The organism is Rothia sp. CCM 9418 (assembly GCF_048512825.1).
Taxonomy (GTDB): Bacteria; Actinomycetota; Actinomycetes; order Actinomycetales; family Micrococcaceae; genus Rothia.
The window spans coordinates 403,700-461,138 of the sequence record NZ_JBLXXX010000001.1; the positions used below are offsets into that span (position 1 = coordinate 403,700).

Sequence of the window (57,439 nt, forward strand, 5' to 3'; positions counted from 1 at the left end):
GAGACGGAATTTATGAACCGGAAGAGCGATAACCCTTCCGGTTCTTTTTTATCTAAAACTGCTCTAAGTCCGTTCTAGATTCTCTATCGGTTCCTTATGAATGGCGTGACTGCGCAACGATTGCAGCATATATCCCAGTGCTTATCGCAATAATTAGCAGAGCTAGCATCGAATAGTTACTGACAGCGTCATTTATAAAGCCCATGCTTCTAGCAACTAGTAGAGATATACCGATAGCAAAAAATACCAAAGGCAGGATAATTTTATTTTTTGTTAGCACTTTAATTCAGCACCTTTATTGAGATGAACAGCCTGTAACAATTCCGTTGATTTCTGTGAAAGTGACCCCATTTCCATCTTGAGCACATTCTTTAAGCTTTTCCTGTTTCCATCTGAGCACCTCTACTCTGGTGGTTAGCGTAATATTAATCCAATCATGGCAAAAATAATCAGTCAACTTATCACATCACAAATTGATAAAACACAAACCCCGTGTGTACGGGGAAATCTTTTTAGAGTCGCACATAAGGGATGAGAAATAAAATATCCCCAAAATTCTTGATTCAAACTCCTTGACCTCACACAATACAATGTGCCATGTATATTACATGGCTACTACATCAGATAGCGTACTCACAGTACGCATACCAACCACCCTCAAAAAGCGTTTAAATGCATTGGCTCAGCGCACTGAACGCCCTGTCGCTTTTTACGTCAAAGAGGCATTGGAGCAGAGTATCTCAGAACTTGAACATGCTTATGAGTTGCAGACTTGTGCTCAAGCAGTACGTGAAGGTAGAGCCCGCACATATACCCTTGATGAAGTCCGCGCTGAATTAGGTCTATAACGTAGCTAATTCTTTATGGATGAAGATCTTTGATAAGCAGATGAAACACCTCTGAGAGGTGGCGAGTTATCCACAGCTTCTCACAAGCACGTTTAAGTAGGAGGCTTAATGAAAAAAGCTTCTTGAAAGAAGCTTTTTGTAGTGGGGTAAAAATAGGGGCAAAATAGCTATTGACCAGGTTAAATGGTCTTACATGGATTTTTAACTTCCACCCAAATGTCACACCCTAGATTAATGAGCTGTTTGCCTTCCCTATCGTGCAGTCAAAGAGAAAATCTGGCTTCGTGAAAACGGCTCTTGAACACTTGGAATCACCCTAAACGTTGCCCAGCAATGTGCAAGAGAAGACGCCCATCACCACATCCAAGGTCAAGTACTTCATCTCCGTCGTTTACGATGCTCTCAGCGGCGGCAAAGTCCCATGTCGCTCGGACAGTTGTTGCTTCATATTCATCAAACGAGGGCTCATCGAAAGAGTATTGGCTTACTCGAAGTTTTGCTATTCCAGACCTCACAATTTTGTCTATTGGTGGTTGCAATTCAATGGCATCTAATGCTAATTGATTATGCTCGAATCTGCTTGTTCCAGCAGTTATTTCAGCATCCTCTTTTCTTTTTTGAAAGTTGTTGTTTATTAGACCGATTTACAAACGCGCCAAATAATCCTACGAACGTAGCTATAAAACCGACTATAACTAAAGCAAGACCAGCTTGATCAACATGTATAAAAGCGGAACCAATAAAACCTATAAATACTGCCGTTTGCAGGAGTAAAACATAGGCAGGCATCTGAAGAACTCGCTTTGTCGAGTCTACTCTTTTGATGATGAACCCTGACATTAGAGTGTTTTGAACACCGTTAGCAACGCCAATGAATGCTGCTGCTACCACTATCTGCCAAGTAAGTTGTGTTGAACCTACTATTACGATGCTGAGACCAATTACGGCTGCTGCTATAGAAGCACCAGACGCCTCGCCGATTTTCTTTCCTACAAAGCTAGAAAAAATTACGGGGCCTGCTACCAGGCCAGTGCTCAACGTTGCAACGATAACTCCGTAAATCTCGGCGTTTATACCGAGTTCATTACGGATTCTTACCAGAAGAAGAACGTTTAATGCGCTAGTTACCAAAACTGTAATGAGGAGCGGAGTGATTGCACGAGATACTCCTTCAGCCCGGAGTAATCCCAATATATCTACGCTTTTACTATCTCCATAACTATTTTTCGTACCTACACCAACGTTCAATAGTTTAGGTAACGATATAGCAGTGCAGGCTACAGAAATAAGCATGAGAATAGCTACATACAAGAACCCCTGAGGCCCGGGTGATAAGGCAAAAAAGATACTTCCAATGAGTGGTCCAACAACATATCCAAGGTTACGTACCGATTGAATCACTCGGTTTGCTCTATCGATTCCTGCCTCATCAGTAAACAATGCGGGAAGCGCAACCATCACCGCAGACCAGAGTATAGAGCCTAGACACCCAAGTGCTGCGGAAACTATGAGACACCAGAACAGTGTATTCATAAATGATGCAACAGCAATAAGTGTTGCTTCAGCGATAAATACAATATTGATTACACGCCGAGCGCCGAAAAATGCAAGCAAACGAGGTGAAAAAAAGCCAGCTGATATACCTCCAAGAAGCCCAGCAGCAAGTAATGCAGATACTTGTGCAGGTGCAGTTTGACCTGTCTCTGAAAAACGTAAGGCAAACATAACTTGCGTTGCCTCATCTCCAAAGCTTCCTAGAAATAGTGCTACGCAAGCTATACCTGTGGCAATTTTAGTGTCAGACCTTTTAAAGAAATCATCTATGTAACTCATAAATGCAGCTCTTACCCTTTATCGTGGGGATTGTTTGTCCCAATCTAGTCGCTCTACAACCATCACCATGAGTACTGCTACCAGTATCCCAATGAGTCCCGGTATGACTGCCCCTACCGGATCATTGCCCCATTTTTCTGGCAATAGCGCTTTGACAACTACTGGTACGCTCCATAGGAGCCATAGCGCTCCTATAAGGGTGAGGGTAACTGTCTTTTTCTTTGAGCGACCAAAGAACTGTCGGGCTGGTTGTTCCTGCGTGTTGTTTTTGATTCCTAGCCATGTAAGCATCTGAGGCTCCTATCAGCTGATGGATATTGATAAACAAATCACCAAAACAGGTAATCGCTTATTTTATTTAAACCACCTTGTTAAAGTGAGACTTAAATTTTCTCAAGAAAATTTATAAAATAATAATATTTATTCCATAAATTACTCTAGTTTTTTCATTGATGGCACAAGCAGCAACCCTATGACCAAATCTTTATTTGACGACCCGACGCCCCGCGCCTCAACGCTATGGCAGGAACAAGAAAAATCCATATTTTTTTACACTACTCATTGTCGCTTTTGCAGACATAACATCGCAACGGTGACCCGACCAGAAACACCCGGCTTGTGATGTACCGTTCCGATATTTTGTTCACATTGATGATGTAACTAGGTTTGCACGCATTGAAGGATTCGCATGACAGGCAAGTAGCTACCGAAAAGTTCGGCTAAGTATCGCTACAGTGAAGCATGATTTTTGAAGAACAAATTATTCTGATGACCGTTAACAGTCATACCTTGTTCCCAACACGTATTTCCAGCAAATAACTAAGCCTACATAGTAGACCAGTTGCTATGCGAGTGCCGGTTCCGCCATCAAACCGCTAATTAGCCTGAGCCTTTATAAACCTCGTTCTAACCTGTTTCCTGCTCCACATTGCTCTAAACATCCAATACCCAAGCAGTCCAGCAAAAGGCCAGATACCAGAAAAGATATTTAATAACAACAATGCAATAGGAATTTGAATTACCCAGACTGCTAAAGAGTTAGATTTAAAATCATCTATAGTAAACCCATAAAAGCGTTGTAATGTAATATTTGAGTACGCAACACAAGCAAAAGGAATAATAAACGTTAGGAATATAGCCAGCTTATAAAACGCATAAACAACGTCTTCATCTGGAGATATAAAACGTCCAAAGAATACACAGAAAATAATAAATAAGACAAGAGTAAAAGCAGAAACTCTGACAAACACCCTGTCTATATACTTCTTGATAAAGATAAAATCTTCACCTTGGGCTTCTTCTTTATATTTACTCCCCAAGATAAATAAAATACCACTCGAGAAGCTTGAGATTATTATAAAAATAACGATGTGGAGTTGAACAGCAAACCTCATTCCTGCAAGTTCAACAATTCCTGCAGCAGAAATCAATGCGGTAAAGATTATATTACCCCCATAGTCTACGAAAGCAGACCCAAGTGAAGGTAAAGAAATTTTGCCCCACCCCTTATAGTTTATTTCAACATTTTCTGAGGTTTCATTAAATTTATTCTTCTCTTTATTGAAAACCAGATAAAGGTATACAAGAGGAATAAATGAAGCAAGAGTACTTCCTAAACCTGCTCCAACAACTCCTAGTTCGGGAGCAAAGAAGAGTCCATAGATAAGGAAAAAATCAATAATCACATTAAATGGTGCAGCTATGCAGAATACAATAATTGGAACTTTTGTTTTTCCCCAAGAAACTAATTGTATTACAATAAGTGTCGAGATAGTCTCTGCAACAATACTAGGAATTCTGGCCGCAAAGTATAAAAGCGCAGCAGACCAAATGGAATCAGAAATATTCTTAGAAAGTAGTATCGAGGATACTATACCTACCAAAGAAATAAATAACGAAAGAGGAACAAATATTTTTAAAAATAGTTTAATTCCTATAGTCTCGCGGATCGTATCAGAGTTTACACGTGGTGCGAGAATTCTATAAGCCATTAACGCGCCAAGAATACAATTTACTGGAAGTTCGTAGAACGATGCTCCTAAAGAAACACTTGCAAGAGCATTAGTTGAGTAATAAGAAATCAATGCTGAATCTGTTAAACCAACAACGATACTTCCCAGCGATGCGAGAAGAGAAGGCCAAACATATTTCAGCAAATTATTTTTTTCAGTGTTCACGCTGCTACCCATGATTGTTTTCTGACCTTTTGAATAGTACAACGCAGACAAGAATATAGCGAACCTCAGGAGTCTCTAGCCAACGATTAACAAGACTTCTTGAACATATTTTGGAGAGCACACATACTTCTGACAGCATACAAGCTGATTGCCTTACACCTCTTTTTCACGCTCACTCCCCCCCAATGACGAGAATCATCTATTACCCAATTAGATGATTCAACTATACGTGACGATGTTTTGAATCTTATAGATACATTTTCCGGAACTAGCTGACACCTCTCTACTACATCAAGAACCGACTAGACTGAAAATATGAGTATTTTTTCTTCTGACCCAACCGAAAAAACATCCCAAAAAATAACACGCTACGTTCTTGGTGCCGGTCTGAGCTTCATGGGTGCGCTGCACTTCAAAAAAGATGCGGTCGAAAAATTCGCGAGTATTGTTCCACCCATAGTTCCAGGCTCAGCCGAAAATATTGTGTACCTTTCTGGTGTAGCAGAACTCGCTGTCGGAGGAACACTCCTACTCGCACCACGAGCACGAAAAGCTGCTGGTCTAGCAGCCACAGCACTATTTGTGGCAGTTTTCCCAGCCAATATTTATCAATACCTTGAAGGGATTGATATTCCAGGTGTATTTGAGACAGATGCTCAACGGCTACGTCGTCTGCCATTGCAGTTACCGTTAATTATGGCTGCCCTCTATGTGGCACAGCAGCGTTCAACTTCGTCAGCATCTCCTGATACTCAGCTTCAGGATGAGAATCGTAAACGATAGCGCCTCCTGCACTCACAGATATGGTGCCGTCAGCGTCGATAATGAGTGTGCGAATCACAATGGATAGCTCAGCCGAACCGTCTGCACTAAAAAACCCCAGAGCACCCGAATATACTCCGCGAGCGCGTTTTTCCAATGAGTCAATGATGCTCATCGTAGATGCTTTAGGTGCTCCGGTCATCGAGCCGCCAGGAAAACACGCGGCCGCTGCATCAACAGCAGTGATTCCCTCACGTAACTGTGAACGAATAGTGGACACAAGTTGATGTACCGTAGAGTAGCTTTCTACTCCCATCAGCACCGGAACGTTCACCGTACCTGGCTGGCTCACCGTTGAGAGATCATTTCGCAGTAGGTCAACAATCATCAGGTTCTCAGCCCGTGTTTTTGGGTCGTCCCTGAGCCATTGTGCTCGTTGTTGGTCTTCTACGGGATCGTGGCTGCGAGGAATGGTGCCTTTGATAGGTTTCGTTTCCACGATTCCGGTGTTTTTCACCTGAAGGTAGCGTTCTGGGGAAGAACTGAGCACATACCATCCTGCACAGTTGAAGAAAGCGGCGTAAGGGGCAGGGTTCTTTTCTCTTTGAGCGAGATAAATCCCTAGGGCTTCTTCTGCGCTCAACGGTTTTTCTGTGTGTATGTGTGTGGCGGTGGTGAGGCATACTTCGTAACTGTTGCCGTCATGTATCTGCTCTAGGCATGTTTCTACATGCTGGCAATAGTCCTGTTTTGAGGGCGTTGGAAAGTTCAACTGAGGTGCCGGGATTGGCTGGTATATCGTGAGGTTACGAAGCTGCCGCTCCATGTGATGGATCCATGTGCTATCTCCAACTAGCCAGCTCTTTGCTGTGCGATGCTCATAGATGAGGTAGTTCGTTGCAGGAAACCATAAAGCATCTGGTGTAGTACGGGGAGCATTTTTTGCATGTGGGGTATTAGCACCGATGTCTAAATCGAGGTGTGCTTCGTACCCAAAATATCCGACGTATCCGCCCAGTAGTAGAGTCTCTTCAGGAGAGAGCATGGTGCCCGATATGGGGGTGGGTGCTGTCTCTAATTTTTGGTGGAGAACTTCCCAGATGTCACCATCAATGGTGCCGTTGGGTGTTCCGTTTCCGTTGTAGAGGTGTACCTGTGGGGTTGGTGTTCCAGTGTGAACATAGTGCAATATCTGGGAGTCTTCAGGAACTACACCGATATAAGAATAATGAGACATGCTGGAGCTGGCTAAAGCGCTATCAAGCCAATAAGAATACCTGCTATCAGCAGTAATAACCGGATAGGCTTGGGCAGGTTCAATAGGGTAGCTCAGAGCTAAAATCTCTAGTTCCACAGGCTTATTCACCCAATATATGCTACCGGATGTACGGGACTGATAATTTTCTTCTATCCGGTAGATTCTTTTGCCATACAGACAGGAGGTGCTCTCACTAAAATACTTAGTGAGAGCACCTCTGGTTCTCGATGTTCTCTAAGGCTTCATAAGAGGCGTGGAAAAGTACAGTATTTTAGAGAACTTGAGGAGTGTCTCCATTGTCAGAAACCATAGGTTTTTGAGCATCTGCCCACGCGCCCATTCCACCAAGAACGTTAATCGCATCAAAACCGTACTGGTTAAGATAGGCAGTTGCTTTCAAAGAACGTCCACCGGAACGACAGATAACATACACGTCAACGTCGGTAGGTACTTCTCCGTAACGTGCAGGTACTTCTCCCAGTGGGATATGTTGAGCGCCTCGAATATGGCCAGCTTCCCATTCGAAGTCTTCTCGAACGTCAAGAATTTTAGCACCTTCAGGAATCTGTTCAACAGTTACTTGCGATAGCTCGTCATTCATGATTTTATACTCCTAGAAATACGGACGTTAGATACAACTCTTCCATTAGATGAACGAACCAACAAGAGGATTTTTGAAGGAATGTTAAAAAGTTTCTCCTCATTTACGATGTGTTTCTTTCGATAAAGCATGTTTTACAAGGCAATATGCTAAGAATATGCAGATAAACCAGTTTTTGGACTAAGGTTTTACAAGAAAACATCTGTGTACAAGATGTATCAGTACCCAAAAAAAATTTAGCGAGTTGATATGAATTCTGCAGCAGCAGGAAACTCTCCGGTATCGGATCCTCATAACCCGACCGGCAAAAAATTCTTTGGCCATCCCCGTATGCTGGCAAACCTTTTCTCCGTAGAAATGTGGGAACGTTTCTCGTTCTATGGTATGCAAGGCATCATGGTCTACTACCTCTACTATTCGGTAGCAGACGGTGGCCTTGGACTTCCAGAAAGTTCAGCTACCGGTATCATCGGCGCTTATGGGTCGATGGTTTACCTCTTCGCTATCGTCGGAGGGTTCTTCGGTGACCGCGTATTTGGGCCAGAACGAACATTGTTCTATTCGGCGCTTGCCATTATGGCAGGGCATATAGCTCTTGCATTACTCCCTGGTGTTGCCGGAGTTATTATCGGTATGGTTCTTGTCGCAATCGGCTCTGGTGGCCTTAAAACTAACGCGTCAGTGCTCGTCGGATCACTCTACTCACGAACTGACCCGCGACGAGATGCTGGGTTCACCATCTTCTATATCGGTGTTAATATTGGTGCTCTCCTTGGTCCTCTATTGACTGGCTTTGCATGGAAGACTCTTGGATTCCACTTTGGTTTTGGTCTAGCTGCCATTGGTATGGCGTTTGGTCTCATTCAATATTCTTTGACACGTAAGAATCTTCCCGCTGAGGTTCACACCATTTCTGACCCTCTTCAAACACACGAAAAACGCCGTTACAGCATTGCAGCTATCGCGGTGCTCGGCATCATCGCGCTTCTTCTTTCCTTAGGTGTTGTAACTGCGAATAACCTCTCTAGCTGGGTCATGGGTCTTATCCTCCTTGGCGCTTCTGCGTTGGCGTACCAGCTACTAACCTCACAGCAGACCACTGAGACAGAGCATTCACGAGTTATTGCGTTCTTGCCGCTATGGGTTGGTAACGCCGTGTTTTGGGCACTTTACCAGCAGCAGTTCACCGTCATGGCAGTGTACTCTGATACTCGCCTTGACTGGAACATTCTTGGTTTTGAATTCCCTCCCAGCACTATTAACTCTATTAACCCTGTGTTCATCATCCTTTTCGGTACTGTTTTTAGCACCATGTGGACGAAACTTGGTGATCGTCAGCCTCCAACACCTATTAAATTTGCCCTTGGCATCATTGGTGTAGGTATTGCGTTCCTGATTTTCCTTACACAGGCAGGTAACCCTTCTGTCAACGTTGGTTGGATTGTTCTTATCCTCTTTGTATACTCCATCGCTGAGTTGACGATTTCTCCGGTGGGTTTCTCGCTAGCGACAAAGCTTGCCCCTGAAGCTCATCGAAGCAATATGATGGCGTTCTACTTTACGTCAGTGTCCATGGGAACGGTGCTTTCTGGTTGGTTGGCACAGTTCTATTCTGAGGAGACTGAGGTAGCCTATTTCTCCATCCTCGGTGTTGGCACCATTGTTATCGGCGTTATCCTCTGGTTCTTCAATGGTTGGATTCTTCAGCGTATGAAAGGTATCCGCTAATGAGCTGAGACCTATAAGCGTTCAAGAATTATTATTTTGCCGGTGGGTGCACCATGATCATGGTGCACCCACCGGTTGTTTACGTGGTGTTTTGTGGTTTAAGAGATGTCGTTATATGGCTCTTAATCGTTGAGTTCGGCATATGTTGGTGGAGTGTTTTCACCTTGTATGTGTGCTCTGTCTATTGCTTTTCTTGGGTTCAGGTGGGGTTTCCTGTCATATTTTGACGTACAATAATCAGCGGTTCTTTTACATACTCACAATCAGCAGGAGCCTCTTATGAGCTCAAATACCTCACCTCGTTCCCCGTTCCGTTGGGAACTTCACGGTAACGGTAAACATATTTCCCCCGGAAACGTCGTTGCTCCGCACGAACGACTCACATGGGGACGCACCATCGGAATTGGCGCTCAACACGTTGTTGCCATGTTCGGTGCAACCTTCCTTGTGCCTCTGATTACCGGTTTTCCGCCGGCAACGACGCTTCTCTTCTCTGGATTAGGAACAATTCTCTTCCTCATCATTACCGCAGGACGAGTACCTTCCTACCTTGGATCTTCTTTTGCTTTTATTGCACCTATCGGGGCTGCGATGAATCAGGCAGGACCAGCTGGTGCTCTTGGCGGCATTGTCATGGCAGGTATCTCACTTTTTATCGTGGGACTTATCGTTCAGGTGGCTGGCACCGCATGGCTCACAGCGTTAATGCCGCCGCTCGTTACGGGCGCTATTGTTGCTCTCATCGGTTTCAATCTTGCCCCTAGCGCAAAAGATAACTTCATGAAAGCACCTGTTACGGCTCTCGTCACTCTTAGTTCCATACTTCTCATTTCCGTTATCTTTAGAGGGATGACAGGACGTTTGTCCATCCTCTTGGGCGTTATGATTGGCTACCTGACTGCTGTCATTCGTGGAGAAGTAGACTTTAGCGTTATTCATAAGACGTGGGAGGAGCAAGGGCTGATTGGCCTTCCTCATTTCCAAGCGCCTGAGTTCCATTGGAACCTAGCAGGTTTGTTCATTCCAGTCATTCTTATTCTGGTCGCTGAGAATATTGGACATGTTAAGTCTGTTGCTCTGATGACTGGTGAAAATCTTGATTCTTATTCGGGGCGTGCCATCATGGCTGACGGTCTTGCAACAACAATTGCGGGCATGGGCGGTGGCTCTGGTACTACCACTTATGCAGAGAATATTGGTGTCATGGCAGCGACTAAGGTGTATTCGACTGCTGCTTACTGGTTTGCGGCTCTTTTTGCGATTGCGCTTTCCATATTCCCTGTCTTTGGTGCGGCTGTAGCGTCTGTTCCTGCTGGTGTTCTTGGTGGCGCAGCGACTGTGCTTTACGGCATGATTGGTATGCTTGGTGTGCGTATTTGGGTAGAAAACCGTGTAGATTTCTCAAATCAAGTGAATTTGAGTGCGGCGTCTGTAGCTCTCATTATTGGCATTGCTGACTACACGTGGGATATTGGTAATCTTCAGTTCGCTGGTATTGCTTTAGGTACTGCGGCAACTCTTGTGGTGTACCATGCGATGGCGTTTATTGCGCGTTCCCGTGAAAGTGCCCCTGAACCGCTAAAACCGATGTCTTCAGATTCTTCTACCGACGATTCAGAACGCTCTGCAATTCTCTAGGCTGTTCTGCTTGCCACGAGGTTAGTATCTTTTTGATAAAAGGAAGAAGCCAGGCTCCCCAGCCTGGCTTCTTCCTTTTATCATCAACTCGAAAGTCGATAACATTATCACACACACATTTCGCTTCTCAGCAAGGGCTCTATCGAACCGTCTAATCAATAGTTAACACTGTTCACCTTTGGGAAGAATAGGTATAAAGTGAGAGAAACCTGAACATCTCATAACGATTCGATATCGAAATAATATTTGTCCTAGTCAAGCTGATTATGCGAGGAAATATTTACTGCACAAAAGATAAAGAAAAGGGTTATTTTTCAGAATTATCACAGTACGCACTCAAAAACTCTTCGATAATTTGAGCTACACCATCTTCACTAAAAGCAGGACAGGTACGCCCTACCTGCTCAATCAGAGCAGCAGAGCCAGAAGCCATCGCATACCCCTCCCCTGCCCATAACAACATCTGCGCGTCATTCGGCATATCACCAAAAGCAACAACATCAGCAGCGGGAATACCACGTTCATACGCGAAACGTTCTAAGGTATGTCCTTTATGAACATCAGCACGAGCAATCTCAACAAGCGCCTGACCTTTCACACCCAGCGTCGCTCCTAAAGATTCCCCAATCACCGCTTGTACACGTTCTAACAACTCGTACGGATCCGCGTGTGGATGGTGAATCAGATACTTCACTGCAGCATCTTCTTCGATAAACGCATCTGATAAATCACCAGAAATAATCGGAGCACCTTCTAAGACAGACGTTATTTCAAACTCACCCTGAACATAAATCTTCTCAAGCGTCTCAAGAGTAAACGTTGCTTCAGGAAAGGACTCTGTTAAACACTGATGGGCGGTGGCGATATCACGCATAGGAGTCAAAGAGGTTGAAACAATTTCACCCCGACCCAGGTGATACACCACCGCACCATTAGAACAAATCGCATACGAATCATAGGCAAGTTGCTCATGCAAAGGGGTAAGCCAACGAATGGGACGGCCCGTCACAAAGACCACTTCAACGCCTGCCGATATAGCTGCCTCTAAAGCAGCTATAGTACGGGGGCGAAAGCGAAAGTCTTCTCCAAGTACGGTGCCGTCCAAATCGCTAGCAATTAACCGCATCATGAAGAGGGATGTTCCTCATAAGTCACTGTTAAGAAAGCACGAGCAATACCGTGGAAGAAAATGTTAAATTCCACGACGGCAGGGGCAGTATTCTCATCCACCTCAAGCTTTTCAACATCTAATGCGGTAACACAGAAAATGTAGCGGTGAGCACCATGTCCGGCAGGAGGAGCACAGCCAATAAAGGAGTCAGTGCCACCGTCATTACGATGTGCAAGCGCACCCTCTGGTAGCTTCTGTGCAGCACCGCGTTCTAAAGATGTCACCTGGGCAGGAATATTTGAAACACACCAGTGCCAAAAACCAGAAGGAGTTGGTGCGTCAGGGTCAAAACATGTCACCACAAAAGACTTTGCTTCTTCAGGGAAACCTTCCCACGATAGCTGTGGTGAAGTGTCAGTTCCTCCCTCAACACCAAAAAGAGCTGATGTGAGCCACTGCGGAGCTTTTTCTCCGTCACGAAGATCCTCAGATGTAAGCGTGAAAGAGGGTAGCTGTGGTAGCTGTGCATAGGGTTCGCGTTGAAGCATGGGGGGGTGCACTCCTATATGAGAGTAGTTTATATCTTTAGATTACCCTGATTCTGAACTGGCATAAACCTTTATCTCATGTTGCCAGAAAGTTGAAGAACAACAGCTTGTCTATTCATGACATAACCATAAAAAACAACAGTATTGCTCATAGTGAATCAGGGTAAGGGCGTTCTTGGACTAACACGTCAAGAACATAGGAATCATCATAGAAGCCAAAGATGAGATTTACCTTAGAAAATTTTTCTACTTTTAGGCTTTCACCTGCTAAAACACACTAAATAAAGGTGAAAAGTGTATTTTTCCAGCCGTCCTTTACCATGCGTTCTCAAAAAATTCAGAGGGTATTTGTCTTTCTGTAAACACCTTCACAGAACTTCTTTTCAATGCTTCATAGAGTATGACATACATTCTGCACACGGAAGAAAGAACATATGATGAACACTCAATCGTTTTCTAACACCACCAAGTCCACCATTCTAGCCACTACTATCGGCGGGTTAGCAGGAGGCGTTATTTTTGGCATGATGATGGCAATGATGGGGATGCTCCCCATGCTTGCTAGCATGATTGGCTCAGAATCAGCTTTTGTAGGCTTTGCAATGCACATGATGATTTCTGGTGTATTTGGTGCTCTTGCCGGCGCTATTATTCACTTCTCAGGTCAAGACCAATCACTTACTAACGTTTCCGGTGCACTCATTGCAGGTAGCCTTATCGGAGTAATGTTCTGGATTGTTGGACCTCTTCTAATGATGCCACTGATGATGGGAGCACCAGTATTCACTATTACATCCGCTACCTTGCTCTCTTTGATGGGACACATCGTTTATGGTGTTGTTATGGGACTCACTGCTATGGTGGTTCTCCAACGCGCATAATATTTTCGGGTTCAGCACACCGACTGTCAGTAGCTTGGAGCAAATATGGATAGCGATTTTGCTTGTATTCGCGAATCAGATCTTTTCTCTCATTGTTCGCCCGAACAAATGAGTCATTTAGAATCACTTGCTCCTGCGCAGTTTTTTAGCCGTGGTGAACTGATTTTCTCTCGACAAGACCAGCAGCAAACGCTCTTTATCCTTAAAAAGGGAAGAATCCGTGTATTTCGCATTATCGATAGCGGTAAAACGTTAACCATCGCCATTTTGACCCCCGGAATGGTTTTTGGCGAGATGGCGCTCATGGGACAGTCAATGCATGAAAACTATGCAGAAGCTCTCGAAGAATGTCAGGTATGCGCTTTAAAGGTCAGCCATATTGAAGAGCTCATGAACACTGATCCACAGTTTACGGTGCAAGTCTCAAAAATTTTGGCTGAACGCGTTCAAGAGCTAGAGGAACGGCTCTCAGATAATCTGTTGAGGCCACTTCCAGCACGTATTGCACGAGTGCTTCTCAAAACATCAGAAAAAACCCTCATCACAGGAAAACCTATCGTTCGTCTAACTCATGAACAGATTGCAAATCTTGTAGGTGTGAGCCGTGAGATTACAAGTAAAACCTTGGCAGATTTTGCTACTCAGGGAATAGTGCGGCAAGGACGTGGAAAAGTCATTCTTACGGATATGCCAGCATTATATACGCAAGCATCTATTCACCCTTCAACCGATGATTTAAGGAAATAAACATAGTGACCGATCATTCAATTTCTTCTGCACAACTTATTGGTGTTTATGCCGCAGATGGAGGAATTAAAGGGGAGCTTTCGTATGTGTGGGGAAAGCTCCGTCATACGCGCTCTTGTGCGCTTTGCGATATTACACATGGTCTTAACCCGCTCGGTAAAAAAGAATGGAAAACAGCCTGTGCAACATTGTCAGTTCCTTTTAGCGCCGTACATTTGAACGAACGAAATGACCTGTTAAAAAAGATTATTCCTGATACACAGGCTCCTGCTATTGCATATATTCAAGACGGAACCGGCTTTATTTTGATTAATTCTGGAGAGCTTGAACAATGCCATAAGTCTGCTGAAGCGCTAGTATCCCTTATCTCTCAGAAGCTCATGAACATTGAAAGGCAGAACTAAAAGATGCGCCGTTATACGGTACGCGCAGTAGCATCTGGTCAAGAGATTGCTCGCACCTCAGATGCGCTGTTGATAGAGGGAAACTTTTATTTTCCCTCTCACGACGTTATTTCTGAGGCACTAGAGCCAGCACGATTGCGCACACTTTGTGTGTGGAAAGGCATTGCTCGTTATCAGCATGTGATAGTCAACGGTGAACGCATCTCTCATGGTGCATGGGTTTATCCATTACCATTGCCGTGGGCATGGTTTGTTAAAGGACGCGTAGCATTTGATGTAACTCAAGGAATTGACATCGTTCAGGAGTCTACCCAGACAGACATCAACTCCAGAGAAAATAGAGGATGAGTTTGGTGGCTCTCGACAGGATACAGGCTTTCTAGCCTTTAGAGTTCCCCTTGAGTCGCATAAGCCACACAAACACACCCCCTAGTATGTAACGAGGAATCACAGACAACAATAGACATGTTCCTCGTTTGGAAAGATTCTAGCTACTTTATCATTTCACTTGAATTGCTGCAGCACCGGGCGTCGCCTCAACAAAAGCAGGAGCACCAAAACCGTGCTGTTCAAAAGCATTCACCACAGCCTCGGCGATATCCTCAATTTTCTGTTGAGGGACCAAAGCAAGCACTGAACCGCCAAAACCGCCGCCTACCATGCGAGCGCCTAAAGCACCGGCATGCTCAGCGGCTTCGACAGCGACATCTAGTTGAGGGACAGTCACTTCATAATCATCACGTAGTGAAGCATGAGAACAACTCAATAGCTCTCCTAGACGTTTCCAGCTCTCATCGGTCACAGAAGCAGAATATATATCAATACATTCTTGGACTCGCACCATCTCATGAACTACGTGACGTATGCGAGCTATGGCTTGTTCTGGGGTGGTGTCTTCAGGAAGTTCGACGTTACTTAAGCTTTCTTCCCACCGTTGGACAACGGCTTCTGCGTCTGCGTAGCTCATATGCGTTGGCATAGCGTTACGCACGTTGTCTACGTTGAATGCCTCTGCTGCAAGCTCACAAATAGCACGGCGGTGAGCATACTGTCCGTCAGCTAGTTGGTGTGGTGCTTTTGTATCAATTACCAGGAGTGCCAAACCGGCAGAAGCCACATCAACAGTGAGGGGTTTAGTACTAAAATCACGGCAGTCGATGGTCAGCACAGAACCTTCAAGAGCACGTAAGGAAATGGATTGGTCCATTCCGCCCGTTTGAGCGCCGGCAATATTGTTTTCTGCAGCGATACATACCTGTGCCAAGGTTGCGCGCCCTTCATCGGTTTGATGAAGCGGTGCAGTTTCTTGCCTTTGAGCGGTGAGCTCGTCCAGAGCTAGCGCGACAGAACATTCCAACGCTGCAGAAGAGGACAGTCCGCCTCCCACGGGAACGGCTGACGTGATGGCGAGGTCTGCGCCCACAACGTCAATATCAGCAACTTTTTTCATTCCCCACGGAACACCAGCAACATAAGTAAACCAGCCGCTCAACGCACCTGGGGCAATATCTTTAAGAGCGATCTGCTCAACACCATCAGCTTGATCTGATACAGCTCGTAGCATGCCGTCTTGACGAGGTGATGCTGCAACGAGAGTGCGATGTGGCAACGCTAGGGGCATAACAGTTCCGCCGGCATAATCAACATGTTCACCAAGCAGATTTACGCGCCCAGGTGCAGCCCATACGCCAGCTGGTTCGTAGCCGTATTCTGCGATGAATGCGTTAACAACCGTGTGAATTTGGTCTTCTTGGGTGGGATTAGTAATCCAGTGTGGAGTGCTCATGGGAGATCAACTTCTTTCAGACGAGCAGCAATTTCTTCGGGTGTCCGGTCGTTAATCCACGCTGCCATTGCAGATTCAGAACCGGCAAGATATTTAAGTTTCTCAGGGGCACGTTTAAGGGAAAATACGTGTAAGAACATGCGGGAGATATGCTCTGCGCCCTCAGATGGAGCTTGATGCCATGCAGAGATATAGGGCAGTTCAACACCGTCAAAGTAGCGGTTAAGTCGTCCTAGTAGGTCTAAGTAGAGTTCACTTAGCTCATCAAGCTCTTCGGAGGTAAAACCCATAAAGTTTTTGACTGCTTTATGAGGCATAATCATGAACTCCACAGGCCATTTAGCCGCAAACGGGACGTAGGCGGTAAAGTTTTCGGTTCGTCGAATGATGCGCCGCCCGTCTCGGACTTCGCTCAATAGCACATCGGCAAGAAGGTCTTTACGGTTTTTTTGAGCGTAAGCGTCAGCTTGTTTTTTCAGTGCGGTGGTGTAAGGCGTAAGGTACGAATAACCGTAGATTTGCCCGTGCGGGTGGTGCAACGTTACACCAATTTCTTCACCTTTATTCTCAAAGATAAAGACTTCACGTACGGAGTCTAAAGCGAGTAGTTCTTTAGTGCGGTCTTTCCATGCTTCAAAGACGGTGCGTGCTCGTTGTTGGCTCAATGTTGCAAAGGAGCCGACAGCGTTAGAGGTGAAGCAGACAACTTCGCAGCGCCCAGCAGGAGTTGTCTCATAGTTGAGAGTGTTATCGTTGAGAACTTCATAGGGCCCTTGTAGTGAGGGGAAGCGGTTTTCGAAAACAACGACATCGTATTCTGGTTCAGGAATTTCGCTAGGGACGCTTCCTTGTCCGGCAGGTGCTAGGGGGTCTTCATCTGCTGGGGGGAGGAAGGTGCGGTTTTGTCGATGTGCTGCAATAGCTACGGGGTATCCGGTGAGAGGGTCGGTGCGTATGGATGCGGCGTCGTGTGGTGGTAGGGTTCGTGCTTCTAGCGGACGCGGGTCGTGGACGGTGCGGGCTTTTTCTCCGCTAACGTATGCTGCGGAGTCGTCATAGAAGATAATCTCTCGCCCGTCAGCGAGTGTTGCTGAGGTTTTGACGACGGTGGGTGTCAATGGTGTGCGTGTGGTTGTCATGATGCTAGAACTACCTCGTTTACAGTATTTTTCAAAATAGTGAGAGCCTCGTGAGGGATATCTGCGCCGGTAATGACGGTGTCGATATTTTCCCAAGGGGCGAATTGGCTCAACCCTCGAATATCCCATTTACTGTGGTCAAAGACGGCGATAACCTGTGAGGCTGAGGCAATGAGGGCACGGTTTGTTGCAGATTCAATCAGAGTGGGGCTCATTAGTCCTTGCTTAAGGTCTGCGGCGTAAGTACCCAGGAAAAGTACGTCCATGTGCAAAGTTGCCAGTGCAAGATCCGTGATAGGCCCGACGAGAGCGTCTGATGGAGTGCGCTGCCCTCCGGTCAGTAGTACTTGCGCGTCAGATGGCGACTGATGAAAAGTGTCATGAACGCGAAGAGAATTAGTAATAACGGTCAGTTCTGGAACTTTAAGGCAGTTCCTGGCGATGGTTGTGCACGTTGTTCCAGCAGAGAACCCGATAGTTTGTCCTGGGTGTACATATTGTAGGGCGCGCTGAGCAATCCGTTGTTTCTCTGGCTCATGCAGGAGCATTTTTGTAGCGAAGGTTGGTTCGCTACTGGCTCTGAAGGAGGTTGCTCCACCGTGGACTTTGACGAGTAATCCTAGGTCAGCTAGTTCGTTGAGGTCTCGGCGGATAGTCATTGCAGAGACGTTAAGTAGGTCTACAAGTTCGCCGGTGAGCACAGTGCCACGGGCTTCAATCTCACGCAGAATCTGGCTGTGCCGTTCTGATGCAAGCATGGGGCCTCCTGTTGTTGTGCTGTTGGCTGTAGATACAAGGATGTATCACCCTCCATTCAATCACAAACAAACATTTTTGAACACAAGTTTTTTATCTAGATGGAAAACATTCAGATAATTTTAGAAATATTCTTGATTAATCCTTGCATTAAAATACTTATAGGGGTTTACTGGTCATTGAATTGGCAATGTTGCCACACACCACATATAAACAAAAATAAACATTTCAACGTGGTCGTTGTTGTGTTTTCAAAACCCAGGAGCTCCACTATGTCTCTTGTAGCATCTGCTGATGGAGTGAGACTCGATCTACATTTTGTAGATTATCTAATGCTCATCATCTACTTCGTTACCGTCCTCGCAATCGGCATTATCGCCCGCCGAAGCGTCAAAACCTCCATGGACTTCTTCCTCTCTGGACGGTCCATGCCGGCATGGATTACAGGCCTAGCTTTCGTCTCTGCAAACCTTGGAGCCACCGAAATTCTCGGTATGGCAGCAAACGGCGCAGAAATCGGCATGTCCACCATGCACTACTATTTCATCGGCGCTATCCCCGCGATGGTATTCCTAGGCCTCGTCATGATGCCGTTCTACTACGGCTCAAAGGTACGAAGCGTCCCCGAATTTATGCTCCGACGCTTCGGACGACCAGCACACCTCATCAATTCTTTAGCGTTCGCCATCTCCAACGTACTCATCGCAGGCATCAATCTCTACGCTATGGCTATCATCATTGAAGCAATGCTCGGATGGCCACAATGGGTTGCAATTATCGTCTCCGCGGTCTTCGTGCTTGTATATATCACCCTCGGTGGTCTATCTTCAGCAATCTACAACGAAGTCATGCAGTTCTTCGTCATCATTGCCGGGCTTGTGCCACTTACCGTTGTTGGCATGCACCGCGTAGGTGGTTGGAGCGGACTCAAAACAGCCCTCATGAACACCGAAGGCGTCAACAACCTTCACCTTTCCGCATGGCAAGGCACCGAAATTGGTCACGTCACCAACCCCATTGGTGCAAACTGGCTGGCAATTGTTCTTGGCCTAGGATTCGTCCTTTCCTTCGGTTACTGGACCACCAACTTCACCGAAGTTCAGCGCGCATTCTCTGCAAAGAACATGTCTGCAGCCCGCCGCACCCCACTCATCGGCGCTTTCCCCAAACTCTTCATTCCCTTTATCGTAGTTATTCCAGGCATGATTGCCGCAGCAACCATCGGTAACCAGTTTGCAGACGGCACTCTCACTTATAACGACGCCATTCCAAAGCTCATCCAAATGTATCTACCTTCTGGTGTTCTTGGTGTTGCCGTCACCGGTTTGATGGCATCCTTCATGGCTGGTATGGCAGCGAACGTTTCGTCCTTCAACACCGTATTTACTTATGACATCTGGCAGGAATACATCAAACCAAAGATGAGCGATTCCTACTACCTCTCTACAGGTCGGTGGGTTACCGTTGCTGGCGTTCTTATCGGAGTTTTCACCGCATTCCTCGCGGCTCAGTTCGGTAATATCATGACCTATATGCAGACCCTATTCTCATTCTTCAATGCACCACTATTTGCCGTATTTATTCTCGGCCTATTGTGGAAGAAGATGACTCCTCAAGCAGGTCTTTGGGGTTATGTCAGCGGTATCATCGCACCTGCACTGGTATGGATTTGGTACTTGAACGATCCAACCCTCTTCGAAACCGGCACTGCAGGAACCCTCTACATGGCTATTATTTCCTTCGTGACCGTGATGGTTGTTTCCGTTGCTGTATCGATGGTTACTACACCGAAGGCAGAAGAAGAGCTGACAGGATTGGTTTACGGTATTGGTACCATCGACCTCACCGGAGATTCTGTAGCGAGCGATACCGCATGGTACCGTTCCCCAGCGCTCCTTGGAACCATTGCTCTTGTCCTCTGCGTTCTGCTCTATCTTCCCATTATCTAAGGAGTCACTATGAGCAACAAAAACCAACCAACAGCTGTAGTGCTTAGTTCCGAAGAGAAAGAGCAACTTGTTCGCTCTACCCGTCGTACTGACCTACGTAACATTATCGGCGCACTCTTCGTTGTTTATGGTGTTCTTGTAACAGCTACAGGGATTCTTGACCCAGTAGCAGACAAGGCACTGACCGGCGGTATCCCCATCAACCTATGGACTGGGTTGAGCATGTTCGTCGGCGGTATCCTTTTCTTCTTATGGGCGAGGCTCTCCCCCGTCCCCGCGGAGGATATTCTCGCCAATGTTGAATCTATTGGAGAAAAAATTGCTGAAGGTGAAGCAAGCACTTTAGCTGAAGAACACTAAAAATAATGCTGTGGCTCAATAGTATGAACTATTGAGCCACAGTGCTATTTTCTTGCAAGATTCTCACACAACCGTCTATCTACGGAGAAGTTTATGTCTACATCATTTTCTGGGACAACCTACACGTTAAACGCTGGTGGGTATAGCGCCACCATTGCCGAGGTGGGAGCTAACCTAGAATCCCTTATATCACCCCAAGGCAAACAGCTTATTCTTCCAACTTCTCCCAACGAATTACGCGCTGGAGCACGTGGCTCACACCTTGCACCGTGGCCCAACCGTATCGACGGCGGACGATACACTTTTTCCGAGGTCGAGCATCAACTACCGATATCTGAAGTGGAACGACATAATGCTATTCACGGGCTCGTGATGTGGCAACGATGGTCTTTTGAAGAGCCCGTTATAAACGCTCATCAGGCTCAGCTATCAGGCACTCTTGAGCTTCCGCCATGCCCCGGATACCCTTTCTTTCTGAAATACACCGTGACGTATATTCTCAATAATGAAGGACTTCACGTAGAGTTTTCTGCGCAAAATGTGGGAGATGAACCCGCACCCTATGCGTACGCTGCTCACCCTTATCTGAGTGCCGGTGGGAATATTGACCAAGCATCAGCCCTAAACCAGTGGGTGCTAGAGATTCCTGCAGAAAAATATCTTGAAACAGATGAGCGCTTACTACCCGTAGCAGAACATTCTGTTGAAGGAACATCCTTAGATTTTCGTGATGGTGCGCTCTTAGGCAAGATGGAGCTAGACCATGCTTTTGGTTCGCTCTCTTACGCTGATAAGCGCGGCCATGTTCGTCTTTATGCTGATGTTCATCGTTCTTCTGGTGTGGAACTGACTTTTGATGAAAGTATTCGGTGGGTTCAGGTATACACCGACGGCTTAGAACGTCGGGCTTTAGCGGTTGAACCGATGACAGCACCTGCCAATGCATTCAATAGCGGAACTCATCTTGTGGTTCTTTCTCCTGGTGAAGAGCATATTTCACGGTGGGGAATTCGTGCTTTTGATCAGGCATAGAAAATACACACCCTCCTTCTATTCCCTAATCGGTATATAAAGAAAAACTCTGTAAAATACGGAATTACCTTATTTCTGCAGGTAAGCTGTGAAACGTTAGATGAACGCAACGAGGCGTACATCTAACGTTTTACAAGCACATATGCTCGGAGAATACGAAGACGTATCACCGCAAGGAAGAAGGAAGCCGTGGCGCTCTCTAGCACCCTAAAAAACACTGCATGGAACGACGCAGAATCAGCAGCAGAACAAATGATTCCGCTCATTGGAAAACTCAACCGAGAATACGGTGTAGTTGTCAGTATTCATGGACGTTCCCTCGTCAACCAATCCGTCATTCAGATTCTGAAATTACACCGATTTGCTCGGCAAATCGACCATGAAGAGCTCGACACCAATCGCTCTCTAGAAATTTTACAAACACTCGTCCAACTCCAATTAGCACCCTGCTCTATCGGATTAGCAGAACTATACCGACAATATGAGCGTTCTGGATCAACAGAGCTCGAAAAATGGTTACGCGAGGAACTATCCCCCGTTGTTGAAAAAGCAGGAACACAAACAGCAACCAACCAAGACGTTGTTCTCTACGGTTTTGGTCGCATCGGCCGTCTTCTAGCCCGCATACTACTTGAACGAACAAGTGGTTCCGGGCTTAATTTACGTGCCGTTGTCGTCCGTAAAAATGGAGAGAACGATCTCTACAAAAGGGCCTCACTCTTGCGACGAGACTCCGTACACGGAGCATTCGCAGGAACTATCCGCGTAGACGAGCAGAATTCCACCATCATTGCTAACGGGACGCCAATTCGTTTCATCTATTCCAACGACCCAGCAACCATAGACTACACAGAATACGGTATTCGTGACGCTATCATCGTTGATAACACTGGGCGTTGGCGCGATCACGAAGGGCTCAGCCAACATCTCAAGAGCAAAGGAGCCTCTCGAGTATTGCTCACAGCCCCTGGCAAAGGAGATATTAAAAATATTGTTTGCGGTGTTAACGACTCTGTTATTACTTCCGAAGACACCGTTCTTTCAGCAGCATCGTGTACAACTAATGCCATCACTCCAGTACTGAAAGTTATGGACGAAAACTTTACGGTACTCTCTGGTCACGTTGAAACGGTTCATTCCTTCACCAATGATCAAAACCTTATTGATAACTTCCATCGTGGTGACCGGCGTGGGCGTTCTGCAGCGTTGAACATGGTTATTACTGAGACAGGTGCGGCAAAAGCTGTTTCTAAAGCACTTCCTCAGCTTGAGGGAAAGCTGACAGGTAGTGCCATTCGTGTTCCAACACCAGATGTATCACTAGCTATTTTGAATCTGCGTTTAGAAAAACAACCAGATTCTAAAGAGTCACTTAATGCTCTCTTACGTGAGGTATCTTTAACCTCGTCATTACGCCGTCAAATTGATTACACCGATTCACACGAGGTGGTTTCTACCGATTTTGTGGGGTCACGCACGGCGAGCATTGTCGATGGGTTAGCCACACTGGTCACCGAGGATACAACGGTTCTGTATCTGTGGTATGACAATGAGTTTGGGTATTCTTGTCAGGTAATCCGAGTCGTAGAGAAGATGGCAGGTCTGCATATTCCAGCATTCCCGCCCGCACGATAGAGCATGTACCCTAGAGGGTATGAAGATTGCTACCTGGAACGTAAACTCTATTCGCGCACGAGCTGAACGCGTTGAAGAATGGCTAGACCGTTCTGACGTTGACGTGCTTGCTATTCAAGAGACAAAAGCTCAAGAGAAAAATTTCCCTTATGAAATTTTTGATTTTATGGGTTATGAAGTTGCTCATTTTGGGTTAAGTCAATGGAATGGTGTGGCCATTGCTTCACGCGTGGGATTAGAAGATGTTGAGCGGACCTTTGCAGGTCAGCCAAGTTTCGCTAAACCTGGTGACACTCCGGTTCAGGAGGCGCGTGCTATTGGTGCAACGTGCGCCGGCGTTCGCATTTGGAGCTTATATATTCCTAATGGGCGCGGACTTGAAGACCCTCATATGGCGTATAAGTTGGAATGGCTCAAAGAGCTACGTTCTAATGTTGATTCTTGGCTGAGCGCGGATGCTCAAGCACAGTTTGCGCTGGTAGGAGATTGGAACGTTGCTCCTTACGACCATGATGTGTGGGATATTGACTATTTCCGTGAGCATCAGATGACGCACGTTAGTGAGCCAGAGCGCGACGCGTTCTTTGCTTTTATGAACAAGAGCGGACTATCTGATGTCGTTCGTCCGTTCACGGAGGGCGAGTACACGTATTGGGATTATACGAAGCTACGCTTCCCGAAGAATGAGGGTATGCGTATTGATTTTCAGTTATATTCTCCAGCGTTGGCGCAGCGTGTAAAAAGTGCTCATATTGATCGCGAGGAGCGTAAAGGGAAGGGCGCTAGTGATCATACGCCTGTTGTTGTAGAGATTGCAGACTAGCTTCTAAACCTTGTGGAGGGAGAGCGCTTGACTGAGAGCCTGTTTTGGTTCTGGTTAGGCGCTCTTTTAATTTTAATGACACCCATAAGGAATGTTTCTTGGTGAAGTGTGTTAAATAGAAAATCCACCTGCACGTTAGAAGCCCGTACAAGTGGATTTTGTGGCTCCGACCGGCGTCGATCCGGTGACCTTACGATTTTCAGTCGCACGCTCTACCAACTGAGCTACAGAGCCAGGCATATGCTGTATATATGCCACAACCGCGATATTTCATCATAAAGAAATACGCGGTCGGAGCGACCCCGACGGGACTTGAACCCGCGACCTCCGGCGTGACAGGCCGGCGCGCTAACCAACTGCGCTACGGGGCCATAGCTGAAATTATCAACTAGGCTTTGTAGATGTAATCTACAAGTACCCCCAACGGGATTTGAACCCGTGTTACCGCCGTGAAAGGGCGGCGTCCTAGGCCGCTAGACGATGGGGGCCTGGACTGAACCAGCGGTTTTTACCCCGCCGTTCAAGACTCAATAAGCTTACGACAGTTTTGGGGCGCATGCAAACTCAAAATGGACAAAAAACCATTTTTTCTTATTAAAAACCGACCAATACGCGAGATAACAGCACAATAAAATCCATAAAAACCGCTAAAAATCAAGGAAGTTTCAGAAAATATACTTTCCTTATCAAGTAAAAAAATTTCTCAAAAAAGTTTTAAAAGACCGCAAAAAACCGCCACCAACGCCTAAAAACACCTCATCCACGATGCCATTACCTCAAAAACGCCAGCGCACAATATTCACCTTTGTTACCAACATTACTCCTGTTCACACAGAAACAGAACACTTTCACCCAAAACGCCCGACTCGGAATAAAAAGCACCCACATCATGCTATACAGATAAACCACACCACATACATCAAACAAGAACAAGGACACACATGAAGAACAAGAAAAATATTCTGCTTATCCTCTCCATTGCAGCACTCGTCGTATTAGGAATAGTCCTATCCCTCACCCAACCTTGGCGAGCCTTCACCAGCTCAACTATCGACGAAGCACTACCAGAATCAACACAACCAGTGACTAGTAACAGCCAACAGCCAACAGCTCAAAGCACACCAACACCACAAACAGCCACACAAGGAACATTCCACTCCCTCGACCACGACACAACAGGAACCGCAGCAATCATCACCCTCAACGATGGAACACACCTACTACGCCTCGAAGATCTTTCAACACTAGATGGCCCCGACCTCAAAGTCATCCTCACCGACCAAACAGGAGACTTCACCACCCTCAGCGCAGAGGACTACACCAACCTCGGAGACCTTAAAGCAACCAATGGAAACCAGAACTACCCCATTCCCTCCAACGTAGACATCAACACCATTAAGAGTGTTGTCATCTGGTGCGAACGTTTCAGCTCCCCATTCGGCGCTGCGACACTCAACTAACAGTTATACGCTCAATACAACAGTGGCAGGTCAAGAACTCTCTTGACCTGCCACTGTCATATACGTACCGTCAAGCCCAACTACCGTTGACGTAGAACACTCACTCTACCCCCAGCTAATATCCGCCGAAGGTGCAGTCTCTAAACGCTCATCTTCCATCTCAGGAACAATCATCACCGGACGCTTAGCATGGTGCAAAACCCCATGAGATGTAGAACCAAGAATCATCCCCACCAGACCACCGCGGCCACGGGTACCAACAACCACCATTCCAGCGTCCTCACCAGCTTCTAAAAGCACCTGCACAGGAGAACCATCAACTAACTTAAACTCAATCTCTAAACGCGGGAAATAACGACGCAGCCACTGCGCAGCCTTCCGTTGCAATTGCGCAATCTCACGATACATCGCTTCAAAATCAACAGCAGCAGGAACCCAATTCAGAGCACCCGTATAAGGCGCCAAAGCATTTACCAACGTCAGCTTTACCCCACGACGCTGAGCCTCTTCGGCGGCTTTCAACATAGCAACACGCGCCTGCGCAGAACCATCTGAACCAACCACAACAGGCTTCTTCGCGTCAGCATCTAAACTAGTAGATTCAAGATTCTCGCTATAAGAAGCAGGCACCGCAACCAACGGGCAATGAGAATGAGCCGGAAGAGACACAGAGACTGTTCCTAAAAGTCGCCCTAAAAAGCTACCATGAGAACGAGAACCCACAACAACTAACTCAGCACGCTTTGATAGTTCAACAAGAATAGCTGTAGCGTCGCCTGTCTCAACAGTGGCACGCAACTCTATACCGGTCGTATCAACACGAGAACACGCCTCATCAAGTATCTGAGCCACACCTTCACGCAACGCCTGTTCATCAACGACCGAATACCCAGCCTCAAAACCAGTACCAGTAAAAATAGGCAAAGAATATGCCGTTACCAAACGCACCGGAGTGTTCCGACGTCGAGCCTCGTTCACTGCCCAACGCAAAGCGCCATAGGATTGCTCCGAACCATCAATACCAACAACAATTTCTCCCGAAAATTGTGTGACGTCACGGTTCTTTTCGCGGGATTCAACCGCCTGATGTCCAAAAGTTTTCTGAGCCGATTCTTGGGCAGTCATTATCGTTCTCCTTTTCATCAAGAGCCTTGAACGAAGCTAAGCGTCTTACCATTAGCTTTTCAAGAACCCACTTTAATCATAGGTGCCGACCATCACATGTGCCAGGGTTTCGGGCATTCCAACCTGAAGAGAAAACATTCATTCAACACCATCACAACATCACGCTCCATAAAAGACGGTTTAAAACCAGGTTTCCCCGTTCCTACCCCGAAGCGAAGCAACATCAATGAGAGAATAGACAGGGATACTTTATCCACCTTGGGAGGAACAATGCGTCAACATCGCTGGAACACACAGAATCAAGAACACCGCATCATGGCGCCCCGAAATATTCAAGAAATACAAAAAACCATTAAAAATGCTGGCGAACACCAACAAACCATCACCGTGTTCGATACAGGATACGACTCCAAAAACATTACAGAATCTGAAACCCGCATACTCTCACTCAATCAGCTTAGCGGTCTCACCGCTATCAACCCGCAGCAACAACAAGCTACGTTTCTAGCCGGAACAACTCTTAGCCAAGCATCAAAAATCCTAGCAGAACACGGGTTTACCTTCACCAACATGGGAAGGACTGGGGAACAAACCCTCGCTGAAGCAATCTCCACAGGCATGCACGGAACGGGCAACGCCTATGGTATCTTCGCTACACAATTGCAAGAACTGACACTTATCACAGCTCAAGGAGACGTCCTCACATGCTCCCCGCATAAGAACAACGATATCTTCACCGCAGCACAACTCGGGCTAGGGGCCCTCGGTATCGTCTTCTCACTGACGTTCCGTATCGAACCGCTCTTTCGACTCCACGCAGCAGAACGAAAACGTACGTACAAAGACGTCATCCACCATTTCGCAGAGCGTTCATCAAACGCAGATCATTATGAAATAACATGGTTCATAGGCTCTTCACAAGTTAGAACTCGACGACTTACCCGCTTACCGTTACTCACCGATGGGTATATGAACCCTTCCGCCGTATTAAGCAAAGCCCGAAGACATCTCGGAGACAACACGCTCAATAACGGAGCATTTCACCTCATCAGTTATCTCGGGTATAAACAGCCCGCAACGAAACCAATCCTCAACAGCATCTCAAGCTGGGGCAAAGGCAACAGACGTTACGCAGATTTAGCGCCACAGGTCTACACACAAAAGCGCACAGTCCGCCACCACACCATGGAATACGCTTTCAACAGAAGCCAACTTGCAACCATCATGGAAGATATCCGCGCCTCCTACCATGACAGCAACAAACACCTCAGTTACCCGCTTCTAGTTCGTACAGCAGCCGCAGATAACATTGCACTATCACCGGCATACCAACAAGACACCGTCTTCATCTGCGCACGTGAATACTGGAAAACACCACCACAGCAAGCGTTCAATACACTAGAGACGATTTTCAAAGCGCATGGCGGGCGAGCGCATTGGGGACACTATCACACCAATAGTGCAGAAGAACTTCAGGGACTCTATCCACGTTTTGAGTGGTTTTGCGCTCTCCGAAAAGAGCTAGACCCTCAGGGGATATTTCTTAACGCTCAGCTACGCCGTTTGCTTACCTAGTGTTGAAAAAACTTAACAGTTTGGGCCTACCATGAGAATTCTCATGGTAGGCCCAAACTTTAGAAGTCTTAGAGTGAACGTGAAATACGAATCATCTCTTCACGGTCGGTCACTTTTACGCGAGCGCGTGGCTCACCGGAGGCGTCCTGCGCGGCAGCACCAAGTGCGCGTTCGTGTTCGTCTAGCTTATGCCAGCCTTCCCACGTGGTGTATTCGATACCTTTAGAGTCAAGGTATGCGCTAAAGGTCTCGGCACATGGCTCAGTAGCAGTGTAGAGGTTCTCACGGTCAGATAGTAGGTGGGTGATGGTCTCTAATGCGTCTGATTTAGTTGAACCGATCAGTCCGACGGGGCCTCGTTTAATCCACCCTGTTGCGTATAGCCCGGGAACAGGTGTCCCTTCGTTATCGACGACGCGGCCTTCAACGTTGGTGATGACACCGCGTACGGGGTCGAAGCCAACCTCAGGAAGTTCTGAGCCGAAGTAGCCGATAGCACGGTAAACCGCTTGCATGGGGTATTCAACGAATTCTCCGGTGCCTTTGATACCACCGTTGCCGTCGAGTTCGTTACGTTCCATCTTTAGCGCGGTCACTTTGCCGTCCTCACCAAGGATTTCTGCTGGAGATTGTAAGAAGTGTAGGTGTAGTCGGCGGGATGCGGTTTGTGGTTCTTCTTTTTGTTTCTCAAGCCAGCCGTTGAGGGTTTTCATCATGACTTTAACTTGAGAGTTGGTTTCCATCGCTTCTTGTGAGGCTTCGTCGAATTGGAAGTCTTCTTCGTAAAGGACGATGTCTACGTCACGGGAGTGTGCTAGTTCTCGCAGTTCTAGCGGGGTGAATTTAATCTGTGCTGGTCCACGGCGTCCGAAGACGTGTACGTCAGTAACTGGTGAAGATTTTAGTCCTTCGTAGACGTGGTCAGGAATTTCAGTGACGAGTAGATCATCTGCGTGTTTGGAAAGTACACGGGCGACGTCTAGCGCTACGTTGCCGTTGCCGAGTACTGCGATTTCGCGGGCGTTAAGTGGCCATTCACGGGGGTAGTCGGGGTGTGCGTCGTACCAGGAGACGAAGTCTGATGCGCCGTAGGAGCCGTCGAGTTCTACACCGGGGATGTCAAGGTTTGCGTCTTTGATAGCGCCGGTTGCGAAGATGATGGCGTCGTAGTGTTCGCGGAGGTCTTCGAGGGAGAGGTCTTTGCCGTATTCTACGTTGCCGAAGAAGCGGATGTCACCGCGGTCAAGGACTTTATGTAGTGCGGTGATGATTCCTTTGATACGGGGGTGGTCGGGTGCTACACCGTAGCGGATGAGGCCGAAGGGTGCAGGGTAGCGGTCGAAGATGTCGATGGATACTTCAAGTTCACCGTTTTTGACTTCTTTTGATTTGGTAAGGATATCTGCCGCGTAGATGCCAGCAGGTCCAGAGCCGATGACGGCAACGCGCAGGGGGCGTGCTTCAGACACAGTTTTTCCTTTCGGTGCCAGTTCCCTGATGTGGTGGGGCTGGCTGGATGATTTACACACTTGGGCATTAGTTTACCTATCAGATGCCTCTGTGTGGACTCTCTTGTGTGCTGAACCTCTAAAAACTTAGGTTTACTTAACTTTTCTTTCAGGGGTGTTGCGGTTTTATGCGCTGTGGTTTGCGTTCAGAGAGCGTATATCTTTTTCTAGCCAGGTGTTGGGTAGAAGGTGTTGGTGTGTATGGGTTATGAGAATGATTGAGCGTCCTGCTAAGCGTTCTGTTTCGAGGATATCGATCATGAGGGGCACGGAGTCTATGTCGATAGTGGAGAATGGTTCGTCGAGCAATAACAGTGGTGCTTGGTGTACGGCGATGGTGGCTACGAACCATACTTTTTGTGCTTGTCCGCTTGAGATTTGTGTGCATAGTTGGTCGGTAATGCCTTCTGGCACGAGTTTTTGTAGAAGATCTAGTGCTGCGGCGGGCTCTGTGCCGTAGGCGGCACAGTAGAACTCTAGTTGTTCGCGGACGGTGAGGAGTCTAAAGAGCGCTGGTTGTGTGCTCATATGCCAGCGGGTACGTCGCCCCTCTATGCTGTGGGGTGGGTAACCGGATAGGGTGATTTCTCCACCAGTGGGTTGTAGTGCTCCGGCTATGAGATTTAGGAGGGTACTTTTTCCAGCACCGTTGGGGCCATTGAGAATGATTGCCTGATGGGTGTCGAGGCTGAGGTTGATGTCTTCGAGTATGGGTTGGGTGGGTGTAAACCCAAAATGTAGGTGAGTGGTGGTTAATAGAGCCATTAGAGTGTTTTTCTGGGGATTCGGGCGGTCAGGGTGAATAGTGTTGTGAGGCAGATGCTGATGAGGGGTAGAACGTAGAGGGGCGTATTTTGGTGAAGGAGTGCATAGGCGATGAGCGCAAATATGCCGGCTATAACAGAGATGAGGGTGGAGGCGATGGGGTTTTGGCGGATACGCCCGTTAGATTGTGAGGGTAGACGACCGGGGAACAGGCAGTCTACCCAGAGGGTGAGAGCCGGCGAGATGAGTATTCCAGTCAGCCATGCGATCAGGAGTGAAGAGGCTGAGACTGACGATATGAGCAAGAGTAGTGGTAAAGATAATAGGCTCAATGGTGCACATACTAAGGTGGTTGAGCAGACTATTGCGCTTGCTACGCCGCGTTCCCCGAGCAGTGATGCTGTTAGGTGAGGAAGTAGTGGGCGATACGCGTTTACCGAGCAGATTCCGTGTGCTACACCGGTAGATAGTAGGGGTGCTCCCATGGCTATGCCCCATGCGGCTTCAGCCGGTAAGAAGGGCTCTATCATAGTGTTATTGACCAGCATGCCGGTGCAGAAAGCTGCTGAAAAATATGTGATGCGGGCAGAGATGAGAAATTCTCCAGATTCTCCGTCTGTTGCATCGCGGGTGATGGTCAGTGGCAGGGCGATGAGTCGTCCCCACGCATTTTGCGGTAATGGTATGCGCCATGTTGTGTAGGTGGGGGCAGAGTCTATGGGTGCGTTATTCCAGAAGATTTTGTGTCGTAGACGGATTAACGCTGCTGCTGATACGCCTAAAAGGATGAGTGTCAGGCTGAGGAGTGTTATTGTTCCTTGCTCGGAGAGGAGGAAAGCAAAACATTTTTGTATAGCCTCACGGAAGCTGTTTTCTCCCATCATGATAGGTAGTAGAACCCCTGCAAAGATGCTTCCGGCACCGTACAAGAAGAAAGACCAAAGAAGTACTCGTAGCGTGGTCATTGACGTTCTGCCTGTTGCTAGTAGGCACAGTGCAGTGCCTCGAAAGAGTCCTCCAGAGATGCTAAGTAATACCCCTATCAGTAGCGGTTTAAGGATGATGTGTGCTGGTATTTCCCAGTTACAGATTGCAATGATGGAGTATGAGCACAAGGCAATGACCATCAGTAGCGTTTCGAATGTTAGGGGAAGAATGAGCCGTGCTGTGAATAGTTGCCCTCGGGTGAAACCGGCGTGCGTAAGGATGGTGGCGTCAGCTGGAGCATTGATTTCGCGTGCAGTGCGACCCGATATTTTTAGGAGGTGACGAGTCAAGCAGTAAATTCCACCGAGAGAAAGTAGTGATGGGACGAGGTGCTGCGATTCGCCAATATATGCAAATAGTGTGGGGGCAGCGATCACAAAGAACGTCAGGAATAGCCCCAGTAACATGCTGATGAGCAGGCAAGCTAAGCCAAGGAGGAAGTAAGCGTTGCGGGTGAGACGAAATTCTGGTGCAACAGCTCGTACATCTAATAGTTTGCTGGTTTTGATAAGAAGTATAACGTGGTGAATCCACCGGTCTCGTTGTTGTGTTCTCGGCGTAGCGTTGTGGCTCATAGGAATGTTCTTGGGCTTGTTTAAAATGACTGATTAGTGCGAGAGCGTTGCCTGAACTCGATAATTCCAATGAGGCAAAAGGCAAGCAACCAGAGAATTGAGAACACCATAGAGATGGTGTTTTCTGTCTGGCGAGCTAAAGCCGTTGTAAGCATAGAGACAGCTCCGCCAAGCAGCAGGGAGACTGCTAGGGGAATGTTTGGTCCGAGTTTTAGTGTCTCTGTGAAGACATAGATGATACTCAGAAGTATGGCGAGAGCGAACCACGTATAGGTGAGGAAAGCCCAAAAGAGCTGAGCTGATTCTAGAACATTAATGAGGGGGTTTAAGAGCATGATCAACCCTACAATTACGGCAAGGGCAATGAGAATTATTCCACGAACACGGCTAGTCATCGGCTTATTCCTATGGAGACACAACGGCATATTACGTATTCATAATATTTATTTTTTAGTGTTAGGGTGCTCAACTCGCTCTGCATTCTAAAAAATAGCAAGGATAAAATGTATCCTCAGCAGGTTTCCCGGGATAGCAAAAGCGGTGTTGTTGTGATGAGATTTCATCACAACAACACCGCTTTTTATCAGAGATAAGCCTGTTTATTGCTCAACTTTTTGTAAACGACGAATCTTGCGTTCTTCACCATAAGCAACGATGCCCAGAAGGATAATCCCGATAGCCAATGCAGCATAGAATACGGTGAACACAGAGTCCCAGCCGTGTAGCACATGACCAAAAACAGTAAGGCCAGAACGTTCAGGATCAGCGATGGCAGCCAGACCAACTTTTGCCATCGAGTCCCCTAGAAGATATGCGAAAGTACCGCTCATGCCGTTTGCTACGCTCACTGCACGTTTAGGGACGAAGCCCACCAAGGAAACACCAATCAGTAACTGTGGACCAAAGATGAGCGCACCTAAACAGAAGAGGGCAATGTTAACTTCTGTAACACTATGCGCATTCTTATAGAGTCCGACGGCGAAGAAAATGAGAAAGAGGCAACCAACAGAGACCAGAGCACGACGTCCTTTGAGTAAGTCGGAAATATAGCCCCACGACATACTTGCGACAAGAGCACCAATCTCAAAGAAGAAAATCGTGTTTACCGCGTCTGAAGTGCTAAAGTGCAATTCTTCACTGACGTAGAGCGGCGCCCAGTTATCAATGCCAATACGCACGATGTACACGAAAATATTTGAAGTACATAGAATCCAAATCCACGGGTTTTTGAGAACATAGGTGGTGAAAATCTGCCATTTAGTCAAAGACTCAGACTGGGTATTTTCTTCTTCAATAGGTTCATCAAAAATTTCTTCTGAACGGTTCCAACCAAGCTCCTCGGGGTCGTCTTTGCCGATGAAAAGACCTGCGATACCAATAGCGAGACCAATCAGCGCAGGAAAAATAAACATACCAACAACGTGACCGTTGAAAAAGACGTTAGCTCCCCATAGGGCAAGACCACCAGCAATAGCGCCACCAATATTATGTGAAGCATTCCAGAAACCAAGGTAACGTCCTCGTTTTTCACGCGGTGTCCACCGTGAAATAGTCGAGTATGAGGCAGGACCACCAGCAGACTGGAAGACACCATTGAGCCCCCATAGCACCACAAAGATACCGATGACAGAACCGAAGGCACTCAGCAACAACCCCATGACCAGAACCATCAGGGAAGCAGAGACGAGTAGGGCAGAAACAATACGTTTAGAATTTCTGCCATCTACAAAATAGCCGACAAGGGTTTTCCCTAAACCGTAGGTGATAGAGAACGCTAGACCAATATAGCCCAATTCGAGGGTGCTTAGCCCATATTCTTCTTTAAGGAGCGGTTGAGCGGCTTTAAAGTTGTTGCGAATCAGGTACATTGACATGTACACCAAGAACACAACGAAGAAGGCTTTAAGGAATTCTCGGAGCCAGAGTTTGCGTTGTTCGCTGGTAGATAGGCCAGACGGTGGGGCTTTGCGGATTGCGAAGAAATCCAGCATAGTGTTCCTCCTAAATGATACAAATATCGTTCGAGTGAACGGTATTCAATGATTTAGGATTTATTAAATACGATATTTCGTCAAAACACCTTGTCAAATGAACTTTTGTTCACATCTCTGACAAGACATTACGACATATTCTCAGTTATTAAATTGAGCAGTAAGTCCTTCGCGTTCTCCAAATCGCTCAAGATGACGTACAAGAATACCTTTGACACGTTCTAAGCGCTCTTCATCTTCTGCATACGCCCATAGAACCAGTTTCGTTTCTCCAGCAATATCTGTCACGAGAACATCACCATAACCACTAAAAATACCTTCTCGGTTAAAAGTGATTCGATGGCCATCAACTATTTCTTCACAAGGGACTTTATGGCACATATGCGATATCAGCTGTTTTGCGTATCGTGCAGGACGAGAAGTCTCAACAACAGCTTGGACAGAATATGCCATCTCTGCAATAGTAGGATATACACTCACGAGGGTGTCCTTCAGGGTACGTCATCAATCAACTAACGGTTTTTCTTCTCGTCTACACTAACAGTCTGGCAACGCCGAAAGTAACCCTGGATTTGCTGTGAATTCTATAGCTTTGTTCCAAGTAATCCTCTGGTGAAGCGCCCTTTGAAAATATTACTGCATTTTTGTTAAGGTTTTTCTCGAAAATTACGGCAGGTTTTACCACACATATAGCATCTCAAGACGTATTATTATCAGGTAATTATCAGCGTTGACATTGCGTATTTGCGCATCGTTAACGCTTTCTTCATTTTTGGGGCTTTTAATCCCCATTCACACGAGAGTAACTACGGATTCAACGAATGTCTTCTGAGAACACCGCGGCTCACGCATCCGCATCGGCACCCACCCCTACTAATGGGTTAGACCGTTTCTTCAAAATTACCGAGCGAGGCTCTACCTTCGGAACAGAAATTCGAGGTGGTTTCGCAACCTTCTTCGCCATGAGCTACATCGTGGTACTTAATCCCCTCATTATTGGCACTGGAGCAGATTCTGCAGGTAATGTCCTCGGACCAGAGAAGGTAGCAGCTGTTACGTCTCTCATTGCTGGCATCATGACCATTGTCATGGGCATTTGGGCGCGCCAGCCCTTTGCCATGGCAGCAGGATTAGGCGTTAATGCACTCCTTGCCTCTACTATTGCAACCACCCCGAACCTTACATGGCCCCAAATTATGGGGCTTGTTGTTTGGGCGGGTATTATCATGCTTTTGCTGGTGCTTACTGGTTTCCGGACTGCTGTTTTTAACGCGGTACCGCAAAGCCTTAAAACGGCTATTGTTGTTGGTATCGGTATATTTATTGCTTTTATCGGATTAGTTGAAGCAGGCATTGTACGCCGTATGCCAGACGCAGCAGGAACAACTGTTCCTGTCTCTTTCGGTGTTGGCGGTCATCTTATGGGCTGGCCAACTGTCGTATTCCTTTTCGGATTGTTCCTTACTATTGCACTTTTTATTCGCAATGTTCGTGGAGCAATTCTGATTTCGGTAGTTGCATCAACAGCGTTATCTATTTTCCTTGAGACCATTGCGCCTTCCGGCTCTTCTCTTGATTCCCCCACCGGCTGGTCTTTGATGGTTCCAAGTGTTCCACCTCATTGGTTTAGCTTGCCAGATCTTTCTCTCATCGGTTCGGCTGACCTTTTTGGTGCGTTCCGTTCACTCAGCGGTGCTGCGGCATCTTTGCTTGTATTCTCTATCTTGCTGGCAGTTTTCTTTGATGCAATGGGGACTTCTGTTGGTCTTGCTGCTGAGAATGGCACTCTCAGCAAAGATGGAAAGATTGAAGGAATCAATCAGGTTCTTCTCGTTGATGCGTTGGGTTCTGTTGTAGGTGGTGGTGCTTCGAGCTCCTCTCACCAGATTTATGTTGAATCAGCAACAGGTATCGGCGACGGTGCTCGTACTGGTTTTGCCAACCTCATCACCGGTGCGATGTTCTTACTTGCGATCTTTATTTCTCCACTAGTTAATATTGTTCCCTTTGAAGCTGTTGCCCCAGCATTGGTTGTTGTTGGTTTCTTGATGGTCCGCCAAGCTGTTCATATTGATTGGGCAGACTGGGGTCTTGGTATTCCAGCATTTTTGACGATTATTATGATGCCTTTCACCTATTCCATCGCCGATGGTATTGGTGCCGGATTCATTTGCTACGTCTTCATTCGTCTGGTTCAGGGACGCACTCGTGATATTCACCCGCTTATGTATGCAGTTGCTGGTGCTTTTGTCCTCTACTTCAGCATGGGCGTCATTGAAGGTGTACTCCACTAGTTATTAGAAGTGCTCTTCATACACAATGGGGGCTCGATAGCATACCGCTATCGAGCCCCCATTGTTCTTTATGAGTTATCCAACGCTATATAGTGTGCAAGCTTGTTGATATTTAGTGTGGACGTGTCGAGTCATATCTTCGGGCGCAGTGAAGTCGCTCCAGTTGTAGAGTTCTTGGGAATCTGCGCCAGAAAGTTTCCAATGGCTTCCTAGTTCTAGGAGGGACTGATGTTTGACGTCATAATAGTCGGGTTTTCCACTCAATGCGATTCCGCGAGCGCCCGCAAGAGAAGCCATGAGATGGTGGTGGAATCGGCTGGTTATCCAGAGTTGTTCTGGTGAGAAAGTGAAGTCTTCGTCCCAGAATTGTTGGAAGGAGATGAATCCGTGGGGGTTAACAATGTCTTGTAGTGCTTCGTATCCGGCGTAGTCGGCGCCGGGGATTGCTTCGACGTAGTGGATGTTGTCGCGGGGTATGTCGAGTTTTTTGACTTGTGCGCGGACGAAGTTGAGCATTCGTTGGTGTTGTCCGTCTTCTACGGCGTCATTTTGGACGCAGAGGTAGAGCTGCGTGTTCTCTGGTGAGAATTCTGCGGTATTTGGGGTGAGGGTGTTGGGGTTGATGAGGTAGGCGTCGTCGAGTCCGCGGGTAATGCCTAGGGCGTAGGAGCTGGGGGTGTCTCGTACGCTGATGTGTGAGAATCCGGTGAAGTTTTCGGTGATGCGTGGCATGAGTCCTTGTCCGGTGGCGATGAGTCGCGCTCCGGTTTCTTGGGCTGTTGCTTGCATGGTTTCGATGATGAGGGCGTTGGATGGCCAGACGCTGTTGATGAATCCGCCGCCGAGCAGATGTATGGTTCCGGCTCTGCGTAGTTGGAGTAGTCCTGCGTCGAAGCGTGGTGAGCCGAGTGTTTTGATGAGTTCGCTAGGGTGGCGATTGAGGTTGTGTTCGTATTCGAAGATGGCGCGGAATACGGTGTTGACGACGTGTAGATTGGGGTGGATGTTTTTGAAGAGGGTGCTGGCTGTTCCGGGTTCGCGAACGTCGAGCCAGATTTCGGTGTTGGGTTTGTGTTCTGCAAAGAATTCGAGCCATCTGCGGGTGATGAGTTCGTCGCCGTAGTTGGGGTAGCCTGCCATGGAGATGAGGTAGATGGGGGCTTCTTCTGGTTGGTGTGTGGTGGCGGTGTTTTCGTGGCGGTGTTCTTCGGTAGTGTTTTTTGGTGTGGAGAACCCGGGGATTTGTTGCAGAATTTTTTTCACGGTACTACCTTACTCGTCTTTATTTGTGCCAGTAAATAGGCGGAAGGTTTCTTATGGTAGTGGATGTTGGCACCAGAAGAAAATACTAAGTAGGTTGACTAAAAACCTTGCGTGATGTTAGGTTAGTTACATCTCAAGGAGGTTTTGATGTCTCGGAAAACAGTAGAAAAGCTCCCCCGAAACCTTGCGATTGTTTCTTTTATGGTTGCAATCGCTGTGGCGATTATGGTGACTGGGCGCTCTGGCATGGAGTTACAGAGTATGGCCACTATCCTCAAAATAACATTTTTCATTCTTGTTGTCTGCGGTATTTTTTCTGCAGTTGTTTACACTTTTGCCTATTTCAGATTTCATTCTCGTATGCCTTGGACAAAAGGGCACAACACCCATCAGCTTTTTTAAAGTTGACTAAAAGTTTTATAGTGACATATCAGACAGAGGGTGCTCACCAGTTAGCTGGTGAGCACCCTCTGTCTTCCTCGTATAAAACTAGTTTTCCGTCACCGGCTTATCGTGGCGAGGGGTTGCACCTTGTGCAAATTTTCGTACCCAGCGGTCATCTTTATATTGTGCTGGTACGGCACCACTGAGGAGTCTCTTGGTCAGTTGGGTGGCAAGATATTCGCCGTCTAATGGCAGTGGAGAGTGAGCACCAGCAATAATGATGTTGCCTCGTCTGCGGCCTTTGAGCATGGCAGGGTCAGCGATAATGCAGGTATGTTCAAAGACTTCTGCGATAGCGGCAGCTTCTGCTTTTGCTCCTAAGAGTTCTGGATAGTCACCACAGTTAATAATGTATAGACCTTTGTGAGATAGGGATTCTGAGGCGATGCGCGTGAATTCTAGTGTTGTGAGCGGTTCGGGTGTGATGTATCCGGCAAAAACATCACGAATGATGATGTCACGCGATTGGGCGGTAAATGTTTCTGTCACAGCTCGTGCTTCGCCTACTCGTATTTTAAGCTGAGGTGCTTGCGGTAGTGAGAACCACTGGCGTACGTATTCTGCGAGTTTTGCGTCAAGTTCTACCACCGTATTGCGTGATTTTGGGTAAACGTCCACAAAGTAGCGTGCCATGGAGCACGCCCCTCCGCCGAGGTGTGTTAAACGCAATTTTTCGGTGTCTAGGGTACTTTCTGCATAGGTTTCGACGGCGGCAGCTATCCATCGCATATATTCAAAGTCCAGTGCTCTGGGGTCGTCTAAGACGATATGTGATGATTCCATACCGTTGATTTCAAGGACCCATCCACCGGGAGTGTAGTCATCTTCAATGAGTTCCGCTACCCCTGTAGAGATGGGGTATTTTCCTTCGACAAGCGTGCTTTGGTCTGTTGCGGTGTTCTTTGTTTTTCTTCTGCGTCTAGCCACAGGTTTAAGGGTACAGTGTTGAGGGTATCTATCCATGATGTACAGATGAGATAAGGGCGATGTTCGTGGAAATCATTCACCGTCACTATAGGCTTATTCCTGCCACTGTTGAAGATGCAGATGTGTATGTTGATTTACAGTTAAAGTGTTTAGCCCAAACTTATGCTGGTTATGGGGATGACGGCTTTATGCAGCGTCAGTATGATTCTCGTGATGAGCTAGTTGAGGAATTTTTGGACAATGTTTCTTCTGCTCAGTCGCGCGCTTTTCTTGCGTACGATACTTCTGCAGATTTTTCACATCCAGTAGGTTTTGGGTTATCTCGTTTGGGTCCATTGCCGTGGGAGAGTGAACTTGATTTTGCACAGGTTCCTGCTGGTTCTCGTGAGCTAGTTCAGTTATATACTCTTGAGCAGGCTCAGGGGCACGGGCTGGGTCAGGCACTTTTGGATGCTGTTCTCGTATCGGGTGAACCAGCGTATCTGCACATTGTCGAAGGTAACGCGAAGGCACAACGCTTCTATGAGAAGAATGGTTTTAGCCATGAGGGGTTTTCGTTGACTTGTTTGGGGTCCTGGCATAACCCCGAGGGGCAGAGTATGCGCGTAGGACGTATGTTTCGAGGGATAGACATAACAGAGAATCACACTTCTGTTTAAGGCATCTCGAGCCCTTAGAATAGCGAGGTTATTTTTTCTTTTTACCGCAGCAGACAATATCGTCCAAAGCACAGCACAAAATTGCTGCCACGGGAAAAACAATCCATGCTTCTGTCCATCGTTTTCCTACAAATCCCCAGAGTAAGAAAATAATGATGACGATACCCCAGTATGCTTTCCTTAAAAGGTGCAGTAAGGGCGTAGGGCGTGTTGTGTCATCTCCCCAATCTTGAGATAGTACGCAGATAGTGTCGGCGGCTCTTGTTGCCCAGGAGCAGAATATGATGATCCATACGCCCGCAGCAACCATACAAAGTAACAGGGCAAGCCCCGCGGCGGATACTCGATGATTATCCGTTAAGAGAGCAGGAGCGATGACGCCGATGGGTGAGGTTGCGATAAGTAGTACACCTGCAATTTTGAGGGTGCGCGTATGTTTTTTCTGTTCTTGTTCTTGTTCATGCACCCATTGTTTGACGGCTGGGTCTGCCATGAAACCGTATTCTTCGACCATGCTAAAGGGGCTCATGTATTCTTTGACCCGATGGAGCAAAAAGCGGCCTATTACGATACAGAGGATAAGCCCTAACGTTGCAAGGGGTATTGATACGGTATGGTGTTCTCCGCAGATTGAGACGCAGAGCAGGAAGAAAGCTAATCCGAGGATAAAGAAGATGGTTCCTGTTGCTCTTTGGGCGGAGCTTTCTTTGAGTGCCCGAGAATATTTTTGGGCGCATTCTTGGGTGACGAGGGAGTACATGGGTTGAGCAATTCCGTAAAAGCTTTTGCCCGTTCTATAAGAGATGATTTCTTCTGCGATGTTGAGTTCATCGGCTAGAGCTTCTAAGGAGCTGTGCTCTGCTATGACGATGTTTTGTGCTTCGCTGGGTGTTTTACCGTGTTCAAGGAGTGTTTTTAGGCGCTTTTTCATGCGTAGTCGAAGTCGTTTTCGAGCACGTTTAAACGCTGGAGTTGGTGGATATTCGGAAAATAGTGTTGAGAGGTAAGAGTCAATATTTTTCATAGGAGGGGGCTTCTATTAGTGTGGGGTTGCGCATATGGGGGAAGATGGCGCAGACCCTGGGGTGTTCTTCTACGGTTTGTGCGTTATGAAGACACTTCAAATAGGCGAAAAAATATACAGAATAAAATTAAAAAACATTTAAAAACATTGGTTTAACCTGGGGAAACTATTCCTACTGTATATAGAAAATAAAAAATCTACAACATATGTTGCATATTTAAGCACTTATGTCGTTTTAGTAAAATTTTCACCTCATGCCACGCCCACAAAAAAGCGGCCTATCGTTCGTCAAGAACAATAGACCGCTCACACGTGGCAACAAAGCCACCCAAAATAGTTAACTCTCCTGAGACAACGCCTTATTCAAACGCTCCACTTTACCGGTTATTTCACCGCTATCATGCCCCGGGCGAATATCAGCTTTAACCACCAAAGACACTCGAGGAGCAACAGCAGAAACAGCCTCCGTCGCACGCTTAATAACATCCATGCATTCATCCCACTCACCCTCAATAATGGTGAACATCGCATTCGTCTCATTCGGCAAACCAGACTCATTCACAATCTTCACAGCCTGAGCAACAGCAGTATGGACAGAACCATCTTCATAGGCACCACCAGTGGGTGCAACAGAAAAAGCAAATAACATATTTTCACCCTACGACACATCACACACACACTCAATACCACGTGTCAAAGCATCGTCATAAAAATAGAACATTCTCATGAGTTACCCCACAGAGGGAACTAATCTACCCCACTGCTCGCCTATTAAGGCATAAAATTCAAATGAACTATCGACACAAAAGAGTGCCGTGACATCCGCCCCACCATCGGGACGTACAAGAGATAGTAGAAACGAGACATGACAACCGGTATCTACCTTTCAGCAATGAACCCGCTTTCTGGCAAGTCCTTGGTGAGCTTAGGTCTAGCAGACTCCCTCATCAAACGTGCAGATCGAGTCGGCTACTTCCGCCCTGTCTTCAATGGACAAACCGAAGCCCAAGACCCAATGCTCAACCTCATGCGGCAAAACTTTGGGCTTACCAGCCTACAAGCCCGCGGAGGAGTGTCCCTCGAACGTTGCCGTGAGCTTCTCGCTCAAGGCAACCACGAAGAAATGTCCTCTATTGCAGTATCTGTCTACGCAGAAATGGCCTCAGAATGTGATGTCATCATCGTCGATGGTACTGACCTCATGGCTCACAACGCAGTCACCGTCGAATTCGACCTCAACGTGCAATTCGCTCGCGACCTTGGGCTACCCGTTATCGCAATAGTTGGTGCACAAGAATCCTCTGTACAAGACATCGTCAACGCCGTAGATGTCGCGCGCACCGAACTAACCAACGCCAAAGTCGACATTTTGGGCATTATGGTCAACCGTTGCAAACCAGAATTACGCGAGGAAATTCTCAAGAGCGTCAAACGCGGCCCCTCAAAGCGCCCCGTCTACGTTCTTCCAGAAATTCCTGAGCTTGCCCTACCTTCAATCTCCGAAATGGTAGCAGCGCTGGAACTATCCGCTGAAGGAATCGACGAAGAACACCTCAACCGAGATATTCACGATGTCAAAATTGCGGCAATGACCGTCGCAAACTTCCTTGACCAGTTCACTGACGGAGACTTCGTCATTGTCCCAGGTGACCGCACTGATGTTGTTGTCGCATCACTTGCTTCAGCGCTTTCGCCCACATTCCCAGCACCTGCTGGTATGCTCCTCACCGGCGGATTCTCTGAGGTTAAGAATGACACTGTCATTAGCTCCCTGATGAGTAATGCACCATTCCCGGTCTTTGAAACCACCATGGACACCTTCCAATCAGGACGAGCAGTATCACGTGTCGAAGGCTCACTCTCTAACGGACAGCCTCGTAAAATTGCTGCAGCACTCGGTGAATGGTCCCGCTCTGTAGACCCTGATGAGTTGCTTGAACGTCTCGAGTTAGAGCGTCCTGCATCCATGACTCCGCTACGCTTCTTGCATAACCTTATTGAAAAAGCACGCCAAAGCCGTCGCACTATCGTCCTTCCTGAAGGCCATGATGTGCGCATCCTTCGTGCATCTGAAATTATTGCTCGGCGCGATTTCTGTGATCTTGTACTCATCGGTAATCCCGCAAAAATCTCTGAGATTTGTCAGGCTGAGGGCATTAACCTTCCTCTCGCCGGAGAAGATAAGAACGGTATCCGCATTATCGACCTCAACGATAATGAATACACCGAAGATTTTGCACAAGAATATGCTCAGCTACGCGCGCATAAAGGCATGACGGTTGAAGCAGCTCGTAGCCGTATGCAACAAGATGCCTCGTACTTCGGCACCATGCTCGTCTACAAGGGCATTGTTGACGGTATGGTCTCTGGTGCTGTTAACACCACCGCAAACACCATCCGTCCATCCCTTGAATTCGTAAAAACTCGCCCCGGCGTTAAAATTGTTTCTTCCGTATTCCTCATGCTCATGGAAGACCGTGTTCTCGTCTTTGGCGACTGCGCAGTAAACCCCAACCCTAACGCAGAGCAGCTTGCTGATATTGCTACAGCCTCAGCAGAAACTGCCCGTCAATTTGGTGTGACACCTAAGGTTGCGATGCTCTCTTACTCCACCGGAACATCCGGTTCTGGAGCAGATGTTGAGGTCGTACGTGAAGCAACCGAAATCGTCAAGGGAAACAACCCTGACTTTGAGGTTGAAGGGCCCATCCAGTTCGATGCAGCATCTAATATGTCTATCGCTTCTTCAAAGATGCCAGACTCCAAAGTTGCTGGCCAAGCAACAGTGTTCGTATTCCCCGATTTGAACACCGGTAACAACACCTACAAGGCTGTACAGCAAACTTCTGGTGCCGTTGCTGTTGGTCCGGTACTTCAGGGGCTACGTAAACCTGTCAACGACCTCTCTCGTGGTTGCACCGTTGATGACATCATCAACACCGTTGCTATCACCGCAATTCAGGCTCAAACTCTCTAAAAGGTACAACGGTGGATCTGCTCAAAATAGCAGGCTTCCCGTTAAAGCGTTAGGGTTGTGCAACAGCATATGCTGTTGCACAACCCCCTTAGATTCTCTATAGAAAAGGAAAATATTTTGCTTATTCTCGTTGTGAACTGCGGTTCATCATCCGTCAAGTATCAAGCACGTGACACCTCTTTGCCAGAAGCTGAGCAGGTTCTCGCTAAAGGACTCATCGAAAACATTGGCACTAAAATCCCAAGCCATACAGAGGCTCTTGCCATCATGGCAGAAGATCTCAAGGAACCTCTCCACGGTCGTGAAATCCAAGCAATTGGACACCGCGTTGTTCAAGGCGGAGATGTTTTCACTGAACCAGTACTGATCAACGATGAAGTTCTTCAAAAGATTGATGACCTATCTCCGTTAGCCCCCCTCCACAATCCTGCACACGTATTGGGTATTAAAGCAGCGACTGAAACATACCCTGGTGTTCCTCAGGTGGCAGTCTTTGATAATGCGTTCCACTCCACCATGCCAGAACATGTGTATCGTTACGCTGTTCCAGAAGAGTTCTACGAAAAATATGGCGTTCGTCGTTACGGTTTCCACGGCACCAGCCACGATTACGTTACTGGTATCGCCGCAGAATTCCTTGGTATTGAGCGTGAAAAGTTTAATGCTGTTGTTGCTCACCTCGGTAACGGTGCATCCACTACTGCTGTTGCTCACGGTAAGTGCCTAGATACTTCTATGGGCTATACCCCTCTTGCTGGCTTGGTGATGGGCACTCGTAGCGGTGACATTGATCCTTCTGTTCTCACATCTTTGATGATGCGTAATCCAGAGCTTACTGCTGAGCGTATGGACCAGATTCTCAATAAAGAATCTGGCTTATTAGCGATTGCCGGAGATAATGATATGCGCGCAGTTGTTAATGCGATGAAGGACGGCAATGAACGAGCAAAACTTGCTTTGGATATGACAACCTACCGTCTAGCTAAATACATTGGCGGTTACCATGTAGCTGTTGGAGGTATGCAAGCTCTTATTTTCACTGCAGGTATCGGCGAAAACTCTTCTGAGTTCCGTGCGCTCACTATCGAACGATTGGGTGCTCTAGGTATCACTCTTGACCCTGAGGCAAATCTTGTTCGCGGTGATGATCCGCGTATTATCTCCACGGAAGATTCTGCTATTCCTGTTCTTGTTATTCCAACCAATGAAGAGTTGGCTATTGCTCAGGCAACCGAAGTCATTGTAGCTTCAGCATAATTATTTTTCGGTTCTAGCTACTCTGCGGGGCGTACCCTCATCTCAATGATGGGTACGCCCCGCAGAGTATTTTGCAGTTTTCTCTGGAACGGTTTCGGACGTTAATTCGTCCCTAAGATGAGGTTCTCATCGTCGATAATGCGTACTATAGTAACCAGTAAACACCCTTGTCGAGAGTGAAAGAAATAGCAATGAGTCAACCTCCACACGACGATGTTCCCACAACAGGGCAGCCTTCTGAAGGCAGAGCTTCACACAGTAGTTTGCCGGTAGGAGCCTCGAATCTAAGAGAACGCCCCTTGCCTGACGATCTCTCCCGCGGGTGGATTCCAGAAGATACGCGTCAACGCCCAATATCGCCGTTACCTGCACCAGCGTTGCTGAAATATCAATCGTTGATGCCGTTTAAGTTTGTGAATTCGCTTCGGCACCCTGGTGAATTACCGTGGGTCATTGCTGCGTATTTGCTGACCTTTGGGGTATATATTGCTGGTTTTATTTATCTCGTTGTTAATTTTGTATCGGTGGTGACGGGTGCAGCCGAAGGTGCTACTCTTGGTGCAACGCTCAAGCAGCTTCTCCTCTTAGCAATATATGCCCCGCTGGGAATATTTATTGTTCGTGCTTTAGCCTACGCAAGAATTAGGCTTACTGCCGTTCGTATAACGCCCACTCAATTCCCTGAAGCCTACCAAATGGTTGTTGACGCGGCGCGCGCTAGCGGACTTCGTCGCGTACCAGATGCCTACGTACAACTAGGCAACGGGCAGATTAACGCTTTTGCGTCGGGTCATGGTCATCGTCGTTTTATTGTCATCTACTCAGACCTTTTTGAGATAGGTGGGAAAGCAAGAAACCCCGAGGCTCTACGCTTTATCATTGGGCATGAGGTGGGGCATATTGCTGCTGGACACGTCAGCTATTTCCGCCTCATCTTTACGTCATTTTTTATGCAGATTCCAGTTCTTGGTTCGACGCTCTCACGAGCACAAGAATATACCGCCGATAATTTTGGGTATCGTCTTGCACCTCAAGGCGCGCTCCAAACGATGGGTGTTCTTTCTGCTGGAAAATACTTGTGCAACGAGGTCAATAGCGATGAGCTAGCAAACCGCGCAGTCTACGAAAAGGGGTTCTTTACGTGGATGAGCAACCTATCCTTGACGCACCCTCCAACAACGTGGCGTGCACATGCTTTGCGTGACCGCTCCGAGCCAGGGCGTCTCATTTGGCGTCCAAAAGTCAATCCACAGTATCCTCTATCTGCTGTTCCAGCAGCTGATCCAGCTCGTCTATGGCCAGACCCGTTGCAGGCAACAGACTTCATGAATATTTACCCAGAACGTGCTGATAATGAGCATTGGGGTATCGTTCAAACGCAGAAGAAAGAGCCAGCTACCGAGCGTGACCGCCGCATATCCGACACCCTCTTCACACTATGGGTTCCACCGCATTTGCGCCCTCAGATGCCAGCTGAGAATCATGCACAGGAATCACAGAGTGAAGAAACGTCATATACTTCTACATCTGCAGAAGAAGGCAATGACGATGAGGGCCGTATCGTAAAATAGCCTCTATGGCTCTTCGTATTCCACGCATCACCGCTGACCCGCTCATCATGTTGATTTTGCTGGCAGCGGTGATTGCTTTTATCGCACCAGCCACAGGCGCTTTTGCTGAGAGCTTTTCATTAGCAACAAAAATTGCTATTGCTTTATTATTCTTTCTCTATGGTTCTCGCCTTTCTCCTCAGCAGGCTTTAGAGGGGTTAAAGCATTGGCGTCTTCATGTGTTGATTCTTGCTTTCACTTTTATTATTTTTCCTTGTATAGGGGTCCTTCTGTTCCCAATGGGTATGGTGTTGGGACATGAGCTATATTTAGGCATTTTGTATATGACTCTTGTTCCTTCAACGGTGCAATCTTCTGTGGCCTTTACTTCTATTGCTCGCGGTAATGTTGCTGGTGCAATTGTTTCTGCTTCTGTTTCGAATATTGTGGGGGTCTTTGCGACACCACTTTTAGTCATGTTTTTGATGCACTCTGATGGCATTGCCATTAGTGGAAATATCTTTTTGGACATTGCTATACAGTTACTTGCACCGTTTATTGCAGGACAGCTGATGCGTCGTTGGAGTGCAGATTTTGCGCACCGTCCGGTGACAAAACAGGTGGATCGTCTCTCTATTGCCATGGTGGTTTATATGGCTTTTTCTGAGGGCATTGTTCACGGTGTTTGGAGCCGTATCAGCTGGTGGCAGTTATCTCTTCTAGTAATTTTTTCAATAGTTTTTGTGTACGCCATGTTGTGGCTAACACGTGCGGTTGCTTCTCGTGCTGGGTTTAGCCGTCAGGACATTATCGCTATTCAGTTCTGTGGAACGAAGAAATCTTTAGCGACGGGTCTTCCGATGGCTGCTGTTATTTTTGGTAGCACTCAGGTGGGTGTTTTGATTGTTCCGTTGATGATTTTCCATCAGGTGCAATTGATGGTGTGCGCTCATCAAGCTACTCAATATGCCAAAAAAGGAATATAGGATATAACGGCTCTTGACAAGCTATCATATCCTATATTCTTCGGATTTCCTGACGGTTATAGCCCTAAAGCTTCTACTGTGCGAATCAGAGAAATATGCGCTAGAGAATGCGGGAAGTTACCCGTCATGCGTTGAGCAGCGTAGTCATACTCTGAGCTCATCAGGTTAAGATCGTTCGCAACCCCCAGTACTGTATCGAGAATTCTTCGCCCGTCTTGTTCTCGGCCAGAACGTATGTATTGTTCTGCTAACCAGAGCGAAGCTGCGCAGTGTAGGTTATCTTGGTCTTCAAAACCGTCAAACCCGTTGCGGTTAATGTAGCGATAAATCATTCCGCTAGCATGCTGTAATTCTTGTTCAATTCTGCGGACAGTGCCGAGCATGCGTTCGTCAGACCAGTCTAAGAAGCCTACCTGTGGAAGTTGCAACAAGGAGGCGTCTACGGTGGTTCCGTCGTAGGTTTGCACGAAGGAATTCAATTCTGGGTTGTAGCCGTGTTCGAGAATTTCTTCTGCAAGGCTGTCTCGACAATGTGCCCATAATGCTCCGTCTCCGGCAAGTCCGTAATCTTCTACTGCTAATACTCCGGCGTTAAAGGCTGCCCATAGCATGACTTGAGAGTGAGTGTAGATGCGAGGTTCTGCTCGCATCTCCCATAGTGATCGGTCTGCTTGTCCGATTCGTTCAACGGCTGAGTTGAGGAGTTCTTTTTGTAGCGGCCATGATAGGTGGTCCTCCCCTACTCCGTTATGACGCAAGTTTGCGAAGGTGACGAGCATCTGCCCTAGAGCGTCTGCTTGGAAATATTCTCCTGAGCCGTTACCTGAGCGAACCGGTTGTGAACCTTCGTAGCCTGGTAATGCGAGGCGACGGTCTAGGTCGTCTTTTTCTCCGGCGACACCGTAGACGGCGTGAAGTTTTTGAGGGTTATTTGCTACGGCACGAAGTATCCAGTTTCTTAGTTGGGCAGTTTCTCGTTCGTGTCCGTGTGTAAGGGTCACGTCCATTGCCATGGCGACGTCTCGTAGCCATGAGAATCTAAAGTCCCAGTTTCTGTTACCGCCTAGGGTTTCAGGTAGCGATGTGGTGAGGGCACCGACGAGTCCGCCAGTTTCTCGGGAGATGAGGGCGCGTAGTGTGAGTAGTGCGCGTAGCCGTGCTTCTCGGTAGAGTGCATCGTGCTCATTTTGGGTGTCTTCTGCGGTGTTTGGCAGGATGGTGTGCGTTGCTGTTTGCGCGAGTTCGTGGTAGGTCTGTGAATCAATTTCTGGTAGTTGCGTATTGGTCACAGGGTCATTTTCAGTGTTGAGAGCTTCACCGATAGAGCGTGTTGCCCAAACAGCGGTTTCGTTGGTGTTCGTTGAGTCTGAGACAGCTTCTGTTGCGGTGATGACAGGGCGTGATGATGTTTCTGGTGCTGGTTCGTTGCGCCCTGCGGTGAAAAGTTCTGACCATTCGCTCCATTGTTCGTTGGCGTAGGTCAAGGCGGTGTCATAGTCGATGGGTGCAGGCGGGTTGTGGTTTGAAGCGAAATAGCTCAGGGAGAAAGAATAGTGTTGTCCGGCAGATACAACGAATGTGTCGGTATGGGCACCATGTTGGGTGTCGGGAATGGTATCTCCACGGAAGACGAGTGCGTGAGGTCCAGCCATTCCGATGACCATGGGGTCGGTGTCTCCGTCGGTGTAGCGGGTGACCCATGGTGTTGTTTTTCCGTTGTCGAATCGCATGGTGAGTTCGTGGAGCATGACGACCTCTCCGGTGAGCCCTTCGACGTTTCGTACGATGGAGGTTCCGCCGGTTAGCGGCATAAAATCTGTGACGCGTACGCTGGCGTCTCCGATGTGCCAGATGGTTTGGAGAGTGAAGGTGTTTTCTCGGTAGGAGCGTTCTGTGCGGACTTCTTCTACGGGGGCGGGGTTTACTGATTCTAGGGGCGCAAGCAGCCAGCGTCCGTGTTCTCTGTCCCCTAGTAGGGCGGCGAATACGGCACCGGAGTCGAATCTTGGGGCGCAAAACCAGTCAATGGATCCTGCGCGGGAGACAAGCGCTCCAGTGTTCATATCAGATAATAATGCGTAGTCCTCGATAAAAGAAGCCATGGGGTTAACACTAACCTAAGCTTAGTTTTCTGGGGAGGGTAGAAGCGTCTTTCGTGGTTTTTTGCAGAAATAAATACCTTCTTCACCTCTTGTTTTATACCCCTAGGGGGTATATCTTAGAGGTGAGTGTTTCACCATAGAACACCAAACACTACGGAGGGAACTGCGATATGTGCCACCAAGAAGAAGTCCATACAGACACCTCACCGCCTCACGGATACACCTCTAAAAAAGAAGCGTATCTCAAAAGGTTACGTCGCATTGAGGGGCAGATTCGCGGCATCTCACGCATGGTAGAAGAAGACCAATATTGCATTGATATTTTGACGCAAATATCAGCAGCTAATAAGGCACTACATGCTGTTTCTATCGGCTTGCTCGAAGAACATATCGGACATTGTGTTGTTCACGCGGCAGAAGAATCTCAGCGCACAGGAGACCACCGCATCGTCGAGCATAAAGTTTCTGAAGCTAGTGCCGCAATTTCACGGCTTTTACGCTCCTAAACAAACTTTCCTTGCACATCATAAAACCTAAGAATATGGAGAAATATCATGGCAGAAACTATTGTCAAAGCAACTGGACTTACCTGCAACCACTGCGCAATGAGCGTAGAAGAAGAGCTCAAAGAGCTTTCTGAAGTGCAAGAGGTCAACGTGGACGTTGTGAAGGATGGAGAATCCACCGTCACGATCTCGCACGAAGAAGAGTTAAGCAAAGATAAGATTCGTGAAGCCATCGCAGAAGCCGGCTTCACCCTAGTGGATTAGTCCTCACTGACCTTGAGGGCACCTCATAGCTCTCATAGAACTGAGGTGCCCTCTGCTTTTTATACCCCTTCTTAACCTCTAGGAAAATAACTGTGAACGAGCAACAAAACCAACGCGTTATCAATCTTCATATTGGAGGCATGACCTGCGCTTCCTGCGTTGGGCGGGTAGAGCGCAAATTGCGCAAAATTGACGGAGTGGACCCTTCCGTTAATTTGCCGTTGTCTTCCGCTCGAGTACTTGTTCCAGAAGGTGTAGAAGCTGAAGAACTAATTCGCACGATTGAGAAAGCTGGGTATACGGCACAACTTAAAGAACCAACGATGAGCCAAGGAGCGTCTTCTTCTCCTGAGCATACAGAGTTAGATTCTCTCAAACAAAGAATCTGGGTTACAGCAGTATTTGCTGTTCCGGTGTTCTTTATATCGATGTTTTCTTCTGTTCAGTTTCCGCATTGGGGTTGGGCGGTTGCACTCCTTGCGAGTGTAGTGGTGTTTTGGTCAGCGATTCCTTTCCATCGTGCAGCATGGACCAACCTGAGACACGGTATGTTCACGATGGACACTCTCATTTCGCTAGGTGTTCTTTCGAGTTATTTCTTTTCTTTAGCTCAGTTGCTGATCGACCCTGCAATGACAGCAGCTGTGCATGCTCATTCTGCGCATAGCCATCAACTTTATTTTGATTCTTCAACGATGGTTGCTTTTTTCCTCTTGATAGGACGTTACATCGAACAGCGTATTCAGCAACGTTCTTCTCGCGCTCTTCATCAACTTCTTGAGCTGGGCGCTAAAGAAGCTCGTATTCTTCGTCATGGTCAAGAGGTCAAGATTCCAGCTCAAGATGTTATGCCAGATGATGAGTTTATGGTCTTACCTGGAGAGAAAATTGCTACTGACGGTGAGGTGATTGAGGGTAAATCATCTGTTGATATGTCTCTCGTGACCGGTGAATCTGCTCCGGTTGAGGTTGGAGTGGGAGATACCGTCACAGGTGCTACGGTCAATCTTTCTGGTGCTTTGACGGTCAGGGCCACTCGCGTGGGGGAAGAGACGACTTTAGCTCAGATAGGTGCTCTTGTCTCTGAGGCTCAGGCAACTAAAGCACCTATTGCGCGTCTAGCAGATAGGATTTCTGCGGTTTTTGTTCCGGTAGTTCTTATGATTGCGGTGCTGACATTCCTTGCGTGGTGGGTGTTCTCTCAGGACGTCAATAGCGCTTTCATTGCCTCAGTATCTGTTTTGGTGATTGCATGCCCTTGTGCCTTGGGTCTTGCAACTCCTACTGCGCTTCTTGCGGGAACCACGCGTGCTTATCAGCTAGGTATTCTAATTCGTTCTGCACAAGTGCTAGAAGATACTCGCGATATTGGTGCAATTATTTTCGACAAGACAGGAACAGTTACTGCAGGAAAGTTTAACGTTGTTCATACATTGCCGTTGAGCGGTAGTTCCTCGCGTCTTACTGTTGAGCAGGCTCTTACCTATGCTGCGTGTGTTGAAAAACGTTCAGAGCATCCTATTGCTCAGGGAATTATCCGTCGTGTAAACGCTGATTATAGTTCTGTGGTTGAGCCAGTTATAGAAGATTTTACGATGACCGCAGGTGGCGGTGTGCAAGCATGTATACGGTCTTCGGAGCAAAAGCACACTGTGATGGTTGGGCAGCGTTCTTTCCTTGAGGAGCATTCGGTGCAGTTGAGTGAGAAAGATGCCCTCTTATTACGGCAGGAGCAAGAACGGGGCTTAACAGTGGTCATGGTTGCTGTTGACGCTACCCCAGTTGCTCTCATCGCGCTTCAAGATACGCCAAAAGATGATGCAATAACGGCTATTGCCACATTAAAGAAGCAGGGACTACGCCCAGTGTTACTAACCGGTGACGCTCAGTCTGTTGCAGAATCTATCGCACGTCAAGTGGGTATTGCAGATGAGGATGTTTTTGCTGGGGTATCACCATCTCAAAAGGTAGAGACTGTTAAACGCCTTCAAGAAGGTGGGGTACGTGTTGCCATGGTGGGTGATGGTGTCAATGATGCGGCTGCTTTGGCACAGTCCCATCTTGGTATTGCGATGGGTTCTGGAACAGATATTGCCATGGAAGCATCTGATATGACGGTGATGCGTAGCGATGTACGTTCTATCGTGACAGCAATTGAGCTTTCGCGAGCAACGTTGAGGCTAATTATGTCTAATCTTGTGTGGGCGTTTGGGTATAACTTTATTGCTATTCCTGTGGCTGCTTTGGGATTGTTGAACCCGATGATTGCTGGCGCTGCGATGGCTTCTAGCTCGGTGATTGTGGTTCTTAATTCTTTGAGGTTGATGCGTTTCCAAGAAAATTCTTCAAAGTAAAACAGCTAGTAAATCAGCAAAAACATAAGTCCACTGAACATTTTTAAGAAAATACCGTGACATTTTCTCTTGTCATTTCGTCTTATTAGTGACGGCACCTCAGGCGCTTCGACCAATATCTCTTGGGGTGCCGTTATCTAAAATTTTTTTAGCCATTATGACAATAAACTCGCAAGGAGAAAGAATCATGGCACAGAACACTAAGGTAACCCCTGCAGATGTAGAGTCCAAGAGCACTTCAGCTTCCTCTGGTCCTGCAAAGAACATTGGCGCAGATAGCGGTCAGGGTACCACCCACGTCAATGACGCAGTTATCGCTAAGATTGCTGGCCTCGCTCTTCGCGACGTAGAAGGCGTTTACGCACTTGGTGGCGGCGCAGCTCGCGCATTGGGCGCTATTCGTTCCTTCGCTGGTCAGGAAGAAAACCTCAAGCAGGGTGTTTCTGTAGAGGTTGGACAGACTCAGGCTGCTGTGGATCTCTCTCTCGTTGTTGAGTACCCTTACCCCCTCTACAAGGTTGCTGAAGACGCACGTAACTCCGTCATCAAGGCAATTGAAGACCTCGCTGGTCTTGAGGTAACTGAAGTAAACATCGAAATTCTCGATGTTCATGTTGCTTCTGAAGATGACGAAGAAGAAGTAGAAGAAGAAACCAAAACTGAAAGCCGTGTTAAGTAGTGAGTAAGACTCTAATCGGATTATTAGTAGCCGCAGTGCTTGCATATGCAGCACTTGATCATGGATTTGGCGGATTCCTCCTCGCTGTAATTTTCCTTGCAGCAGGTGGATTCCTCGGGGCAATGCTCGAAAACGGTTCTTTGAACCTTGATGAAGCATGGAAGTCTCTCGTAAATAAAAAGGGTTCTTCCTCCAACTAATCCATGTCACTTCGGTGAATAGTCCACGAAAGTACAAGCAATGAATTCAAGTAGTCGCGGAAACACGATTGTTGCCCGCAAGGCTCTGGTTACCGTGTGCACTGCTGTTGCTTCTGAGGCGTTCGGTGTGGCGTCGTCTGATATTAAGACGACGCTCACCGATCACTCAGGTAAGCTCGGCGTGAACATTTCTATACCGCTTCGTGCTCCACGTCTCGACGAGATTCCCACTTCACCTGACTTTCTTCAAGAAATGGGTGGCACGGTCTTTGATTTGGTGGAGCGCGCTCGTGCGCTAGTTATCGCACAGGCCAGTGAGATTACTGGTCGTGAGATTGGCGCAGTAAATGTCAGCATTTCAGGTATTACCGAGTACGGAAAGCAGGTGCGTGTTCAATGAGTCGTCATCAAGAATATGTCGAAGAATACCCCACCGCTCGTCGCGCTCCAGGGCCGTTTGTTAAATATATGGTTCGTCGCGAAACGCACTCTTCACGTGCTGGCGTCTCCATTTTCTTCGCGGTCTTATTGCTCGCCGTCATTCTTTGGGCTGGTATTGAACTAGTTTTGAGTATGGCAGGGCAGAAGGCTCTTTTGCTCAGCGGTGAACAGATGTTTGATGGTGTAGCTCAGCTACCTTCAGGCATACCTGACTGGGCACTCTACCTAACGGGTGCTGTTCTCGTCATCCTCGGTATCTTCGCTGTTCAAAAAGCGTTGTCACCTGGGACTTTGGCAAAGCATTCTTTAGGATCTCGCCAGAGAGTCGCTTTTGTTGCAGATGATAAAGTCATCGCTGCGGCAATGAGCGAGGCAGTACGCCGTCAATTCGGTTTCAATCAGGAGCAGGTCACCACAAGTATCTACCACGCTAAGGCTGTTGTAGAGATTGTTCCGACATCTGGTTCGGTTGTACCGACTCAAGAAATCACTGATTTTGCACAAAAAACCTTGGACGCATACGGTTTTGTACCGACAATGCGCGCTTCGGTCACTGTTGCTGGAGAAGGGCTGGTGGCATAAAGATGGGTAACGCACCTCGCGCACTCAATAGAATCTTACTGACCCTCTTCGGCTTAGTATTCCTTGCTTTAGGTGCAGGGCTTATCGCATTGAAAGTCTCTGAGCCTTTGGCACAGTACTGGAATGATGCTGTTGATCAGGTAGAACAGCCAGCACGCGATGTGTTTGCGGCAGCTGCGACTCCTTGGGGTTTTAGCTGGGTAACAGTCGGAGTTGTTGTTCTAGCGGTTATCACCGTTTTCCTTCTGGTACGTTGGATTTTTGCTCAGCATGGTAACCGCGCTCATTCTGTAGCTTCTAGTCAGCACTCGGTAAAGTCGCAGGGCTCTCAGGGACGCACAGAACTTGCTGCTAGTTTCGCTAAAGACGCTGTCAAAGAGTCTTTTGAGCAAAACCCTGACGTTCTAAGTACAAGTGTTACGGCACTTAAACTCCCCAAGAAAACCTCTGGATTATTTGTCAAGGTTGAAGTTCGACAGGGCGCAAACCCTCTCTCACTACGGGAAACAGTTGATAAGACTGTTGCTGGTTTAGATGCCCTTACAGGACAAGAAATTCCTGTAACGGTCTATTTGACCGGCGGGATTCGCGCCATGATGTCCAAGGACACACAACGGGTAAACTAACCCTTAGAACACATAAGGCAGAACCACACGAGTTATTAATGTTGTTGGTTCTGCCTTGTGTTTTTGTGAGACCGGGAAGGAAAACACATGGCATTACTCACCCCCGATAGAGTAGCAGGACTATCTGACGCATTATTGTGCGAAAGATCTGCAAACGGCGATTCAGACGCATTTCAAGCTCTATTACGTAGACATGCTCCTTCCATGAGGGCCTACGCTATTCGGTTAACAGGAAGCACCGCTGACGCAGACGATGTTCTCCAAGAAACCTTTATTCAGGCGTGGAAGAAAATGGATACGGTCGAGAACCCTGAACGTGTTAAAAGCTGGCTCATGATGCTTGTCAACCGTAAAGGAATCGATCTTATTAGAGCGCGTAAGCTCAACGCCGACATTGATAATTCACCCGAACCCGTCGCTGCAGGAGCTACTCCTGAGCAAAGTGCTATTACGGGTTCACAGATGGGTGCGCTCTCCGAAGTGCTCAAAACATTACCCGTTCAGCAACGGCAGATATGGGTGATGAGGGAACTTGGTGGAGCCTCATATAAAGAAATTGCACAGACATTGATGATTAGCGAATCTAGTGTTCGAGGAAAACTTGCTCGAGCAAGAATCGCACTGCTTGATGGATTGGAGGGCTGGAAATAATGTCTGATTGTAGAATCCCTCTCAGCGTCTTAAGTGACTGGTTGGATGATGAACACGAAAATAATGAAACGGTAGCCCATAGAAAAACAACAGAACATATTGATCAATGTCCTGTATGTACACAACGGGTCAAGGCGCTACGTAAGCTCGGCACACTCACCGCTGAGCTCTCTGAGCATGACCTTAAAGAGCAAAATAAGGATACGAGCTGGATTGATACGCTCTTGAATAATATTGCTCTCGAAACTAAAGCTGGACGTTCTATCCCCCTACGCTCAGATAACGAGTTTGACCGTCTAACGCAGACGGAAGGTTCAGTTATCTCAGCTATCCGTTCAGCTGCTGATGAGTTAGAGGATGTCGTTATTGGTAAATGCCATCTTGATGGTGATGTGACTGTTATCGATTCCCCCATTACGGTTAATGTCACTGCATCTATTCGTTTTGGCACAGTTATTGACAACGCTGCTGAAGAGTTACGGACACTGATTCTCAAAGAAATTGAGCGTATTAGTGAGCTGAACGTTCAGATGGTGAACGTGACGATTCAAGATATTTTTGATGCTGCTCAAACGCAACACACACGTCAGAAGAAAACTGGTGCTTGGGGGATGCTCCGCGACGAAGCTGCCTTCGAATACCGGAAAGGTGCGTGATATGCCACAAATCATTCATGTTGAGCCACATTCCTCCCACGATTCTGATTCCCAAAATAACACGCAAGAAGAATACCAAGGTTCTGAATTATCAATTGATATTTCTCGGATACGCAAGGAAGTATTAGCGGTAGAGGGTGTAGAGAAAATCTACCCTCATTATGCTGGTGCTACACGTATTTTGCGGGCGATGAGCGCGGTTAACTCTACGGTGGGTTCAACGGTTCGAGAAACCCTTAACGGGTCTGCCTCATCTGAGCAGAAAAAAGGTATTGACTCTGATCGTTCTCGTTCTTCACAGAGTGCGGTGCAGACTCCCCAACTAAATATTGTTCTTCGTTTAGGAACAACCTCGAGTGCGAATGTTCCAGATACTGTACGGACTGTAGCGCAGGTTGTCCGTCGTATTGTGGAAGAGCCAGTGGTTCTTCATATAGACGTTGTCAATAGCTAAAAGAATATGCTGGTGACGAGTTTTCCCTCGTCCCCAGCATATTTATTTTAAGTTTTATCGCCATAACGTCTTTAGCGTTCTTGAGGGTTTTTCTCCTCTTGAGAGGTTTTCTGTTGTGCTTTTTCTGCGCGTGCTTGGGCTTCACGTCGGGCACGGGCTTCGGCGTAAAGTTTTGCTGACGAACGGTTGATTCCGGTACCTTGCCCTAGTTCAGGAGAGTTCGGTTTTTCAACAAGAATTAATGTTGCACAAACAACGATGGTAACGATAAAAACTGCACCAGCAACCGTAAACGCTAAAACATATTGTGGGCGGTTATTTGTTCCACCTGTTGCAGTGATGAAGGTTCCCCAAAACGCAACGACGGCTAGAATTGAGGCGATGACGAGTGGCCCTGTCACCTGCTCTTTGAAACCTCTAGGGCGCTGTTGTACCACTAAACTTTCCTCCTGATGTGTCTCATCCAGTCTACTCGTTAACCGGCGAGCATGCAGAGAATGTTAATCTTTCAGCTTGTCGTGTGTATTTCCCCAAAGAAAAC

General features: G+C 47.3%; 57 protein-coding genes and 3 tRNA genes. 33 read left to right on the plus strand and 27 right to left on the minus strand.

Going from position 1 to position 57,439, the window contains the following annotated elements:
- The first annotated feature begins 608 nt into the window (after positions 1-608).
- Positions 609-848 carry an antitoxin gene (locus ACN083_RS01905; protein WP_419101135.1) on the plus strand — a complete coding sequence of 80 codons (240 nt, stop codon included), beginning with the start codon at positions 609-611 and terminating at the stop codon, positions 846-848.
- A 311-nt stretch (positions 849-1,159) separates the two neighbouring features.
- Here ACN083_RS01905 and ACN083_RS01910 read toward each other — a convergent pair whose 3' ends face one another.
- The 4 genes from ACN083_RS01910 to ACN083_RS01925 form a co-directional block, all read right to left on the minus strand.
- Entirely contained in the window at positions 1,160-1,363 is a 204-nt protein-coding gene (locus tag ACN083_RS01910) for a methionine biosynthesis protein MetW (RefSeq protein WP_419101136.1), read from the minus strand.
- An 82-nt stretch (positions 1,364-1,445) separates the two neighbouring features.
- On the minus strand, positions 1,446-2,681 hold the full coding sequence (locus tag ACN083_RS01915) for an MFS transporter (RefSeq protein ID WP_419101137.1): 1,236 nt from the start codon (positions 2,679-2,681) through the stop codon (positions 1,446-1,448).
- Between the two features lie 18 nt (positions 2,682-2,699).
- Positions 2,700-2,972, minus strand: coding sequence for a hypothetical protein (locus tag ACN083_RS01920; protein ID WP_419101138.1), 273 nt, complete (start codon positions 2,970-2,972; stop codon positions 2,700-2,702).
- Positions 2,973-3,556: 584 nt separating this feature from the next.
- The gene (locus ACN083_RS01925; protein ID WP_419101139.1) at positions 3,557-4,870 is read right to left on the minus strand and encodes an MATE family efflux transporter; all 1,314 of its coding nucleotides are present in this window, start codon (positions 4,868-4,870) and stop codon (positions 3,557-3,559) included.
- 303 nt (positions 4,871-5,173) lie between these two features.
- Here ACN083_RS01925 and ACN083_RS01930 point away from each other — a divergent pair, with 303 nt between their 5' ends.
- On the plus strand, positions 5,174-5,641 hold the full coding sequence (locus ACN083_RS01930) for a hypothetical protein (RefSeq protein WP_419101140.1): 468 nt from the start codon (positions 5,174-5,176) through the stop codon (positions 5,639-5,641).
- On the opposite strand, the gene pabB is transcribed toward ACN083_RS01930, so the two are convergent.
- Both pabB and ACN083_RS01940 read right to left on the minus strand, forming a co-directional pair.
- Positions 5,553-6,986, minus strand: coding sequence for an aminodeoxychorismate synthase component I (gene pabB / locus ACN083_RS01935; RefSeq protein WP_419101141.1), 1,434 nt, complete (start codon positions 6,984-6,986; stop codon positions 5,553-5,555). The two genes, ACN083_RS01930 and pabB, sit on opposite strands and share 89 nt — an antisense overlap.
- A gap of 163 nt (positions 6,987-7,149) precedes the next feature.
- Positions 7,150-7,479 carry a rhodanese-like domain-containing protein gene (locus ACN083_RS01940; RefSeq protein WP_419101142.1) on the minus strand — a complete coding sequence of 110 codons (330 nt, stop codon included), beginning with the start codon at positions 7,477-7,479 and terminating at the stop codon, positions 7,150-7,152.
- 249 nt (positions 7,480-7,728) lie between these two features.
- On the opposite strand from ACN083_RS01940, the gene ACN083_RS01945 reads away from it, so the two are divergent.
- Both ACN083_RS01945 and ACN083_RS01950 read left to right on the plus strand, forming a co-directional pair.
- Entirely contained in the window at positions 7,729-9,207 is a 1,479-nt protein-coding gene (locus ACN083_RS01945) for a peptide MFS transporter (RefSeq protein ID WP_419101143.1), read from the plus strand.
- A 279-nt stretch (positions 9,208-9,486) separates the two neighbouring features.
- Positions 9,487-10,845: a uracil-xanthine permease family protein gene (locus ACN083_RS01950; RefSeq protein WP_419101144.1), complete on the plus strand. Its 1,359-nt coding sequence runs from the start codon at positions 9,487-9,489 to the stop codon at positions 10,843-10,845.
- Between the two features lie 307 nt (positions 10,846-11,152).
- On the opposite strand, the gene ACN083_RS01955 is transcribed toward ACN083_RS01950, so the two are convergent.
- Both ACN083_RS01955 and ACN083_RS01960 read right to left on the minus strand, forming a co-directional pair.
- Positions 11,153-11,974 (minus strand): HAD-IIB family hydrolase, encoded by an 822-nt coding sequence (locus ACN083_RS01955; RefSeq protein ID WP_419101145.1) that lies wholly within the window; start codon positions 11,972-11,974, stop codon positions 11,153-11,155.
- Positions 11,971-12,504: a YbhB/YbcL family Raf kinase inhibitor-like protein gene (locus tag ACN083_RS01960; protein ID WP_419101146.1), complete on the minus strand. Its 534-nt coding sequence runs from the start codon at positions 12,502-12,504 to the stop codon at positions 11,971-11,973. Before ACN083_RS01960 ends, ACN083_RS01955 begins: the two co-directional genes overlap by 4 nt.
- A gap of 434 nt (positions 12,505-12,938) precedes the next feature.
- On the opposite strand from ACN083_RS01960, the gene ACN083_RS01965 reads away from it, so the two are divergent.
- From ACN083_RS01965 to ACN083_RS01980, 4 genes are read left to right on the plus strand one after another with little or no spacing between them, the layout of a single operon-like run.
- Positions 12,939-13,385, plus strand: a complete 447-nt coding sequence (locus ACN083_RS01965) for a hypothetical protein (RefSeq protein WP_419101147.1) — start codon at positions 12,939-12,941, stop codon at positions 13,383-13,385.
- Between the two features lie 45 nt (positions 13,386-13,430).
- Positions 13,431-14,132 (plus strand): Crp/Fnr family transcriptional regulator, encoded by a 702-nt coding sequence (locus ACN083_RS01970; protein WP_419101148.1) that lies wholly within the window; start codon positions 13,431-13,433, stop codon positions 14,130-14,132.
- 5 nt (positions 14,133-14,137) lie between these two features.
- Positions 14,138-14,536 carry a hypothetical protein gene (locus tag ACN083_RS01975; protein ID WP_419101149.1) on the plus strand — a complete coding sequence of 133 codons (399 nt, stop codon included), beginning with the start codon at positions 14,138-14,140 and terminating at the stop codon, positions 14,534-14,536.
- A 3-nt stretch (positions 14,537-14,539) separates the two neighbouring features.
- Positions 14,540-14,884, plus strand: a complete 345-nt coding sequence (locus tag ACN083_RS01980; protein ID WP_419101150.1) for a DUF427 domain-containing protein — start codon at positions 14,540-14,542, stop codon at positions 14,882-14,884.
- A gap of 151 nt (positions 14,885-15,035) precedes the next feature.
- Here ACN083_RS01980 and galK read toward each other — a convergent pair whose 3' ends face one another.
- Genes galK through ACN083_RS01995 form a run of 3 tightly spaced genes read right to left on the minus strand, consistent with a single transcriptional unit; the run spans position 15,036 to position 18,219 of the window.
- Complete coding sequence (gene galK / locus ACN083_RS01985) at positions 15,036-16,322, minus strand: galactokinase (RefSeq protein WP_419101151.1); 1,287 nt, start codon at positions 16,320-16,322, stop codon at positions 15,036-15,038.
- Positions 16,319-17,461, minus strand: a complete 1,143-nt coding sequence (gene galT, locus ACN083_RS01990) for a galactose-1-phosphate uridylyltransferase (protein WP_419101152.1) — start codon at positions 17,459-17,461, stop codon at positions 16,319-16,321. Before galT ends, galK begins: the two co-directional genes overlap by 4 nt.
- Positions 17,458-18,219, minus strand: a complete 762-nt coding sequence (locus tag ACN083_RS01995; RefSeq protein ID WP_419101153.1) for a DeoR/GlpR family DNA-binding transcription regulator — start codon at positions 18,217-18,219, stop codon at positions 17,458-17,460. The genes galT and ACN083_RS01995 overlap by 4 nt, the downstream gene beginning before the upstream one ends.
- Before the next feature lie 270 nt (positions 18,220-18,489).
- On the opposite strand from ACN083_RS01995, the gene ACN083_RS02000 reads away from it, so the two are divergent.
- The 5 genes from ACN083_RS02000 (at position 18,490) to ACN083_RS02020 (ending at position 24,016) form a co-directional block, all read left to right on the plus strand.
- Positions 18,490-20,166 carry a sodium:solute symporter family protein gene (locus ACN083_RS02000; protein ID WP_419101154.1) on the plus strand — a complete coding sequence of 559 codons (1,677 nt, stop codon included), beginning with the start codon at positions 18,490-18,492 and terminating at the stop codon, positions 20,164-20,166.
- Between the two features lie 9 nt (positions 20,167-20,175).
- Entirely contained in the window at positions 20,176-20,526 is a 351-nt protein-coding gene (locus ACN083_RS02005; protein ID WP_419101155.1) for a hypothetical protein, read from the plus strand.
- A 93-nt stretch (positions 20,527-20,619) separates the two neighbouring features.
- Positions 20,620-21,558, plus strand: a complete 939-nt coding sequence (locus ACN083_RS02010) for an aldose 1-epimerase family protein (RefSeq protein ID WP_419101156.1) — start codon at positions 20,620-20,622, stop codon at positions 21,556-21,558.
- 189 nt (positions 21,559-21,747) lie between these two features.
- Complete coding sequence (locus ACN083_RS02015; protein WP_419101157.1) at positions 21,748-23,193, plus strand: glyceraldehyde-3-phosphate dehydrogenase; 1,446 nt, start codon at positions 21,748-21,750, stop codon at positions 23,191-23,193.
- A 19-nt stretch (positions 23,194-23,212) separates the two neighbouring features.
- The gene (locus tag ACN083_RS02020) at positions 23,213-24,016 is read left to right on the plus strand and encodes an exodeoxyribonuclease III (protein ID WP_419101158.1); all 804 of its coding nucleotides are present in this window, start codon (positions 23,213-23,215) and stop codon (positions 24,014-24,016) included.
- Between the two features lie 161 nt (positions 24,017-24,177).
- Here the strand turns inward: ACN083_RS02020 and ACN083_RS02025 are convergent.
- From ACN083_RS02025 to ACN083_RS02035, 3 genes are all read right to left on the minus strand, one after another.
- Positions 24,178-24,250, minus strand: a tRNA-Phe gene (locus ACN083_RS02025).
- A 63-nt stretch (positions 24,251-24,313) separates the two neighbouring features.
- A tRNA-Asp gene (locus tag ACN083_RS02030) sits at positions 24,314-24,387 on the minus strand.
- A 44-nt stretch (positions 24,388-24,431) separates the two neighbouring features.
- Positions 24,432-24,504 (minus strand) — tRNA-Glu (locus ACN083_RS02035).
- Positions 24,505-24,957: 453 nt separating this feature from the next.
- Between ACN083_RS02035 and ACN083_RS02040 the strand changes: the two genes are divergently transcribed.
- Entirely contained in the window at positions 24,958-25,476 is a 519-nt protein-coding gene (locus ACN083_RS02040; RefSeq protein WP_419101159.1) for a DM13 domain-containing protein, read from the plus strand.
- 105 nt (positions 25,477-25,581) lie between these two features.
- On the opposite strand, the gene ACN083_RS02045 is transcribed toward ACN083_RS02040, so the two are convergent.
- Positions 25,582-26,601 carry a universal stress protein gene (locus ACN083_RS02045; RefSeq protein WP_419101160.1) on the minus strand — a complete coding sequence of 340 codons (1,020 nt, stop codon included), beginning with the start codon at positions 26,599-26,601 and terminating at the stop codon, positions 25,582-25,584.
- A gap of 270 nt (positions 26,602-26,871) precedes the next feature.
- On the opposite strand from ACN083_RS02045, the gene ACN083_RS02050 reads away from it, so the two are divergent.
- Positions 26,872-28,176 (plus strand): D-arabinono-1,4-lactone oxidase, encoded by a 1,305-nt coding sequence (locus ACN083_RS02050; RefSeq protein WP_419101161.1) that lies wholly within the window; start codon positions 26,872-26,874, stop codon positions 28,174-28,176.
- A gap of 68 nt (positions 28,177-28,244) precedes the next feature.
- Here ACN083_RS02050 and ACN083_RS02055 read toward each other — a convergent pair whose 3' ends face one another.
- The 6 genes from ACN083_RS02055 to ACN083_RS02080 form a co-directional block, all read right to left on the minus strand.
- Positions 28,245-29,645, minus strand: coding sequence for an FAD-dependent oxidoreductase (locus tag ACN083_RS02055; RefSeq protein WP_419101162.1), 1,401 nt, complete (start codon positions 29,643-29,645; stop codon positions 28,245-28,247).
- Positions 29,646-29,810: 165 nt separating this feature from the next.
- Complete coding sequence (locus ACN083_RS02060) at positions 29,811-30,449, minus strand: ABC transporter ATP-binding protein (RefSeq protein WP_419101163.1); 639 nt, start codon at positions 30,447-30,449, stop codon at positions 29,811-29,813.
- The gene (locus tag ACN083_RS02065) at positions 30,449-32,011 is read right to left on the minus strand and encodes a hypothetical protein (protein WP_419101164.1); all 1,563 of its coding nucleotides are present in this window, start codon (positions 32,009-32,011) and stop codon (positions 30,449-30,451) included. Before ACN083_RS02065 ends, ACN083_RS02060 begins: the two co-directional genes overlap by 1 nt.
- 20 nt (positions 32,012-32,031) lie before the next feature.
- The gene (locus ACN083_RS02070) at positions 32,032-32,406 is read right to left on the minus strand and encodes a hypothetical protein (RefSeq protein WP_419101165.1); all 375 of its coding nucleotides are present in this window, start codon (positions 32,404-32,406) and stop codon (positions 32,032-32,034) included.
- Between the two features lie 204 nt (positions 32,407-32,610).
- Complete coding sequence (uhpT, locus tag ACN083_RS02075) at positions 32,611-34,002, minus strand: hexose-6-phosphate:phosphate antiporter (RefSeq protein ID WP_419101166.1); 1,392 nt, start codon at positions 34,000-34,002, stop codon at positions 32,611-32,613.
- A gap of 141 nt (positions 34,003-34,143) precedes the next feature.
- Positions 34,144-34,482, minus strand: coding sequence for a DUF2218 domain-containing protein (locus tag ACN083_RS02080; RefSeq protein ID WP_419101167.1), 339 nt, complete (start codon positions 34,480-34,482; stop codon positions 34,144-34,146).
- Positions 34,483-34,823: 341 nt separating this feature from the next.
- Between ACN083_RS02080 and ACN083_RS02085 the strand changes: the two genes are divergently transcribed.
- On the plus strand, positions 34,824-36,296 hold the full coding sequence (locus tag ACN083_RS02085; protein WP_419101168.1) for an NCS2 family permease: 1,473 nt from the start codon (positions 34,824-34,826) through the stop codon (positions 36,294-36,296).
- 75 nt (positions 36,297-36,371) lie between these two features.
- Here ACN083_RS02085 and ACN083_RS02090 read toward each other — a convergent pair whose 3' ends face one another.
- Positions 36,372-37,559, minus strand: coding sequence for a polysaccharide pyruvyl transferase family protein (locus ACN083_RS02090; RefSeq protein ID WP_419101169.1), 1,188 nt, complete (start codon positions 37,557-37,559; stop codon positions 36,372-36,374).
- Between the two features lie 147 nt (positions 37,560-37,706).
- On the opposite strand from ACN083_RS02090, the gene ACN083_RS02095 reads away from it, so the two are divergent.
- On the plus strand, positions 37,707-37,961 hold the full coding sequence (locus ACN083_RS02095; RefSeq protein WP_419101170.1) for a hypothetical protein: 255 nt from the start codon (positions 37,707-37,709) through the stop codon (positions 37,959-37,961).
- A gap of 87 nt (positions 37,962-38,048) precedes the next feature.
- Here ACN083_RS02095 and ACN083_RS02100 read toward each other — a convergent pair whose 3' ends face one another.
- Entirely contained in the window at positions 38,049-38,930 is an 882-nt protein-coding gene (locus tag ACN083_RS02100) for a spermidine synthase (RefSeq protein WP_419101171.1), read from the minus strand.
- 65 nt (positions 38,931-38,995) lie between these two features.
- Here ACN083_RS02100 and ACN083_RS02105 point away from each other — a divergent pair, with 65 nt between their 5' ends.
- On the plus strand, positions 38,996-39,589 hold the full coding sequence (locus tag ACN083_RS02105; protein ID WP_419101172.1) for a GNAT family N-acetyltransferase: 594 nt from the start codon (positions 38,996-38,998) through the stop codon (positions 39,587-39,589).
- A 28-nt stretch (positions 39,590-39,617) separates the two neighbouring features.
- On the opposite strand, the gene ACN083_RS02110 is transcribed toward ACN083_RS02105, so the two are convergent.
- Both ACN083_RS02110 and ACN083_RS02115 read right to left on the minus strand, forming a co-directional pair.
- Positions 39,618-40,613 (minus strand): hypothetical protein, encoded by a 996-nt coding sequence (locus ACN083_RS02110; protein ID WP_419101173.1) that lies wholly within the window; start codon positions 40,611-40,613, stop codon positions 39,618-39,620.
- A 337-nt stretch (positions 40,614-40,950) separates the two neighbouring features.
- Positions 40,951-41,262 carry a thiamine-binding protein gene (locus ACN083_RS02115; protein ID WP_419101174.1) on the minus strand — a complete coding sequence of 104 codons (312 nt, stop codon included), beginning with the start codon at positions 41,260-41,262 and terminating at the stop codon, positions 40,951-40,953.
- A gap of 216 nt (positions 41,263-41,478) precedes the next feature.
- On the opposite strand from ACN083_RS02115, the gene pta reads away from it, so the two are divergent.
- The 4 genes from pta to ACN083_RS02135 all read left to right on the plus strand — a co-directional run bounded on the left by pta (position 41,479) and on the right by ACN083_RS02135 (position 47,383).
- Positions 41,479-43,590, plus strand: coding sequence for a phosphate acetyltransferase (gene pta / locus ACN083_RS02120; protein ID WP_419101175.1), 2,112 nt, complete (start codon positions 41,479-41,481; stop codon positions 43,588-43,590).
- Between the two features lie 117 nt (positions 43,591-43,707).
- Positions 43,708-44,847: an acetate/propionate family kinase gene (locus tag ACN083_RS02125; RefSeq protein WP_419101176.1), complete on the plus strand. Its 1,140-nt coding sequence runs from the start codon at positions 43,708-43,710 to the stop codon at positions 44,845-44,847.
- Between the two features lie 191 nt (positions 44,848-45,038).
- Complete coding sequence (locus tag ACN083_RS02130; protein WP_419101177.1) at positions 45,039-46,418, plus strand: M48 family metallopeptidase; 1,380 nt, start codon at positions 45,039-45,041, stop codon at positions 46,416-46,418.
- A 5-nt stretch (positions 46,419-46,423) separates the two neighbouring features.
- Positions 46,424-47,383, plus strand: coding sequence for a bile acid:sodium symporter family protein (locus ACN083_RS02135; RefSeq protein ID WP_419101178.1), 960 nt, complete (start codon positions 46,424-46,426; stop codon positions 47,381-47,383).
- A 56-nt stretch (positions 47,384-47,439) separates the two neighbouring features.
- Here ACN083_RS02135 and ACN083_RS02140 read toward each other — a convergent pair whose 3' ends face one another.
- Positions 47,440-49,485, minus strand: a complete 2,046-nt coding sequence (locus ACN083_RS02140) for a glycoside hydrolase family 15 protein (protein ID WP_419101179.1) — start codon at positions 49,483-49,485, stop codon at positions 47,440-47,442.
- A gap of 170 nt (positions 49,486-49,655) precedes the next feature.
- On the opposite strand from ACN083_RS02140, the gene ACN083_RS02145 reads away from it, so the two are divergent.
- From ACN083_RS02145 to ACN083_RS02195, 11 genes are all read left to right on the plus strand, one after another.
- Positions 49,656-49,991, plus strand: coding sequence for a metal-sensitive transcriptional regulator (locus ACN083_RS02145; protein WP_419101180.1), 336 nt, complete (start codon positions 49,656-49,658; stop codon positions 49,989-49,991).
- A 48-nt stretch (positions 49,992-50,039) separates the two neighbouring features.
- Positions 50,040-50,255: a heavy-metal-associated domain-containing protein gene (locus ACN083_RS02150; RefSeq protein WP_419101181.1), complete on the plus strand. Its 216-nt coding sequence runs from the start codon at positions 50,040-50,042 to the stop codon at positions 50,253-50,255.
- A gap of 92 nt (positions 50,256-50,347) precedes the next feature.
- Entirely contained in the window at positions 50,348-52,609 is a 2,262-nt protein-coding gene (locus tag ACN083_RS02155; protein WP_419101182.1) for a heavy metal translocating P-type ATPase, read from the plus strand.
- Between the two features lie 187 nt (positions 52,610-52,796).
- Positions 52,797-53,288, plus strand: coding sequence for an Asp23/Gls24 family envelope stress response protein (locus ACN083_RS02160; protein ID WP_419101183.1), 492 nt, complete (start codon positions 52,797-52,799; stop codon positions 53,286-53,288).
- Positions 53,288-53,488 (plus strand): hypothetical protein, encoded by a 201-nt coding sequence (locus ACN083_RS02165; protein WP_419101184.1) that lies wholly within the window; start codon positions 53,288-53,290, stop codon positions 53,486-53,488. The genes ACN083_RS02160 and ACN083_RS02165 overlap by 1 nt, the downstream gene beginning before the upstream one ends.
- Before the next feature lie 40 nt (positions 53,489-53,528).
- Complete coding sequence (locus tag ACN083_RS02170) at positions 53,529-53,888, plus strand: hypothetical protein (protein ID WP_419101185.1); 360 nt, start codon at positions 53,529-53,531, stop codon at positions 53,886-53,888.
- The gene (locus tag ACN083_RS02175; protein ID WP_419101186.1) at positions 53,885-54,511 is read left to right on the plus strand and encodes a hypothetical protein; all 627 of its coding nucleotides are present in this window, start codon (positions 53,885-53,887) and stop codon (positions 54,509-54,511) included. Before ACN083_RS02170 ends, ACN083_RS02175 begins: the two co-directional genes overlap by 4 nt.
- A 2-nt stretch (positions 54,512-54,513) precedes the next feature.
- The gene (locus ACN083_RS02180) at positions 54,514-55,137 is read left to right on the plus strand and encodes a hypothetical protein (protein WP_419101187.1); all 624 of its coding nucleotides are present in this window, start codon (positions 54,514-54,516) and stop codon (positions 55,135-55,137) included.
- A gap of 87 nt (positions 55,138-55,224) precedes the next feature.
- On the plus strand, positions 55,225-55,788 hold the full coding sequence (locus ACN083_RS02185; RefSeq protein WP_419101188.1) for an RNA polymerase sigma factor: 564 nt from the start codon (positions 55,225-55,227) through the stop codon (positions 55,786-55,788).
- Positions 55,788-56,444: an Asp23/Gls24 family envelope stress response protein gene (locus ACN083_RS02190; protein WP_419101189.1), complete on the plus strand. Its 657-nt coding sequence runs from the start codon at positions 55,788-55,790 to the stop codon at positions 56,442-56,444. The genes ACN083_RS02185 and ACN083_RS02190 overlap by 1 nt, the downstream gene beginning before the upstream one ends.
- A 1-nt stretch (position 56,445) precedes the next feature.
- Positions 56,446-56,898, plus strand: a complete 453-nt coding sequence (locus tag ACN083_RS02195; RefSeq protein ID WP_419101190.1) for a hypothetical protein — start codon at positions 56,446-56,448, stop codon at positions 56,896-56,898.
- Between the two features lie 71 nt (positions 56,899-56,969).
- Here the strand turns inward: ACN083_RS02195 and ACN083_RS02200 are convergent, their stop codons facing one another.
- A complete protein-coding gene (locus ACN083_RS02200; protein WP_419101191.1) occupies positions 56,970-57,335 on the minus strand; it encodes a hypothetical protein in 366 nt (121 codons plus the stop codon).
- Positions 57,336-57,439: the final 104 nt, after the last annotated feature.

Excerpts from the sequence above, each read along its gene's own strand:
- ACN083_RS01960 (WP_419101146.1), bottom strand. The coding sequence starts at position 12,504 with ATGCTTCAACGCGAACCCTATGCACAGCTACCACAGCTACCCTCTTTC.
- ACN083_RS02115 (WP_419101174.1), bottom strand. The coding sequence starts at position 41,262 with ATGTTATTTGCTTTTTCTGTTGCACCCACTGGTGGTGCCTATGAAGAT.
- ACN083_RS02045 (WP_419101160.1), bottom strand. The coding sequence starts at position 26,601 with ATGACTGCCCAAGAATCGGCTCAGAAAACTTTTGGACATCAGGCGGTT.
- ACN083_RS01930 (WP_419101140.1), top strand. The coding sequence starts at position 5,174 with ATGAGTATTTTTTCTTCTGACCCAACCGAAAAAACATCCCAAAAAATA.
- ACN083_RS01970 (WP_419101148.1), top strand. The coding sequence starts at position 13,431 with ATGGATAGCGATTTTGCTTGTATTCGCGAATCAGATCTTTTCTCTCAT.
- ACN083_RS02170 (WP_419101185.1), top strand. The coding sequence starts at position 53,529 with ATGAATTCAAGTAGTCGCGGAAACACGATTGTTGCCCGCAAGGCTCTG.
- ACN083_RS02040 (WP_419101159.1), top strand. The coding sequence starts at position 24,958 with ATGAAGAACAAGAAAAATATTCTGCTTATCCTCTCCATTGCAGCACTC.
- ACN083_RS01925 (WP_419101139.1), bottom strand. The coding sequence starts at position 4,870 with ATGGGTAGCAGCGTGAACACTGAAAAAAATAATTTGCTGAAATATGTT.
- ACN083_RS02060 (WP_419101163.1), bottom strand. The coding sequence starts at position 30,449 with ATGGCTCTATTAACCACCACTCACCTACATTTTGGGTTTACACCCACC.
- ACN083_RS01945 (WP_419101143.1), top strand. The coding sequence starts at position 7,729 with ATGAATTCTGCAGCAGCAGGAAACTCTCCGGTATCGGATCCTCATAAC.
- pta (WP_419101175.1), top strand. The coding sequence starts at position 41,479 with ATGACAACCGGTATCTACCTTTCAGCAATGAACCCGCTTTCTGGCAAG.
- ACN083_RS02160 (WP_419101183.1), top strand. The coding sequence starts at position 52,797 with ATGGCACAGAACACTAAGGTAACCCCTGCAGATGTAGAGTCCAAGAGC.
- ACN083_RS01965 (WP_419101147.1), top strand. The coding sequence starts at position 12,939 with ATGATGAACACTCAATCGTTTTCTAACACCACCAAGTCCACCATTCTA.
- ACN083_RS02000 (WP_419101154.1), top strand. The coding sequence starts at position 18,490 with ATGTCTCTTGTAGCATCTGCTGATGGAGTGAGACTCGATCTACATTTT.
- ACN083_RS02095 (WP_419101170.1), top strand. The coding sequence starts at position 37,707 with ATGTCTCGGAAAACAGTAGAAAAGCTCCCCCGAAACCTTGCGATTGTT.
- ACN083_RS02195 (WP_419101190.1), top strand. The coding sequence starts at position 56,446 with ATGCCACAAATCATTCATGTTGAGCCACATTCCTCCCACGATTCTGAT.
- ACN083_RS02005 (WP_419101155.1), top strand. The coding sequence starts at position 20,176 with ATGAGCAACAAAAACCAACCAACAGCTGTAGTGCTTAGTTCCGAAGAG.
- galK (WP_419101151.1), bottom strand. The coding sequence starts at position 16,322 with ATGAGCACTCCACACTGGATTACTAATCCCACCCAAGAAGACCAAATT.
- ACN083_RS02140 (WP_419101179.1), bottom strand. The coding sequence starts at position 49,485 with ATGGCTTCTTTTATCGAGGACTACGCATTATTATCTGATATGAACACT.
- ACN083_RS02135 (WP_419101178.1), top strand. The coding sequence starts at position 46,424 with ATGGCTCTTCGTATTCCACGCATCACCGCTGACCCGCTCATCATGTTG.
- ACN083_RS02065 (WP_419101164.1), bottom strand. The coding sequence starts at position 32,011 with ATGAGCCACAACGCTACGCCGAGAACACAACAACGAGACCGGTGGATT.
- ACN083_RS02145 (WP_419101180.1), top strand. The coding sequence starts at position 49,656 with ATGTGCCACCAAGAAGAAGTCCATACAGACACCTCACCGCCTCACGGA.
- ACN083_RS01955 (WP_419101145.1), bottom strand. The coding sequence starts at position 11,974 with ATGATGCGGTTAATTGCTAGCGATTTGGACGGCACCGTACTTGGAGAA.
- ACN083_RS01915 (WP_419101137.1), bottom strand. The coding sequence starts at position 2,681 with ATGAGTTACATAGATGATTTCTTTAAAAGGTCTGACACTAAAATTGCC.
- ACN083_RS01950 (WP_419101144.1), top strand. The coding sequence starts at position 9,487 with ATGAGCTCAAATACCTCACCTCGTTCCCCGTTCCGTTGGGAACTTCAC.
- ACN083_RS01905 (WP_419101135.1), top strand. The coding sequence starts at position 609 with ATGGCTACTACATCAGATAGCGTACTCACAGTACGCATACCAACCACC.
- uhpT (WP_419101166.1), bottom strand. The coding sequence starts at position 34,002 with ATGCTGGATTTCTTCGCAATCCGCAAAGCCCCACCGTCTGGCCTATCT.
- ACN083_RS02020 (WP_419101158.1), top strand. The coding sequence starts at position 23,213 with ATGAAGATTGCTACCTGGAACGTAAACTCTATTCGCGCACGAGCTGAA.
- ACN083_RS02110 (WP_419101173.1), bottom strand. The coding sequence starts at position 40,613 with ATGAAAAATATTGACTCTTACCTCTCAACACTATTTTCCGAATATCCA.
- ACN083_RS01995 (WP_419101153.1), bottom strand. The coding sequence starts at position 18,219 with ATGCTTGCATCAGAACGGCACAGCCAGATTCTGCGTGAGATTGAAGCC.
- ACN083_RS01980 (WP_419101150.1), top strand. The coding sequence starts at position 14,540 with ATGCGCCGTTATACGGTACGCGCAGTAGCATCTGGTCAAGAGATTGCT.
- ACN083_RS02010 (WP_419101156.1), top strand. The coding sequence starts at position 20,620 with ATGTCTACATCATTTTCTGGGACAACCTACACGTTAAACGCTGGTGGG.
- ACN083_RS02130 (WP_419101177.1), top strand. The coding sequence starts at position 45,039 with ATGAGTCAACCTCCACACGACGATGTTCCCACAACAGGGCAGCCTTCT.
- ACN083_RS01940 (WP_419101142.1), bottom strand. The coding sequence starts at position 7,479 with ATGAATGACGAGCTATCGCAAGTAACTGTTGAACAGATTCCTGAAGGT.
- ACN083_RS02050 (WP_419101161.1), top strand. The coding sequence starts at position 26,872 with ATGCGTCAACATCGCTGGAACACACAGAATCAAGAACACCGCATCATG.
- ACN083_RS01920 (WP_419101138.1), bottom strand. The coding sequence starts at position 2,972 with ATGCTTACATGGCTAGGAATCAAAAACAACACGCAGGAACAACCAGCC.
- ACN083_RS02185 (WP_419101188.1), top strand. The coding sequence starts at position 55,225 with ATGGCATTACTCACCCCCGATAGAGTAGCAGGACTATCTGACGCATTA.
- galT (WP_419101152.1), bottom strand. The coding sequence starts at position 17,461 with ATGACAACCACACGCACACCATTGACACCCACCGTCGTCAAAACCTCA.
- ACN083_RS02150 (WP_419101181.1), top strand. The coding sequence starts at position 50,040 with ATGGCAGAAACTATTGTCAAAGCAACTGGACTTACCTGCAACCACTGC.
- ACN083_RS02180 (WP_419101187.1), top strand. The coding sequence starts at position 54,514 with ATGGGTAACGCACCTCGCGCACTCAATAGAATCTTACTGACCCTCTTC.
- ACN083_RS02085 (WP_419101168.1), top strand. The coding sequence starts at position 34,824 with ATGTCTTCTGAGAACACCGCGGCTCACGCATCCGCATCGGCACCCACC.
- ACN083_RS02190 (WP_419101189.1), top strand. The coding sequence starts at position 55,788 with ATGTCTGATTGTAGAATCCCTCTCAGCGTCTTAAGTGACTGGTTGGAT.
- ACN083_RS02175 (WP_419101186.1), top strand. The coding sequence starts at position 53,885 with ATGAGTCGTCATCAAGAATATGTCGAAGAATACCCCACCGCTCGTCGC.
- ACN083_RS02070 (WP_419101165.1), bottom strand. The coding sequence starts at position 32,406 with ATGACTAGCCGTGTTCGTGGAATAATTCTCATTGCCCTTGCCGTAATT.